The sequence below is a fragment of the Acidovorax sp. YS12 genome, assembly GCA_021496925.1.
Taxonomy (GTDB): domain Bacteria; phylum Pseudomonadota; class Gammaproteobacteria; order Burkholderiales; family Burkholderiaceae_C; genus Paenacidovorax.
In genome coordinates this window covers 1-48,770 of record CP053916.1, presented here as the reverse complement: position 1 = coordinate 48,770, position 48,770 = coordinate 1, and the positions used below count along the sequence as shown (strand labels likewise).

62 protein-coding genes and 1 pseudogene are annotated in these 48,770 nt (G+C 65.4%); 42 read left to right on the top strand and 21 right to left on the bottom strand.

Translation table 11 applies throughout. From position 1 onward, the window contains the following. Positions 1–17: 17 nt before the first annotated feature. From YS110_22650 to tadA, 8 genes are read right to left on the bottom strand one after another with little or no spacing between them, the layout of a single operon-like run. Positions 18–731: a conjugal transfer protein TrbF gene (locus YS110_22650; GenBank protein ID UJB67628.1), complete on the bottom strand. Its 714-nt coding sequence runs from the start codon at positions 729–731 to the stop codon at positions 18–20. A 24-nt stretch (positions 732–755) separates the two neighbouring features. Continuing rightward, entirely contained in the window at positions 756–2,699 is a 1,944-nt protein-coding gene (trbL, locus tag YS110_22645; GenBank protein ID UJB67627.1) for a P-type conjugative transfer protein TrbL, read from the bottom strand. After that, positions 2,696–3,034, bottom strand: coding sequence for a hypothetical protein (locus YS110_22640; protein UJB67626.1), 339 nt, complete (start codon positions 3,032–3,034; stop codon positions 2,696–2,698). The genes trbL and YS110_22640 overlap by 4 nt, the downstream gene beginning before the upstream one ends. Next, positions 3,034–3,786, bottom strand: a complete 753-nt coding sequence (gene trbJ / locus YS110_22635) for a P-type conjugative transfer protein TrbJ (protein ID UJB67625.1) — start codon at positions 3,784–3,786, stop codon at positions 3,034–3,036. Before trbJ ends, YS110_22640 begins: the two co-directional genes overlap by 1 nt. Before the next feature lie 39 nt (positions 3,787–3,825). Continuing rightward, entirely contained in the window at positions 3,826–6,285 is a 2,460-nt protein-coding gene (locus YS110_22630; GenBank protein ID UJB67624.1) for a conjugal transfer protein TrbE, read from the bottom strand. Between the two features lies 1 nt (position 6,286). Beyond that, entirely contained in the window at positions 6,287–6,598 is a 312-nt protein-coding gene (locus YS110_22625; protein UJB67623.1) for a VirB3 family type IV secretion system protein, read from the bottom strand. A 3-nt stretch (positions 6,599–6,601) separates the two neighbouring features. Further along, the gene (locus tag YS110_22620; protein ID UJB67622.1) at positions 6,602–6,940 is read right to left on the bottom strand and encodes a TrbC/VirB2 family protein; all 339 of its coding nucleotides are present in this window, start codon (positions 6,938–6,940) and stop codon (positions 6,602–6,604) included. Continuing rightward, complete coding sequence (gene tadA, locus YS110_22615; protein ID UJB67621.1) at positions 6,927–7,976, bottom strand: Flp pilus assembly complex ATPase component TadA; 1,050 nt, start codon at positions 7,974–7,976, stop codon at positions 6,927–6,929. The genes YS110_22620 and tadA overlap by 14 nt, the downstream gene beginning before the upstream one ends. 78 nt (positions 7,977–8,054) lie before the next feature. On the opposite strand from tadA, the gene YS110_22610 reads away from it, so the two are divergent. Continuing rightward, a complete protein-coding gene (locus YS110_22610) occupies positions 8,055–8,942 on the top strand; it encodes a hypothetical protein (protein UJB67620.1) in 888 nt (295 codons plus the stop codon). Positions 8,943–9,061: 119 nt separating this feature from the next. Here the strand turns inward: YS110_22610 and YS110_22605 are convergent, their stop codons facing one another. After that, positions 9,062–9,415, bottom strand: coding sequence for a hypothetical protein (locus YS110_22605; protein ID UJB67619.1), 354 nt, complete (start codon positions 9,413–9,415; stop codon positions 9,062–9,064). 86 nt (positions 9,416–9,501) lie between these two features. On the opposite strand from YS110_22605, the gene YS110_22600 reads away from it, so the two are divergent. From YS110_22600 to YS110_22530, 15 genes are all read left to right on the top strand, one after another. After that, positions 9,502–9,930 carry a CopG family transcriptional regulator gene (locus tag YS110_22600; GenBank protein UJB67618.1) on the top strand — a complete coding sequence of 143 codons (429 nt, stop codon included), beginning with the start codon at positions 9,502–9,504 and terminating at the stop codon, positions 9,928–9,930. A 38-nt stretch (positions 9,931–9,968) separates the two neighbouring features. Continuing rightward, a complete protein-coding gene (locus YS110_22595; GenBank protein UJB67617.1) occupies positions 9,969–11,870 on the top strand; it encodes a DUF3363 domain-containing protein in 1,902 nt (633 codons plus the stop codon). Between the two features lie 22 nt (positions 11,871–11,892). Further along, a complete protein-coding gene (locus tag YS110_22590; protein UJB67616.1) occupies positions 11,893–12,483 on the top strand; it encodes a hypothetical protein in 591 nt (196 codons plus the stop codon). A gap of 165 nt (positions 12,484–12,648) precedes the next feature. Continuing rightward, positions 12,649–14,244, top strand: coding sequence for a hypothetical protein (locus tag YS110_22585; GenBank protein UJB67615.1), 1,596 nt, complete (start codon positions 12,649–12,651; stop codon positions 14,242–14,244). A gap of 122 nt (positions 14,245–14,366) precedes the next feature. Continuing rightward, a complete protein-coding gene (gene traG / locus YS110_22580) occupies positions 14,367–16,883 on the top strand; it encodes an IncP-type conjugal transfer protein TraG (GenBank protein UJB67631.1) in 2,517 nt (838 codons plus the stop codon). 12 nt (positions 16,884–16,895) lie between these two features. After that, the gene (locus tag YS110_22575) at positions 16,896–17,339 is read left to right on the top strand and encodes a single-stranded DNA-binding protein (GenBank protein UJB67614.1); all 444 of its coding nucleotides are present in this window, start codon (positions 16,896–16,898) and stop codon (positions 17,337–17,339) included. A 66-nt stretch (positions 17,340–17,405) separates the two neighbouring features. Beyond that, positions 17,406–17,942: a conjugative transfer signal peptidase TraF gene (traF, locus tag YS110_22570; protein ID UJB67613.1), complete on the top strand. Its 537-nt coding sequence runs from the start codon at positions 17,406–17,408 to the stop codon at positions 17,940–17,942. Positions 17,943–17,953: 11 nt separating this feature from the next. After that, positions 17,954–18,268 carry a hypothetical protein gene (locus YS110_22565; GenBank protein ID UJB67612.1) on the top strand — a complete coding sequence of 105 codons (315 nt, stop codon included), beginning with the start codon at positions 17,954–17,956 and terminating at the stop codon, positions 18,266–18,268. Next, positions 18,265–20,511: a DNA topoisomerase 3 gene (locus YS110_22560; protein UJB67611.1), complete on the top strand. Its 2,247-nt coding sequence runs from the start codon at positions 18,265–18,267 to the stop codon at positions 20,509–20,511. The genes YS110_22565 and YS110_22560 overlap by 4 nt, the downstream gene beginning before the upstream one ends. Next, positions 20,512–21,729, top strand: a complete 1,218-nt coding sequence (locus tag YS110_22555; GenBank protein UJB67610.1) for a conjugal transfer protein TraB — start codon at positions 20,512–20,514, stop codon at positions 21,727–21,729. Between the two features lie 16 nt (positions 21,730–21,745). Then, the gene (locus YS110_22550; protein ID UJB67609.1) at positions 21,746–22,432 is read left to right on the top strand and encodes a lytic transglycosylase domain-containing protein; all 687 of its coding nucleotides are present in this window, start codon (positions 21,746–21,748) and stop codon (positions 22,430–22,432) included. A 37-nt stretch (positions 22,433–22,469) separates the two neighbouring features. Continuing rightward, positions 22,470–23,396 (top strand): OmpA family protein, encoded by a 927-nt coding sequence (locus tag YS110_22545; protein UJB67608.1) that lies wholly within the window; start codon positions 22,470–22,472, stop codon positions 23,394–23,396. Continuing rightward, complete coding sequence (locus YS110_22540) at positions 23,396–23,914, top strand: hypothetical protein (protein ID UJB67607.1); 519 nt, start codon at positions 23,396–23,398, stop codon at positions 23,912–23,914. The genes YS110_22545 and YS110_22540 overlap by 1 nt, the downstream gene beginning before the upstream one ends. Continuing rightward, positions 23,889–24,497, top strand: coding sequence for a hypothetical protein (locus tag YS110_22535; protein UJB67606.1), 609 nt, complete (start codon positions 23,889–23,891; stop codon positions 24,495–24,497). Before YS110_22540 ends, YS110_22535 begins: the two co-directional genes overlap by 26 nt. 1 nt (position 24,498) lies before the next feature. After that, on the top strand, positions 24,499–24,798 hold the full coding sequence (locus YS110_22530) for a type IV secretion system DNA-binding domain-containing protein (protein ID UJB67605.1): 300 nt from the start codon (positions 24,499–24,501) through the stop codon (positions 24,796–24,798). A 281-nt stretch (positions 24,799–25,079) separates the two neighbouring features. Here YS110_22530 and YS110_22525 read toward each other — a convergent pair whose 3' ends face one another. Further along, the gene (locus tag YS110_22525) at positions 25,080–25,508 is read right to left on the bottom strand and encodes a hypothetical protein (GenBank protein ID UJB67604.1); all 429 of its coding nucleotides are present in this window, start codon (positions 25,506–25,508) and stop codon (positions 25,080–25,082) included. A 578-nt stretch (positions 25,509–26,086) separates the two neighbouring features. Between YS110_22525 and YS110_22520 the strand changes: the two genes are divergently transcribed. The 15 genes from YS110_22520 to YS110_22450 all read left to right on the top strand — a co-directional run bounded on the left by YS110_22520 (position 26,087) and on the right by YS110_22450 (position 34,366). Next, positions 26,087–26,890, top strand: coding sequence for a DUF4942 domain-containing protein (locus YS110_22520; protein UJB67603.1), 804 nt, complete (start codon positions 26,087–26,089; stop codon positions 26,888–26,890). Between the two features lie 11 nt (positions 26,891–26,901). After that, positions 26,902–27,222, top strand: coding sequence for a theronine dehydrogenase (locus YS110_22515; protein UJB67630.1), 321 nt, complete (start codon positions 26,902–26,904; stop codon positions 27,220–27,222). Positions 27,223–27,233: 11 nt separating this feature from the next. Further along, on the top strand, positions 27,234–27,698 hold the full coding sequence (locus tag YS110_22510) for a hypothetical protein (protein UJB67602.1): 465 nt from the start codon (positions 27,234–27,236) through the stop codon (positions 27,696–27,698). A gap of 358 nt (positions 27,699–28,056) precedes the next feature. Then, on the top strand, positions 28,057–28,284 hold the full coding sequence (locus YS110_22505; GenBank protein ID UJB67601.1) for a hypothetical protein: 228 nt from the start codon (positions 28,057–28,059) through the stop codon (positions 28,282–28,284). 10 nt (positions 28,285–28,294) lie between these two features. Next, the gene (locus YS110_22500; protein ID UJB67600.1) at positions 28,295–28,579 is read left to right on the top strand and encodes a hypothetical protein; all 285 of its coding nucleotides are present in this window, start codon (positions 28,295–28,297) and stop codon (positions 28,577–28,579) included. 8 nt (positions 28,580–28,587) lie between these two features. Further along, positions 28,588–28,899 (top strand): hypothetical protein, encoded by a 312-nt coding sequence (locus YS110_22495; GenBank protein UJB67599.1) that lies wholly within the window; start codon positions 28,588–28,590, stop codon positions 28,897–28,899. Positions 28,900–28,919: 20 nt separating this feature from the next. Continuing rightward, on the top strand, positions 28,920–29,441 hold the full coding sequence (locus YS110_22490) for a hypothetical protein (protein UJB67598.1): 522 nt from the start codon (positions 28,920–28,922) through the stop codon (positions 29,439–29,441). Positions 29,442–29,455: 14 nt separating this feature from the next. Then, positions 29,456–29,593: a hypothetical protein gene (locus tag YS110_22485; GenBank protein UJB67597.1), complete on the top strand. Its 138-nt coding sequence runs from the start codon at positions 29,456–29,458 to the stop codon at positions 29,591–29,593. Between the two features lie 15 nt (positions 29,594–29,608). After that, entirely contained in the window at positions 29,609–29,896 is a 288-nt protein-coding gene (locus tag YS110_22480; GenBank protein ID UJB67596.1) for a hypothetical protein, read from the top strand. Then, entirely contained in the window at positions 29,893–30,399 is a 507-nt protein-coding gene (locus YS110_22475) for a thermonuclease family protein (GenBank protein UJB67595.1), read from the top strand. The genes YS110_22480 and YS110_22475 overlap by 4 nt, the downstream gene beginning before the upstream one ends. 72 nt (positions 30,400–30,471) lie before the next feature. Continuing rightward, the gene (locus tag YS110_22470; GenBank protein UJB67594.1) at positions 30,472–30,927 is read left to right on the top strand and encodes a hypothetical protein; all 456 of its coding nucleotides are present in this window, start codon (positions 30,472–30,474) and stop codon (positions 30,925–30,927) included. Between the two features lie 25 nt (positions 30,928–30,952). Continuing rightward, on the top strand, positions 30,953–32,005 hold the full coding sequence (locus YS110_22465; protein ID UJB67593.1) for a hypothetical protein: 1,053 nt from the start codon (positions 30,953–30,955) through the stop codon (positions 32,003–32,005). Further along, positions 32,002–32,442, top strand: a complete 441-nt coding sequence (locus YS110_22460; GenBank protein ID UJB67592.1) for a hypothetical protein — start codon at positions 32,002–32,004, stop codon at positions 32,440–32,442. Before YS110_22465 ends, YS110_22460 begins: the two co-directional genes overlap by 4 nt. A 19-nt stretch (positions 32,443–32,461) precedes the next feature. Continuing rightward, positions 32,462–33,829 (top strand): type IV secretory system conjugative DNA transfer family protein, encoded by a 1,368-nt coding sequence (locus YS110_22455; GenBank protein ID UJB67591.1) that lies wholly within the window; start codon positions 32,462–32,464, stop codon positions 33,827–33,829. A 3-nt stretch (positions 33,830–33,832) separates the two neighbouring features. Next, positions 33,833–34,366: a hypothetical protein gene (locus YS110_22450; GenBank protein UJB67590.1), complete on the top strand. Its 534-nt coding sequence runs from the start codon at positions 33,833–33,835 to the stop codon at positions 34,364–34,366. A 135-nt stretch (positions 34,367–34,501) separates the two neighbouring features. On the opposite strand, the gene YS110_22445 is transcribed toward YS110_22450, so the two are convergent. The 6 genes from YS110_22445 to YS110_22420 form a co-directional block, all read right to left on the bottom strand. Then, positions 34,502–34,780 (bottom strand): hypothetical protein, encoded by a 279-nt coding sequence (locus YS110_22445; protein UJB67589.1) that lies wholly within the window; start codon positions 34,778–34,780, stop codon positions 34,502–34,504. A 33-nt stretch (positions 34,781–34,813) separates the two neighbouring features. After that, positions 34,814–35,392, bottom strand: a complete 579-nt coding sequence (locus YS110_22440) for a hypothetical protein (GenBank protein UJB67588.1) — start codon at positions 35,390–35,392, stop codon at positions 34,814–34,816. A gap of 12 nt (positions 35,393–35,404) precedes the next feature. After that, a complete protein-coding gene (locus YS110_22435; protein UJB67629.1) occupies positions 35,405–35,602 on the bottom strand; it encodes a hypothetical protein in 198 nt (65 codons plus the stop codon). Between the two features lie 88 nt (positions 35,603–35,690). Continuing rightward, complete coding sequence (locus tag YS110_22430) at positions 35,691–36,629, bottom strand: zeta toxin family protein (protein UJB67587.1); 939 nt, start codon at positions 36,627–36,629, stop codon at positions 35,691–35,693. After that, on the bottom strand, positions 36,626–36,838 hold the full coding sequence (locus tag YS110_22425) for a hypothetical protein (GenBank protein UJB67586.1): 213 nt from the start codon (positions 36,836–36,838) through the stop codon (positions 36,626–36,628). Before YS110_22425 ends, YS110_22430 begins: the two co-directional genes overlap by 4 nt. 62 nt (positions 36,839–36,900) lie before the next feature. After that, the gene (locus YS110_22420) at positions 36,901–37,329 is read right to left on the bottom strand and encodes a hypothetical protein (protein ID UJB67585.1); all 429 of its coding nucleotides are present in this window, start codon (positions 37,327–37,329) and stop codon (positions 36,901–36,903) included. Positions 37,330–37,738: 409 nt separating this feature from the next. Between YS110_22420 and YS110_22415 the strand changes: the two genes are divergently transcribed. From YS110_22415 to YS110_22365, 11 genes are all read left to right on the top strand, one after another. After that, positions 37,739–38,344, top strand: coding sequence for a hypothetical protein (locus tag YS110_22415; protein ID UJB67584.1), 606 nt, complete (start codon positions 37,739–37,741; stop codon positions 38,342–38,344). 153 nt (positions 38,345–38,497) lie between these two features. After that, positions 38,498–38,917, top strand: coding sequence for a hypothetical protein (locus tag YS110_22410; GenBank protein UJB67583.1), 420 nt, complete (start codon positions 38,498–38,500; stop codon positions 38,915–38,917). 57 nt (positions 38,918–38,974) lie between these two features. Then, the gene (locus tag YS110_22405) at positions 38,975–39,397 is read left to right on the top strand and encodes a hypothetical protein (GenBank protein ID UJB67582.1); all 423 of its coding nucleotides are present in this window, start codon (positions 38,975–38,977) and stop codon (positions 39,395–39,397) included. Between the two features lie 2 nt (positions 39,398–39,399). Further along, on the top strand, positions 39,400–39,564 hold the full coding sequence (locus YS110_22400; GenBank protein ID UJB67581.1) for a hypothetical protein: 165 nt from the start codon (positions 39,400–39,402) through the stop codon (positions 39,562–39,564). After that, entirely contained in the window at positions 39,561–39,842 is a 282-nt protein-coding gene (locus YS110_22395) for a hypothetical protein (GenBank protein UJB67580.1), read from the top strand. Before YS110_22400 ends, YS110_22395 begins: the two co-directional genes overlap by 4 nt. A 118-nt stretch (positions 39,843–39,960) precedes the next feature. Then, entirely contained in the window at positions 39,961–40,632 is a 672-nt protein-coding gene (locus tag YS110_22390) for a recombinase family protein (protein ID UJB67579.1), read from the top strand. Next, positions 40,625–41,002, top strand: coding sequence for a hypothetical protein (locus YS110_22385; GenBank protein UJB67578.1), 378 nt, complete (start codon positions 40,625–40,627; stop codon positions 41,000–41,002). Before YS110_22390 ends, YS110_22385 begins: the two co-directional genes overlap by 8 nt. A gap of 163 nt (positions 41,003–41,165) precedes the next feature. After that, a complete protein-coding gene (locus YS110_22380) occupies positions 41,166–41,417 on the top strand; it encodes a hypothetical protein (protein UJB67577.1) in 252 nt (83 codons plus the stop codon). A gap of 3 nt (positions 41,418–41,420) precedes the next feature. Continuing rightward, positions 41,421–41,873, top strand: coding sequence for a hypothetical protein (locus YS110_22375; GenBank protein UJB67576.1), 453 nt, complete (start codon positions 41,421–41,423; stop codon positions 41,871–41,873). A gap of 79 nt (positions 41,874–41,952) precedes the next feature. Next, positions 41,953–42,984, top strand: a complete 1,032-nt coding sequence (locus YS110_22370; protein UJB67575.1) for a replication initiator protein A — start codon at positions 41,953–41,955, stop codon at positions 42,982–42,984. Positions 42,985–43,258: 274 nt separating this feature from the next. After that, entirely contained in the window at positions 43,259–43,513 is a 255-nt protein-coding gene (locus tag YS110_22365) for a hypothetical protein (protein ID UJB67574.1), read from the top strand. Positions 43,514–44,030: 517 nt separating this feature from the next. Here the strand turns inward: YS110_22365 and YS110_22360 are convergent. The 5 genes and pseudogenes from YS110_22360 to trbG all read right to left on the bottom strand — a co-directional run bounded on the left by YS110_22360 (position 44,031) and on the right by trbG (position 48,770). After that, complete coding sequence (locus tag YS110_22360) at positions 44,031–45,206, bottom strand: ParB/RepB/Spo0J family partition protein (GenBank protein UJB67573.1); 1,176 nt, start codon at positions 45,204–45,206, stop codon at positions 44,031–44,033. A gap of 10 nt (positions 45,207–45,216) precedes the next feature. Further along, the gene (locus YS110_22355) at positions 45,217–45,945 is read right to left on the bottom strand and encodes a ParA family protein (protein ID UJB67572.1); all 729 of its coding nucleotides are present in this window, start codon (positions 45,943–45,945) and stop codon (positions 45,217–45,219) included. After that, positions 45,917–46,243 (bottom strand): hypothetical protein, encoded by a 327-nt coding sequence (locus tag YS110_22350; GenBank protein UJB67571.1) that lies wholly within the window; start codon positions 46,241–46,243, stop codon positions 45,917–45,919. Before YS110_22350 ends, YS110_22355 begins: the two co-directional genes overlap by 29 nt. A gap of 107 nt (positions 46,244–46,350) precedes the next feature. After that, on the bottom strand, positions 46,351–47,685 hold the full coding sequence (locus tag YS110_22345) for a hypothetical protein (protein ID UJB67570.1): 1,335 nt from the start codon (positions 47,683–47,685) through the stop codon (positions 46,351–46,353). A gap of 5 nt (positions 47,686–47,690) precedes the next feature. Continuing rightward, positions 47,691–48,770, bottom strand: a pseudogene (trbG, locus tag YS110_22340) (P-type conjugative transfer protein TrbG).

Below are 48,770 nucleotides of genomic sequence, written 5' to 3'. Positions count from 1 at the left end.
GTCTCAAATCCTCGAAATTAAAGTTGCTGCGACCAGTTCAAATCCATCACGAAGAGGCCGAGCGGATTCACCAGCATCAGCCCTTCGTTCTGCGGAGGATTCAAGGCGACCGTCAGCGAAGCCTTGTAGCGAATCCGGCTCTGAATCTGGCCGGACAGGTTGCGCTTCGTCTCCGTCCATTCCATTTGCCAGGTTTGGCCGGAGATAGGCAGCACCGAGTTGATTTCCAGCGCGACCGTTTGGCTTTGCGCCACCATGAACGGCGAGTTGTCCTTGTAGAAGGTGTTGATCTTCTCCAAGGCCGGCGAGCCGGTCGGCACCATCGAGTACAGGCGGTCGAGCGCGGCCTTCTGCGCAACCGCGTCAGGCGTCACGCTGCGGAAGTCCGACAGGAAGCGCACCAGGAACGCCTTGAAGATGCGTTGATCGACCGGCGACGCCTGGGAGGCGTAGCCCACATTGGCCGCCTGGCCCAGCTTGTCCACTTCGACGATGTAGGGGATGTACTTGTCCTGCGCGCCGACGTAGGCGAGGCCGCCTACCGACACCAGGGCGACCAAGCTGGTGATGATGGCGACCGAGCGCCAATTCTTGGCGCTGGCGATGTAATCGCCATAGCGGTCGTTCCACTCTTCACGAGCCAGAACATAGGGGTCTTTGGGTTTCTGCGGCACGTCGGCTGATACGTTTGTATCATCCTTGGGCCGAGCTTTGGCTTTGCCGAATTTCAAGGCAATTCTCCTTATACGAGGCGGTTAATCTTCGGAATGCGAGAGGCGGATATTCACGCCGGCCTGCGGCGCGGCGTCACTCGGAATCTGCGGCGGCCTGACATGCTGCAAATCCTGGAATGGCGTCTTGTCGCGGCCCGAGGCCGGGCCGCTTTGTCCCGCCCCTGGGGCGGGGGCGGATGACCCACCACCAGACGGCGCTGACGGGTTCGTAGCCGACGTGTTACCCGCGCTGGTGTTCATCGCCGACGTGTTCGCGGCCGACGTGCCGGCCCCGCCCGCGTTGCTCTCGGCGATCTTCGCCGAGGGCGGCGACACGACATTGCCGTAGTCATCGACGACCTGGCGCTGGGCTTCCGGCGTGGCGGCGGCCATCGTTTGCGCCGGAGCACTTCCCGAGCTGCCGGCAGGAGCTGCACCCGAGCCAGTGGCCGAGGTGTTGCCCGCGCTGGTGTTCGCGGCGGCCGCGTTCGTGGCCGAAGTACCGGCCCCGCCCGCGTTGCTCTCCGCGATCTTGGCCGCAGGCGGCGCGACCACGTTGCCGTAGTCATCGACAACCTGCGGATTGCCGCCTAGGGGCGCGGAGGCCCCGCCAAGCCCACCTACGGCCCCACCAGCAGCGCCGGAGGGCGTCGCAGGCGGGGGAACCACTGGCGCGGCCGACGTGCTCTTGTTGCCCGCGCTGTTGTTCTTGGCGCTGTCGCCTTCGGCCGACGTGCCCGTGCCGCCTGGGTTGCTTTCGCCGCTTTTGCTCATGCCGCCCGCGTCGGCCATCGCCGCGCGCTCTTCTTGGAGCTGGGCGGTCATGCCCTCGCGGCGCTCGGCCGCGCGGCCGCCCACGGTAGAACGCTCGGACGCCGTAGGCTTGGCAAGGCCCACGGCTTCGCCGGCACTGCGGCCGGCTTCGCGGCCCATATCCACGGTGGACGTGCCGACCGCCTTGAGGGCGCTCGATAGCACGCCACCACCACCGGCACGGTGATGGTCATACCCCGCCTTCAGCGCCTGCATGCCGCCCCTGGCGGACTGCATCGCCGGAGAAATGGCGGTAGCGCCTGCTGCGACCGTGCCGGCCGCGAGCGTGCCCGCCGTGGCCGCTGCTGCGCCCGCCGTCAAAGAAGGCGCACCGGACAGCATGGCCGCTGCCATGTTCGGAATCTGGAAGCCCAGGAAGGCAAGCAGGATGGAGCCGCCCATCACCGTGAAAATGTTGTTCCAGTCCGTCGTCGCCAGCAGTGCCGCCCAGGTCTTGGCCTGGGCCGTGCCAACGCCGATGATGAGGTAGAGCATGAACAGCTTGATGCCCGTGGCGAAGGCGTAGCTGATGTACTTCTGCGTGAACTCGACCGTCCAGCGCGAGCCGCCGAAGCCCAGGAACAGCACGCCGCCGCTGATGGCGATGTAGCTCTCGATCAGCGCGATCAACATTTGCCCTGCGATGACCAGGAACGAAATCACGATGGCGAGCGCAGCCAGGCCGGCGATGACGATGGTGGCAAAGTCATCCCACAGGCTCAGTTTCTGGATGCCGTCCAACATCGTCACGGCTGTGTCGATGCCCAGGTCGAACACCTCGGACGGCGTGAGCGCCGGCAGGCCGGTCGCTTCGTTGCCCGACTTGGCCAGGCTGTTCACGATGGCGGGAATCCAGTAGTCGGCGTTCTGCAACAGGGCATAGAAGAACCCGATGCCGATGAGCTTCTGCACGACCGCAGCCGTGAACGACTGCATTTCCTGGTTTTTCAGCACCCACAGAATCGAGGCCCAGGCAAATTCAATCGCCGCGAGCTTCCAGAAAAGCGACTTGGCGATGACCAGGAGCTTCGGAAACCATTTGGCCGACTCGGTTTGATAACCCTTGCCGATGTCGGTCAACACGTCGGCATAAGCCGCGTCCGCAGCGAAAAGAACAAATGCAATAGCGAGCAGCCAGAGCGCCGCGCGTCTATGGGTACTGAACGACGTCATTTAAGCGTGCCCCCCTTGAAGCCTTCGTACTGCTTCGCCTCGCTGCCCGGTTTCTTGGGGGCCATCTTGGCGTGCGATGCAGCCTTGCAATTCCGGTCTTGCGCGGCCGTGCGCTTGTCGGGGCCGTTGCCACGGCACCAGTCAATGGTCGGCTGCACCTGGTCGAAATTGGCGCGGTAGTAGTCGAGGCCCAGCTCTTTGTCTGGAACCGTGAAGCCCGATGAATCGGGCTTGCTCTCCGGGGCCGGCTTGCCCTCGTCGGGTTTCTGGCCGCAAGCAGCCAGAAGCCCGACCAACAAGGCCGCCACCGTGTAACGGATGGCGTTGCGGCGCATTACAGGGAGCCTCCCTTAAAGCCTTCGTAGGTCTTGCCGTCACCGGCCTTCTTCGACGGCATGATGGCTTCCGCCCCGGCCTTGCGGGTGGAATCCTTCTGTTCCTGGGCGGCCATGTAGGCGTTCTGCGCCTGCATTTGGGCCATCATCAGGCTGCGCAGCTTCTGCATCTGCGTCGCCGTCTCGACGGCGATCTGGTTGCCCGTCTGGATGGCTTGCAGGCGGCCCTGGTTGCTCGCCGACATCGAGCGGAGCTGTGCCAGGGTGCCCTCTTCGGTGGCGAACTGGCTGGATTGCAAGTTCGCAGCCTGGAGGCTGCCCTTGATCGAATCCATCACCGTCGCCGACCACTTGCGATAGTCGGCCTTGAAGTCGTCGGTTTTCTTGAAGCCGGGGTACTTTTGCTTGAACAGGTCGCCGATGTTCTCGGCCGAGTACGCCAGGGCCTGGCCCTGCTTCACCACCGACGCCAGCGAACTCAGGTCGTTCTGCACGTTCGACCAAATCTGGTTCGGGATGTTGAGCGTGTTCGTGACCATGTTCTTGTACTGCTCGACGATCTCCAGATACGACTTGATGTCGTAGGAGAGCTGCTGCGCCTGCTGGGCCACCGACGTGACCAGCTCGACGTTATTGGCGATCTGCGTGATTTCGGTCGCCCCGGCCACCGCGCCGGAGGCGTGGGCCGGTGCCACGGCCAGCGGGCCGGTGAGCATCGAGACGACAACAACAGCACTGACAAACTTGCGCATGGTTCCTTACTCCTTTAAGAGTGATATAAATGTATCACGTTATTGAACGTTCATCCAGTAGTCCGACCACTCGCCGAGGCCGCGATGCCGCAGCCATTCGGCCGGCCACGTCTCCCCGTGCGAGTTCATCAACTGGCGAGCCAGCTTGATGTCGTCCTGGCCGCTCGCGCCGATGAACGAAAGCGCGACCTGGCCGAACCCGTAGCTGTAGAGCCGACGCCCCAGCGGCGAGGTGTAGTAGTACTGCCGCTTCTCCGTGGCGTTCGCCAGGATGTCGATTTCCCGCTCGTTCAGCCCGATGTCGCGGTAGATCGACAGGAACGTGGACGTGTTGGCATCGGGATTCGGCAGCAGAATCTTCGTCGGGCAGTTCGCCAGCAGCACGTCGCGCAGCGGGCTATTGAGGGCATCCGAAATGTTCTGCGTCGCCAAGATGATGGCCGCGTTCTTCTTCCGCCAAGTACGCAGCCAGTCGGCCACCTTGTCGCGGAACATTTCGACCATCAAGGCCATCCAGGCTTCGTCAATCGGCACCAGGGTCGGCGCACCCGTCAGACGCTTTTCTATCTGCCGGAACAGGTAGAGCAACACGGGCGCGTAGTTCTTCTCGCCCATGTCCAAGAGGTGTTCCAGCTCGAAGGTCTGAAAGCGCCCGTAGCGCAGCCCGTCCGTCTCGGCGTCGAGCAAGTGGCCCATCGTGCCTGCGATGGTGTACGGCTCCAGGGCCGTGCGCAGCTCGGTGCTTTGCACGCGGGCCACGAAGTTCGTCAGCGAAGGAATTGCGCCCTCGTGAATCTCCGCGTTCGCGTGTTGTTGCACGGCCTGGGTGATGGTCTTGGTGACAGTCGAGCCGACATCCAGGCCCTGGAAGCGCAAAAGGTCTTCGACCCAGCCCACGCCCCATGTCACGTCGCTTTCATGCTTCATCCCGCCCAGCGGACAAAACGCGAGCTGGGAATGCTCGCCGCCGATGTCGTAGTGATCGCCACCGGCCGCCTTCGTCAGCACGAAGGCCGAATAGCCCTTGTCGAAGGCAAACACCTGGGCGCGCGGATACCGGAAGTGCTGGGCCATCTTGAAGGTCAGCGCCGTGGATTTACCGCCGCCCGTCTTGCCGAGCAAGAGCGTGTGGCCCACGTCGCCGACGTGCAGGTTCACCCGAAAGGGTGTCGAACCCGTCGTGGCCGCATAGCACAGTGCCGGCGAGTTCTTCGGGTAGAAGTCGCAGGGGTTGTGCTCCAGGCCGGCCCAAATCGACGTAATGGGCAGCATGTCGGACAGGTTCAATGTGTGCAGTAGCGGCCGCCGCACGTTCTGGCGATGATGGCCGGGGATGGAGCCAAGGTAGGCTTCCACCGCGTTCGGCCCTTCCACACGAGCGCCGTAGCCGGCGTTCATGATGGCCTTGACGACCTTGCGCGCGTCCTCTTGCACCACGTCATAGTCATCGTTCATGAGCACGACGACCGACGTGTAATTGCCGAACTTGACCAGGTTGCTTTCGGCTTCGCTCATGGCGGCCTCAACGTCCGCCGTCATGGCGAGGGCGTCGAGGTCAACCGGGCCTTTCGAGGTGTTCAGCACCTGGTCTTTCAGCCCGCGCTGCTTTTGCGACCACTTTTTGCGGATGCTGTCAAGCATCTTCTTGGCCCGGTACGGTTCATAGAAGATGAACCGGGTAGACCAACGGTATTCCACCGCCAGGTCATCCAGGGTGTTGAGAATGCCGGGGTAGCTCTCCTGGGCGAAGCCGTCCAGGGCAACGACCTTAATCCACTTGTCGCCCACCTTCGGCTCATTGCCGCCGACGAACTCATGGCCGCCGATAACGGCGTCCAAGTACATGGGAATGGATGGCAAGCGCACCGGCCGCTGCTGGCCGCTGACGCAATACTCCAGGTACTGGAGCTGTTCATCCATCACGTATTCCCGGCCGAAGTCATCGACGCCCTTGATGCCCCGCATCCGGCGAGCCGGGAAAAGGCCGCTGAATACGCTCTCGAAGTCGTCGATGGTCTTGCGGAATTGCGCAAGGATGCGGTCGGCCAGGCCCTCGCCCGTGTGGTTGCCGCCTTCGTACATGAAGTCGGCCACCCGCTGCCGAACTTTCTTTGGCGGGTGATAGGTCAGTGTCAGACCGTAGAAGGTTTCGTAATGCGCGCCTTCCAGCTTGAACTGCTGTCGCCGCTCTTCGTCGATTATCAACGTCGTGCGGTCGGGGAAGGAACCCCGCTCGGGGTAGTTGTTCGCTGGGCGTCGGATGGCGTCCGCATGGAGCATCCAGCCTTCGCCCAGCAGGCACAGAATCGCGTTGAGCCTGGTTGAGATAGAGGCCAGCTCGGCGTGCGTCGAGCTGCCCGTATCACGACCTCGGAAGTACCAGCATGCGAGCAAGCCACCGCTCTTTGTCTGGATGATTCCGTCCTCCGGCTCTAACGCGAAATTCAGCACGTCGGGCAGGCCGCGCACCGTGTTTCGGTATTCACGAAGGTTCAGCATGTCAGTCTTTCCATTCAGGAGCTTGGAGCGGCTTGCTGTCCAGCCCGGTGCGCGCGGAGTAGAAGGGCCGGTACTTCACATGGCGCACGTACACGTCGCGCATGTTCGGGTCGGACTTCGCCATTTGCACCAGGCCGGCATGCACGGCCAGCCACAACACCACGCCGATACCCAATTGCAGCAGCGACGAGGCAGTAAAGCCGACCATCGCGGCGCAAAGCATGGTCATCAAGACCAGCTCGCGGTCGCCGCCAAGCAACAGGTTCGGGCGGTTCAGACTCCGGTGGATAGGGATACGGCGTGGTTCGTCCATATCTCAGGCCACCAGAGGAATCAGCGCACCCGAGATGCCGAAGAAGATGTTGAGCAGCGACGCGCCCGACACCATCAGGGCCACGGCCAGAATCATCAGGATGATGCGGCGCGTGAACTCGGACATTTCTCCGCCGAACACGAGTGCGGCGGCGGCGGCGAACATGGCAAGCACGCCGATGGCCAGGGCGGTCTTGCCGGTCAGGTTCTTCACCAGCTTGTCGAGGCCGGAATCCCAGGGCATGTCAGGCCCGGTGCCGGCCATAGCCGACTTGCAAGCCAGCAGGGCCAGGCCAGCCATCAAGGCGACGTTGACGACCTTGCGGGTGTTAAGCGATTTCATGTAGTAACTCCTTAATGTGAGTGACGGGTTCAAGTTGGTAGTGGCCGTCATGGAAGCCGTTGACCTTGACGATTTCCGTGACCATGCGGCCGGGTTCGGCATTGACACGCTCAATGAACACAATCAGGCCGACCGCTTCCGCGATCATCTTGGGATTGGCCGTGATGCCTGCGTTCTCTTCAATGAGCTGTTCGAGACGAATCAGCCCGCCGTAGGCCGAATCCGCGTGCAGAGTTGCCACCCCTCCAGGGTGGCCGGTGTTCCAGGCTTTCAATAACGCAAGGGCTTCTCCTCCTCTAACTTCGCCAACAATGATTCGGTCAGGCCGCAGGCGCATCGTGGCCCGCAGCAGACGCTGCATGCTCACCGTCTCCGACGTGCGCAAAGAGACGATGTTTTCAACCGCGACTTGAAGTTCGCGGGTGTCCTCAATCGTCACCACCCGGTCGCCGGGGCAGATGACGGGAAACTCGGCAAGCAGCCCATTGGAGAGCGTCGTCTTGCCCGACCCCGTGCCGCCGACCACCAGGACGTTCTTGCGCGACCTGATGGCTGCGCGCAGCGCGTCCACGGGGTGATCGAAAAGGATGGTGTCCTCGACATGGCGGGCGCTGATGCTTGCCAGCAGCTCGCGGTTCAGCGGGCGGATGATGCCGCGCGCCTTGTACTCGTCCAGGGTGAAAATCTTGGTGGCCTTCTTGCGGATGGCGAAGGCCGGGCCGGTAACGATAGGGGGATACAGCCCTTCGAGGCGGGAGCCGTCAAGCGGAAACTCACCCTCAAGAATCGGGTTGTCGGCCGTGATGGCCGTCTCCAGCATGCTTGCGCAAGTGCCTAGCATGCTTTCGGCGACTGACCGGGGCATTTCGTATCCGGTGAAAATCATGCCCTCGCCGGCCTTGTCAAGCCATAGCTTGCCGTCCGGGTTGAGCATGATTTCAATGACTGCGGGGTCACGCAGGGCTTGCATGAAAACACTGCCGCACTCGCGCGTCAGTTTTTCCTCAAGCCGCTTTCTGGTTTCATGTTTTGACATACGTTTTGACCGTCCTAAGCTCGGCGTGATACATTTATATCACACTCCATCATACACGAGCAAGCAATGGGAGCTGCAATGCAACGAAGAGACATCACCACCGAAGCCGTCACGCGGCAGGTCGAGGCAATGGGCTGTGACGTGTTCGAGGTCGGCGTTTTCGACGCCAAGGCCGAGCGCATGCTTATCAAGACCTGGGACAAGGAAACCGTCCTGCGGTCGGTTCCCTACCTCAAACACCAGAACATGCAGGGCAACCACATCTACATCCGCCCGCACGGCGAGCATGGCCTTACCCTGGTGGATGACTTGACCGCGCAGGCGGTCAAGCAGATGGAGCGCGACGGCTTCACGCCCGCCGTGCTCACCGAAACCAGCCCGCGCAACTTCCAGGCGTGGGTCAAGCACTCGGGCACCGAGAAGCTGCCCACAGCCATTTCCACCGAGGCCGCGCGTGAGCTGGCGACGCGCTACGGTGGCGACCCCGGCTCTGCCGACTGGCGGCACTTCGGCCGCCTGGCTGGCTTCACCAACTGCAAGGACAAGCACCGTCAGCCGAACGGGCTGTTCCCATTCGTGCGCCTGCACGGTGCCAGCGGCCAGGTCTACGGCCACGCCGCCGAGTTCATCGACGGCGTGCGCCAACAGCACGACCAGCGCCTGGCGGATGAGCAGGCCCGGCGCAAGCAGTACGAGCAGGCCGCGCCCGTCCAGCCCCAGGCCGGCCGCTCGCTCAAGACCATCGACGACTTCCGCCGCAATCCGGCCTACGGCAGCGATGACCACCGCGCCGACCTGGCCTACGCGACTTACGCGCTGTCCAAGGGCGTCGGGGCAGGGGCCATCGAGCAGGCGCTTCGCACCCGCGACCTGACGCACAAAGGCAGCGAGGCCCGGCAGCGCGATTACATCGACCGCACCATCGCCAAGGCCGCCGAGCGTGCCAAAGGCCGGGGCCTGACTTAATTTTCCCGCCCCGTCGGGGCGGCGCGGATAAGCCCCCTGCCCTCTGAAATTTCCGCGCGCGGAAATTCTCATCGTTCTAGTTCTTCCCTTCCCCTGAACTGACCGGGCATCGTAGCCGGTCAGGCATCCCTTCCAGGGGCCGCGCCTGTGGCCCTGAACAGACCCATGACCACCGGCAAAGGCTCGGGCAAAGCCCGGCCTTTGCCGCCCCTGTCGATGCGCAGCACGACAGGATCACTGCCCACCGCACCGTGCCCGGTGCGGCTCTTCACGCCAGCCGCTCGCGTCTGTCTGTTCATCGCAACTCCCTGAAAACCGGAAACCCCGAAGTCGCTGGATTTCCGCGCGCGGAAATCCAGCCCCAAGCAACTCGGTTGGCGCTTGTCGGAAACCACCAAGCCACAATCGCCAACCCTCAGTAGTGGAACATAAAGAACGGTAGCGATGATGTCATATTTTACCCGCAAGTGCAAGCCTGTGCTTGCTTTTTTGCGGTATCGTAGGTAGTATTTTGGGTATCTGGCGATACCGCCTAACCCACTTTGAAGGCAAACCACACATGGGCAAGCAGTACGGCGTCCGCTGTGACGATGACTTTCAGGCGCAGATCGAAGAGGCCGCCAAGGCGCGCGGCTGGTCTGTGCCCGACCTGTTCCGCGAGGCGACGCGGCAGTACATCAAGGGCGATGAGTTCCACCGCCTGCTGGTCGATTTCGAGAAGCGCCAGGCCGGTAGCTTCAAATCCATGCACCGGGAGGTGCGCCGCATGCGGAACGAAATGCAGGTGCTCATGACCGTGCAAGAGCTGTTCATCAAGTCGTACTACATGCACACCCCGCCCGTCCCGGAGGACGCGCGGCCGGTGTCCAAGGCGCAGGCGATGGAACGCTGGGAGAAGCTGGTTCGCGCCATCGCCGACGCCATGCAGGTCGGTGGCTCGCTGTCCAGCATCACGGTTGCGCTGGATTCGGCTGGCTTGGATGGATGACGGAAATTTCCGCGCGCGGAAATTTGGGGCCGCGATGAATGGCTGAATCCGACAACGACCGCTACAAGATCACCCTCAAGGTGCGAGGCGGAAAGAAGGCCAACGACGTGCGCGCCACGTCGAACCTCATCAAGCGCGTCAGCGCCTTGATGCGGACAGGCAACCGCCCTGCCGCTCACGCCAGGGGAAAAGCGCGCGGCGGGAAGCCGGGGCGCGGTGCTGGGCGCACGGGTGCGACCCACCTGATGCAGCGGTGCAATGTCCGCATGACCTATGCGGCGAACAAAGGCGACGGGCAATGGGCGGCGCATGGCCGGTACATCGCCCGCGAATCTGCAACCCTGGGCGACGAGCTGGAGAAGTCGCCCGATGACATCGAACGAGAGGCCGAGGGCCTTACCAACGAGAAGGAGCGCGACGATGACCGATATGACCGAGCAGTTCCCCGAGCTGGCTGGGCTAGAACCCTACGCCAGTCCTACCTTGCAGAGATTGGAGGCAAGCCGGAGGCCAAAACCCTCAACGGTTTGCGAAGCCTGTCCGGGGTCGGTGTGGTTCACTTCCCCGGCCGGGGTGAAGTGCTATTGCCGGGTGATGCACCTGGTGACGTGGAGCACGGAGGAGCCGAACGAGCTGACGCACTGCGACGGGGAAGTTATGGCAAACCTGGAGCGGGCGCAGCAACTGGCCGAGGGGCAGGGCGGCTAAGTTCGGAGACGCTGGGTTTCGGCGCTACGGGCGACATCCCGCTGGTCGAAACGCTCGACGCCTGGCAGAAGTCCGCAGACCCTCGCGTGTTCAAGCTCATCCTGTCCCCCGAGTTCGGGGACAAGATGGACATGCGCCAGCTCACCAGGGACTACATGGACAAGCTGGAGCGCGATTTAGGCGTGCCGCTGGAGTGGTGCGCGGCCGCCCACTACAACACTGACCACCCGCACGTCCACATCGCCCTGCGCGGCCGTGACCGCAACGGGCACGAGCTGCGCATCGACCCCAGCTATGTCAAGACCACCCTGCGGCAGCGCGCCCAGGAAGCGGCAACACAGCAAATCGGGGTTCGCACCGACCAGCAGATGGAAGAGGCGCTAGACCGCCAGGTGCAGCAGCAGCGGTACACCGACCTTGACCGCATGATTCTCAAGAAGGCAGCACGCCAGCCGGACGGGGCCGCCACGATCAGCTACGGCGACCCTATTCCGAAGAACGGCCAGATGCGCGAACTGCGCGTGCGCCAGATTCGCCGCCTGGCCTATCTCGAAAAAATGGGCATGGCCGAGCGCACCGGCCCGATGGCCTGGCGACTGCCCGGCCACTTCGAGCACGCCTTGCGCAACGTCCAGGTGAGCAATGACCGGCTCAAGACGATGTACCAAAACCGCAAGCTGCTGTCCGACCCGCGCTTGCAGCTCCAGGCGACTGATATGCGCCAGGCCCGCCGCGTGGCGGGCCGCCTGATCGCCACCGGCATCGACGAAGCGCGCGATGCGCCGTACATGCTGGTTGAGGGGATTGATGGTAAAGTGCATTATTTGTATCAGTCTCGCCAGGCACAGCAGGCGCGCGGGGAGGGGTTGAAGGTCGGCCATTTCGTGGTCATCACGGCCGACAACTTCACCGACCCAAAGGACGGGAAGGAGAAGCTGGCTATCCGCTTCAAACACCTGGGCGCAGCCGACGCTCTCCTGAAAGACCCGCGCCACTTGGCCGGCGAGGCGATGCGCACCGTCAGCAGCACGGGCCGGCTACCGGAGGAATCCGGCTTTGGCGGCTGGCTGGGCCAGTACCAGCGAGCCGTCAGAGCAGCCGGGCAGGAGCTGCTGGAACGCGGCAAGGTGCGCCCTGCGCCGGAGCGCGAAGGCTTGGAAGTCGCACCGCGACAAACGGCCGAGCGCACGCCGACACGGGGTAAAGACAGGCCGCGCGGCCCATCTCGTTGACACACTGAAAGAAGGAGTGCTTATGCGTTTGCGTTATATGTTGACCGCGTTGCTCGCCCTGGCTGGATTGACCAGCCAGGCGCATGCGGGAGCTTCCGCCAAGAAGGAGTACGTCTGCCCTGGCGGCTACGTCTCCCCTTATGGCGAGTGCGGCGGCGACCAGGCCCCCATCGGGGAGCGCGTCACCGTCTATATCCAGGCCAACGGCGCGGACGCCGGCCGGCCGGGTTCCTACTTCATCGGCGCGCGTCGCAACGGCCAGGACATCGTGATGTACACGGCCAGCGGCCAGTGGCTGGGCTGGCAGGGCGGCCTGTATGAGCCTGCCGGCGTCGATGCCGCCATCACCACCAACACCCGCAGTTTCGTCGTGCTCGATAAGCAGTTCGTGTGCTCGCTGGCCGGTGCCGGCCAGGTCGAGCTGTGGGCCGGCTACGGCGTGCTCGACAAGCAAAGCGAGTTCCTGGTAGCCAACTACCACGCCGAGGCGAACCCGCGCATTCCTGCCGACCACATCCGCAAGGTCTACACGCAGAACGACATGACCAAGAACGGCAAGTTCTGGAACGTGCTGAACGTGTCGTGCGGCGACATGGGAGGCGGTGGAGGCTAAGACCGAAGGCCGGCCCATGCCGGCCTTTTTTCCGGCGCTGCGCGTCGCCGGAATCGTGGCCGGGTCAGTTCCGGCCACACGCGCAAGCGGAGCCTGGGATGACGCCCAGGCATTGGCCGGGATGTCCGGGTACGGACTAGCGGCGTTTTTTTAAGGAGGCATGACATGCCCGAAGCAAACCAAACCGTAGGAGTTCAAGCAGAGACGGGTAAGACCCGCATTGACGACCAGGAAGCGAATTCCATCCGCTTCACCCGTCACACGCCCGAGGCCGGCGACCCGACCTACACCGCCGCGTTCTACAGCGGCAGCAAGGTCGTCGCCAAGTTCGACAAGCTGGACGCGGACAGCCTGGCCGACACCGTGGGCGACAAGAACGCCAAGGCCATCATCCAGGCCGAGGGCGAGAAGGGCATCCTCAAGGGCGAGGCGCTGCACAACGAATACGGCATCAGCCCGGAAGAGAGCCAGCGCCGCAGCGCCGAGAAGGAGCAGCGCAAAACGCGCGACTTCATCGGCGGCATCCCGATGGAATCCATGCCGGGCCACCGCATGGTCTACAACGACCAGCCGGGCATGGCCGGCGTCGAGGTCGTGACCCCGAACCTTGACCGCATCAGCTTCGGCGGCCGTCCGGCCGTCGAATCCTTCATCCAGGAGAACAACATCCCGGCGCATGAGGCCCAGGTGTTGCGCGTGCTGGATGCGGGCGCGGACAGGGTGCGGTCGGAGCCTGCCTACCCGGAAATCAAGACCTATGCCGCGCGCGAGGACGGCCGCTACTCGGGCCGCATCGTTCACATCGACGGCACCCATGCCGTGCAGGACTTGAACGGCAAGAGCGTCATCGTCCACGACCTGGCGAAGCTCCAGGGCACGCAGCATCAATCCGCGCTCCACCCGCTGGGTGAATCGCTGGAAACCGGCAAGCGGCTCACCATCGAGTACGGCAAGGAAAACGTCCTGATCGGCCCGGAGCAGCCGCGCGAGCCGCGCCGCGAGGGGCAGGGCAGGGCGGCCGATGGCCGCGAACCCAGCAGCGAAGGCCAGGCACAAAGCCGCGACCAGCAGGGCCGCGAGAAAGGCCCGGAGAAGGCCGGCGCAGGCGAACCCGTGGCGAACGAGCTGACCGCGCTCAAGAACGCGCACATGGGCAAGGACGCGAAGATGTACATGGCGCGAGAGAACAATGGGTTCTCCAGCTACACCGGCACCGTGATCGCGGAAACCGGCTCGCACATCCTGCAACGCCTGAACGACAAGACGGTGATCGTCCACGAGAAGGTCAACGTCAACAAGGATGTTGAGGTCGGGCAGAACGTCAACCTGACCTACTCCAAGGGCCGCGTCTACGTCAACGACCCGAGCCAAGACCGGCAACAGCAGCGCGGCCAGGCCCAGGATAAGAGCGGCGAGCGTGCGCCCGACCAGGGCCGTGCCGACACCGACCCGAGGCAATCCTTCTTTCAGGCGCGCAGCATCATCCTCAAGGAGTTCGGGCAAGGCTCAAAGGTCTACGACCCGAATCTGGACAAGGGTGACTACAAGGGCCAGGTCGTCGTCATCACCGACAAGCATGTGGGCCAGCGCCTGGGCGCGAACACATTTGTCATTCACGACAAGGGCAACCTGTCCGGCGAGTACCACAAGGGCCAGTCGGTGCAGGTCAAGTACGCCAACCAGCGGGCGACCGCCGTGGAGCTGACGCGGACACAAGGCCGCGACCAGGGCCAGGGGCCTAGCCTGGGCGTCAACCGCTAACCAGCCGCACCGCCGCCGCCCCGCGCGGCGGCGGGAAAAGGAAACCGAGCATGGCAAAAAACCAGAACCTCCAGAACCCGCTTTACAAGCTGCCAACGAAGCCGCCGAACCTCTCCGGCGTGATGTGGGGGGCCGTGCTGCTCGGGCTGGTTCTCATCGTCATCGTCAGCAGCATCGCCACGCAATACCTCGCGTGGCGTCTTGCTTTCCAGCCCGCCCTGGGCGCACCCGTGGCCCACCTGGGCAGCTTCCCCATCTACCAGCCCTTCGGCTGGGTCGAATGGGGATGGAAGTACGGCACTGTCGAGGACGCTTACCTGAAAAGCGTCCTGTCGCACGTCTACTATTTCGTCACCGGCTCGGTGCTTATCGGCGTGCTGGTGGCCGGCTACCTCAACTACCGGCGCACCAAGAACCTGGGCGGCGGCAATGAACACTTGCACGGTTCCGCGCATTGGGCCAGCCAGGACGAACTGAAAGCGACCGGCCTGCTGGGCACTGGCAAAGGCGTGTACGTCGGAGCGTGGAAGGCCCCGAACGGCGACATCAACTACCTGCGGCACGACGGCCCGGAACACGTCATGGCCTTCGCCCCGACCCGTTCCGGTAAGGGTGTCGGCCTTGTGCTGCCGACCCTCTTGAGCTGGCCGGCGAGCGTCCTGGTGTACGACATCAAGGGCGAGAACTGGGCGCTGACGGCGGGCTTCCGCAAGTCCATCGGGCAAACGTGCTTGAAGCTGGAGCCGACCGCCACGGATGGTTCCAGCGTCAAGTTCAACCCGCTCCAGGAAATCCGCCTGGGAACGGATAAGGAGGTATCCGACGTTCAGAACATCGTCACGATGATCGTTGACCCGGACGGCAAGGGCTTGAACGACCATTGGGCCAAGACCGGCCACGCGCTGCTGGTCGGCGCGGTGCTGCATGTCCTGTACGCCGAGCCGGACAAGACCCTGGCCGGCGTCGCTAACTTCCTCTCCGACCCGTCGCGCTCCATCGACGAGACGCTGAACTACATGCTCAACACCGAGCATGACCCGGCGCTGGCACGCGGATGGCGCGACCCCACCGGCAAGGCCACGGGCGCGCACCCCGTCGTCACCGCGTCGGCCCGCGACATGCTCAACAAGTCCGAGAACGAAATGTCGGGCGTGCTCTCGACCGCGATGAGCTTCCTCACGCTGTACCGCGACCCCGTGGTGGCCCGCAACACGGCCTACAGCGAATTCCGTGTGCGCGACCTGATGAACGCCGATAACCCGGTGTCGCTGTACCTGGTCGTGCCGCCCAGCGACAAAGACCGCCTCAAGCCGCTGGTGCGCCTGGTCATCAACCAGATCGTGCGCTCGCTCACCGAATCAATGGAGTTCAAGGACGGCCGCAGCGTCGCCGGCTACAAGCACCGCCTGCTGCTGCTGATCGACGAGTTCCCCAGCCTGGGCAAGCTCGACATCTTTGAAGAGGCCCTTGCCTTCATCGCCGGCTACGGCATGAAGGCATACCTGATCGTGCAGGACTACGAGCAGCTTTGCTCCGACAAAGCCTACGGCCGCAACGAGACGATTTTCTCGAACTGCCACGTCCGCATCGCCTACGCGCCGAACAAGATTCAGACCGCCGAGCTGCTGTCCAAGATGACGGGCACCACGACCATCATCAAGGCGCAGAACAGCTACAGCGGCGACCGCCTGACGCCCATGCTGTCGAACGTCTCGACATCCGTGCAGGAAGTCCAGCGCGCCCTGCTGACGCCCGACGAAGTGATGCGCCTGCCGGCCGCCAAGAAGGACGCGGGCGGCAACGTGCTGGAGGCCGGCGACATGCTCATCTTCGTGGCCGGCCACGCGCCGATCTACGGCAAGCAGATCCTCTACTTCCAAGACCCGACTTTCAGCCAGCGCGCGAAGCTCACCGCGCCGGCCGCAAGCGACCAGCTCCACGTCGCGCCGGCCGTAGTGACGCAGACCCAGCCCGCAACCCCCGCCGCGCCGGCCAGCGCGCCGGCAGCGCAGCCGCAGGCCGCGCCGAAGCTCGACGCGCCTGGCGTGGTGCCCGAGACGCCGAGCGCGCCCGTGGTGCCGGCCGTGGCCGCCAGCTATGCAGCGGCCGAGGCGGTGCCGGCCGCACTGGAGCCGGCACCGGCCGAGCTGTCCGACCCTGGCGTGGATGTCATCGAGTACGCGCCGGCCGAGCTGTCAGAGCCTGCACCGGCCGCTGCCGACCAGGACGACGATGCGCCGCCGCTGGAAGCGTTCGACAGCATGCCCCCGGCAGACGACCAGGCCGAAGCCGAGCCGGCCGACGTGGCGACAAACGTGGCCACCGCGGCCGCCGGGCCTGTCACCAATGCCGAGGAAGCCAGCAGCGCCGGTACGGCCAGCGGCGACGACCTGCTGGCCGACCTCAAGGCCCTGTCGGCCAACATCGAGGACGACGATGACGTGTTCAGCATGTTCGACGACGTGCTCAACGTCGCGCCTGCTGGTGACGACCAGGCCGACGCCGCAGAGAAGCCTGTCGCCAAGGCTTCCGGCAGCGGCGGCCGCACCAAGAAGGCAGACCCCGCCGACGACCTGTACGCCGGCATGGCCGACGTGCTCGACGAAGTAGCCCAATCCCATCCCTCAATCGACCGCTAAGGAGGTTTCACCATGAAGTACATCAACCGTCAAACCATCGCCGGCTTCATCGGCAACAGCCCGGAGCTGCGCTACATGCCCAACGGCCAGGCCGTGATCGAGCTGCGCGTCGCCACGGCCCATTCCTGGAAGGACAGGGCCAGCAACCAGTGGCACAAGGAAACCGAGTGGCACAACTGCGTGGCCTACCGCGACGATGCCGAGAAGATCGCCAAGATTTACACCAAGGGCGACGCCATCTACATCGAGGGCCGCACGCGCACCCGCGAGTGGGAGGCCAAGGACAAGTCCAAGCGCAGCCGCAAGGAACTCATGATCGAGCTGCACAACAAGATCGACGCCGAGGGCATGAAGCTGTCGGCCGACGACGTGCCGCCCGGCGACGACGACGTGCCGCCGCAGACTGGCGACGACGGCCCGGCCGGTGGTGACAGCAATGACGGCTTCATCGCCTGACACATTGCCGGCGTGGTCATGGCGTGATACATTTATATCACTCTTGACCATTGGGAGACGACGACGATGAAACTGACCCGACGCGCGCTGCTGCTGACCGCGCTGCCTGGTGTCCTGCTGACCGTGGCCGGCCTCGTTGCCGGCCTGGGCTTCGGCCTGCGCATCAACACCACCAAATCGCTGCCCCTGGGCCTCTACCAAGTCACCGACCAGGTGCATAAGGGCGGCTACGTGTCCGCCTGCGTGCCACTCGACGCGCCGACCATGCGGACGGCCATCGAGCGGCACTATTTCCCGGACGGAACGTGTCCGGGCGGGGTGGCCCCCTTGCTCAAGCACGTCGCCGCCGTGCCGGGCGACACCGTGACGCTGACGGCCGAGGCCGTCATCATCAACGGCCAGGCGCTGGCGAACACCAAGACCGTCTACCAAGACCGCTACGGCGCGCGCCTGGAGCCGGTCGCCCGTGGCACCTTCACCGTCCCGCCTGACACCTACTGGCTGATCGCCAACGAAAACCGTGGCAGCTACGACAGCCGCTACTTCGGCCCGGTGCCGAAGGCGGCCATCGAGCACGCCATGCGGCCGGTGCTCCTGTTCTAAGGCGCGCGGCGATGTCGAAGCATCCCCGGCAGCACGCCAAGAAGCCTACGCACGTCCCTTCGGACGTGCTTTCGCATGCCTACTGCTACCGCCTGCGCCGCGATGCCTTGTTCATCGCGGCTCAGACAAAGCCGGTGGCGGATAACCGATTCCTGCACTGGATACAGGCCCGCCTGCTCGACGCCCTGTACCACGACCCGGCCGTGCCGGCCGAGGTCAAGCCGGCCCTGGCCGACTTCCATGCCAAGACCACCCTGAACGTGTTGCAAGACCGGCGCGGCGAACGCCGCCGCAACCGGCTCGCACAGGAGGAAACACACCCATGAGACGCCTATTCATCGCCGAGAAGCCGAATGTCGGCGCGGCCATCGCCGAGGTCATGCCCGGCGCTGTCAAGCAGCGCACCCACTACGTGGCGGGCAACGACATCATCACCTGGTGCTTCGGCCACATCCTTGAGCAAGCCATGCCCGAGGACTACAACCCGGCATTCAAGAACTGGAGCGCCGAACACCTGCCCATCGTGCCGCCGAGCTGGAAGCTGCTGCCGAAGGAAGAGAGCGCGGCCCAGCTCAAGGCCATCAAGGAGCTGCTGGGCCAGGCCGACGTGATCGTGAATGCCGGCGACGCCGACCGCGAGGGCCAGCTACTTGTCGAGGAAGTCTTGCACTACCTGGGCAACAAGAAGCCCGTCAAGCGCGTGCTCATCACCGACAACAACCCCGGCCCGGTCAAGCAGGCCCTGGCGGCCATCAAGGACAACTCCGACCAGATGTTTCAGGGCTGGTATCTGTCGGCCCTGGCGCGCTCGCGCTTCGATTGGCTGTTCGGCTTGAACCTCACCCGTGCCTACACGCTCGCCGCGCGCCGCATCGGCTTCGACGGCGTGCTGTCCGTGGGTCGCGTGCAGACGCCCACGCTGGCCCTTGTGGTCAAGCGCGACCTGGAAATCGAGAGCTTCCAGTCCAAGCCCTTCTACACCCTCACCGCCCAGGTCAAACACGCCAACGGCGCGTTTGCGATGGCCTGGAAGGCCAAGGACGAGCAGGCCGGCCTGGATGATGCCGGCCGCCTGATCGACGCCGGCATTGCCCAGGCGCTGGCCCAGCGCCTGACCGGCAAGCCCGCCGTCATCACCAAGTACGAGAAGGCCACGAAGAACGACGGCCCGCCGCTGTTGTTCGCGCTGTCCACGCTCATCAAGGCGGCCAACAACAAGTACGGCTACGGCGCGCAAGACGTGCTCGACACCTGCCAGTCCCTGTACGAGAAGCACAAGCTGACCACCTACCCGCGCGTCGATTGCGAGTACGCATCCGACGACCACCATGCGGACGCGCCGGAGCGGCTGGAGGCCATCCGCGCCAACCGTCCCGACCTGGCCGCGCTGGTCGGCAAGGCCGACCCCAAGCGCAAGTCCAACGCCTTCAACTCCAAGAAGGTGACGGCGCACCACGCCATCATCCCCACGTCGCGCAAGGCCGACCTCGCGGCCTTGTCGCCGATGGAGAAGAACGTCTACGACAAGGTTTGCCGGTCGTTCCTGGCGCAGTTCTTCCCGGCCTATCAGTACCTGGCAACCGCCATCGAGGCCGACATCGACGGCGAGCATTTTTCCGCGCGCGGAAACACGCCCGTCGCCCAGGGATGGCGCGAGGTGTACACCCAGCCTGCCGACGACAGCGACGCCGAGCCGAAGGCCGCCGAGGACGACGACAAGCAGACCCTGCCGGCCATGCAGAAGGGCGACCGTGCCGCCGCCGAGAAGGTGACGGTCAACAACCGCAAGACCACGCCGCCGCCGCGCTACACCGAGGGCACCTTGCAGGACGCCATGAAGGACATCCACAAGTTCGTGGACGACCCCGAGGTGAAGAAGCGCCTGCGCGAAGGGCAGGGCATCGGCACCGAGGCGACGCGGCCCGGCATCATCGAAGAGCTGAAAAAGCGCACCTTCATCGGCCCCGAGAAGGCCGGTAGCAAGAAGATCGTCAGCAGCAAGACCGGGCGCGGCCTCATCCTGGCCTTGCCACGGCACGCCAAAGACCCGGCGCTGACGGCCCTGTGCGAACAGGCCCTAGACGCCGTGGCGGCCGGCAAGATGACCGTTGACGACTTCCTGGCCCGCAACATCGGCTTGATTACCAAGCTGTGCAAGGAGGCCGAGACGGCCACCTTGAAGGTGCCGGTGACGCCGCAAGTGTCTTGCCCGACCTGCAAGGCCGGCTTCCTCAAGCGCCGCGAGGGCAAGACCGGCCACTTCTGGAGCTGCACCAATTGGAGCGCCGAACCGAAGTGCGAGGCGAAGTTCCAGGACGTGAACGGCAAGCCGCTCACCGAGGCGCTGCCCGACATCACATGCCCCAAATGCAAGACGGGCACGCTGCGCCGCGTGCCAGGCAAGAACGGCTATTTCTGGTCGTGCAGCAACTACAAGAACGAGGCGGCGAAATGCGACGCCTCGTATCCCGACCTGTCCGGCCGGCCCAACTTCAACCCGGCTCCACGGAAGCCAGTCGGCAAGGGCAGCAAGACCGGCATCAAGTCGATTCTCGGCGGGAGGCGATGAATGCGCTGGGGCATCTACTACCTGCGGATGAACCCGTCCGACATCTATGGCCTGAACATCATCCTCTTCGCGGCCGCAATCGGCTTCCTCGCCTGGAACGATCAAATCCTGCTGCTGCCGTTCGCCGCGCTGCTGCCCTTTCTTTGGGCGGAAGCGCCCACGCGGATACAGGCAGGGCTTGCCGCCCTGGTGTACTACCTGGCCGCCGCACGCGGCCTACCGCACGGCACCCAGGTCTTTTTCGGAGCCGACGCACCGCCCTACTTCGGCTATGCCTTGTGGGCCGGCGCGAGCCTGTTGCTGGCCCTGCCGTGGTTTGCCCTGTGGTCGCGCGAGCTGACGCCGCGCGCCGTCGCCTGGCGCATGCCGCTGGCCCTGGCGCTGACGGCGCTACCGCCCATCGGCATCTTCGGCTGGGCGCATCCGCTGACTGCGGCCGGCGCGCTCTTCCCCGGCTGGAGCTGGGGCGGCCTGGCGGCCCTGTGCGCCCTCATGTACTGGAGCTGCATCATGCGCGGCATCGGCCGGCCGCTGCTGGCAGCCGCCTTCGTCGCGGCCTACGCGCTGGCCTTCATGCACGCCGAGAAACCGGCCGCCTGGCGCGGCATCGACACCGAGTACGGCGGCACGGTGCTGTCCGGCCAGCAGGCGCTGGCGAACTACATCATGCGCGCCTACGACACGAACACGGGCCTCATCGAGCGCACCGCGAAGCTGCCTGCGCGCAGCATCGCCCTGTACCCCGAATCGCTGGCCGGCCCCTGGACACCCACCACGGCCGACCTGTGGCGGCCCGCCGCAGACCGCCTCATCGCCAAAGGCTCGACGGTCATGCTCGGGGCGGAGGTGTTCCACCCCAGCGGCAAGTACGACAACGTAATCATCAGCGTGGGCAGCGACGCCGGCATCAAGTACCGGCAGCGCATGCCCGTACCGATTTCCATGTGGCGGCCCTACAGCAATCAGGGCGCGGTCGCGCACTGGTTCGATGCGGGCGTGTTCGAGCTGCACGGCCAGCGCGTTGCCGCGCTGATCTGCTACGAGCAGCTTCTTGTGTGGCCGGCGCTCGTATCGCTGGCCCACAACCCCCAGGTGATCGTCGCGCCGTCGAACGCCTGGTGGAGCCGCGACACATCCATTCCCGACATCCAGCGGACGGCGCTGCGCGCCTGGGCACGCCTGTTCGACGTGCCGCTGGTGACAGCTTTCAACATCTGACCAGGAGAACAAGAACATGCCGCCTGATATGCCGCCCGTGCCGCCGCTCGACATGCCGGCCATCATCCAGCAGTGCGCGCCGAACGTGGGGTTCGACACCATGAAGGCCATCGTCCACGTTGAATCGAAGGGCCGGCCGCACGTCATCGGCTACAAGGTCGCCCACGCCAACGGCGTCTACACCCTCACCCAGCAGCCCAAGGACAAGGCAGAGGCCGTTTCCTGGGCGCGCTGGATGCTCGACAACGGCTACCGCTTCGACGCCGGGCCGGCGCAGGTCAACTCTACCAAGTTCCGCGCCTACGGCCTCACGGCCGAAAGCGTGTTCGAGCCTTGCACGAACATCAAGGCCGGGGCGGCTATCTTGAGCGATGCCTACCAGGCCGCGAGCCGCCAGTACGGCCCCGGCCAGCAGGCGCTGCTGGCCGCGATTTCGGCCTACAACTCCGGCAACTTCGTCACCGGCTTTCGCAATGGCTACGTGCAGAAGGTAGCCGCTGCTGCTGGCGTGCCGGCGGCCCAGGCGCTGCCGGCATCGGCACCGCCCTTGAAGCCCACCGGAGCCGCGCCAAAGCCAGCCGCCAAGCGCCAGGCCGCGCCGGCCGAGAACCCCTACTACGACCGCACCAACCCGCTGACCGCGCCCAGCGAGGTCGATGCGTTCAAGAACCCGACCAGCAACTTCGGCGAGGCCGCCAAGTAAGCGGCCGACCGTCCACCACCATCAAGGAGCCTTACCCATGAAACGCACGCTCATCGCCACCGCCGTCGCCGCAACCCTGCTGCTGGGCGGATGTTCCACCCTGTCGAATGGCCCGGCGCAGCCGACCTCGCTGCGCTTCGACTACCAGGCCACCAACCGCGAGGCCACCGGCCTGATTCGCGCCTTCGACGACCGCGAGCACACCATCCTGCAATTCATCGACCTGGCGGCCGCGAACCCGGCGATCTACGACGCCGAGGGCCGCAAGCTCGACTACTCCCGTGTCGGCCAGTACGCCGTACTGCCCGGCCTGTATCCCAAGGTGACGGTGCGCGTGGGCGGCCAGGCCGCCGAGGTCAACACCACGCGCCCCGACGAAACCGAAGCGGTGCCGGCCGCGAACCCGCTGCCGGATGCCGCGTTGCGGCGCGAGCTGGAGGAAGCGCGCACCGAACTGGCCCGCACGCAGGAAGAGCTGGAGCGCGTCAAGGCCGAGCTGGCCGCCGTGCGCGGCAAGCCCGATGCCGCGCGTGACGCGCGCATCAGCGCGGAACTCGACAAGATCGAGGCCCGCATTGCCGGCGTCGCCGCCACCATCTACCGCGTGCGCTTCGGCTTCGCGCAAGCCGACTTCACGCTGTCCGAAGAGGCCAAGGCGACCCTGCTGCCGGCCGCCCGCGCTGCGCGCCTCATCAACGTGCGCGGGCGCACGGATAGCGCCGTCGCCGACGAGGCGAACGAGCGCATTGCCCGCGCCCGCGCCGAAGCCGCGCGCGCGTTTCTGATCGCCAACGGCGTCGAGGCCAGCCGCATCCGCACCTATGCGCAAGCGGCCGGTGGCTTCGTCGCGCCGAACAACACCGAGGAAGGCCGCGCCAAGAACCGTCGCGTCGAAATCGAGCTGATCGGCGTCCGGCCCAGCACGGTCGCCGCGCCGGCCACGAAGGCCGGCCGGGAGGGTTGATGCGCCCCGCCTGGCTGACAAGGGCGCGCGGCGGCGTCCAGGCGCTGACCGACTACCAGGCCGCCTACGCGGCCGAGGCGCAGCGCGCACGCGCTGCCCTGGCCCGCGCGCCCCAGGTGCGCAGCGCCGAGCTGGTGGCGGCCGCCGCGCACGTCATCCGCGTGTGCGCGAACGCCCTGTTCGTCTATCCCGTCGCCTTCGGCGCGCTGGCCGGCCTGGCCGTCTCGGGCTGGTCGCTCGACGCGGCCATGCAGGGCTTGCACCAGGTCTATTTCGCACAGCCCGCCGAGCAGCAGCAGGCGCTGCTGGAGGGCATCGTCAGGGCATGGGCCATCCTGGCCGTCATGTTCGTCGCGTTCGACATGGCGGTGCTCGACGTGCTCGCACCGCCACGGCTATCGCCGCTCGACCGCGCGGTAGACCTGCACATGCGCCAATGGGAGGGCCGCTACATCGCGGCCCTTCTTCAATCCACATCCAGGGAGGAAACCCATGAACGACCCGGTGAAGATCGTTGATCGCACCTTCATGAGCGGCGTCGCCACCGCGATCTACGCGGTACAGACGGCCGAGGCCGGCACCGCCTACATGAGCGTTACACGCTCCAACCACGGCAACGAGAAGCGCGTCGTCATCATCGTTGACGCCGGGCGCTTCCGGGCCGCGTGGCGGGCAGCTACCGGCCCCGCCTGGCGCGGCGCGCTGCATCGCTGGTTCGGCACCTGGCGGCGCAGCTTCAATGTACGCAGGCAGTGGCTCGCACACTTGCCGGTCGAAGCCTGGCGCACCGACTACAAGATGCGCGAGAGCGCGCGGCACTTCGCCCAGGGCCAGGCGAACCCCGTTCCGATGACGCGCGTGGGCCTGGCCGGCGAGAAGCCCGAGGACGGCATTGCCTTCGGCGATGGCACGACGCGGCTGCTGTGGCTGCTGGTGAATGGCGCGCAGGCGTTCCCGGTCGAATGCCGCGCGAGTGAGGCCGAGGCTTTGCAGAAGCTCGCGGGCTACCAGGACACCTACGGGCTGACCGTGCAGGAGCTGCTGGGCGATATGTCGTGGTCGGCCTGGCTGGAGCAGCAGCGTTCGACGCAACAGGCGTAACATGGACAAGCTCAATCACATCATCGCTTCGGGCAACGTCCGCGAGGACATGGCGCGTCTCTGCGGCGGCCAGAGCTGGCTATGGGCCACAACGTCGAGCGTGGTTATGGCTGGCTTCATGGAAAAGGTGAAGGCCAAGGGCATCAGCGACAGGGCCGACATCGAGGCCATCCTTTTCAGGGCACCGAACGAGGATTTCCGGGCCTTCGTCGAGGGCACCAGCGCGGGTTACATGGTCAGCACCGCAAGCGACAGCGAGCTTTCCAACATCCGGGCCAACATCGAGAACAGCCTTCAATAGCACCGGGCAATTTCCGGCCGCGAGGGCCGGAAACCGGCTATGTCGTGCTACGCATCGAGCCAACCAAAAACGCCGGCATTGCCGGCGTTTTCGTTCGTCTCTCCCCTCTCCCTGCGGTCGGGGCATCCAGCGCCTTTGCTCTTGCCCTCCGGGCGCTCAGTCCGTGCTACCAGCACCGCATCGGCGCTCGGGCATGGTGACGCCCGGGCGCGATCGAGCGCGGGCCGCTGACACCAAAGCCGGGATGGTGCCGGATCTGGCCGTGGCCACGTCCATATCTGTCACCACCCTTCCCCATCGCGCCGACGTGGCCGGCGCGACAACCGAATGAGCGTGTAGCAGACGCCGCCCACGGCGGCCATCACCAGCGAGAACAGCGGAAGCCTGCCGGCGCTGGCTATTGCCAACGCCACGGCACACAGACCGCCCACCGTCACCACGAGGAAGGCCCGGCCGCCTCGCCGGCCGTCGTGGTCGCGGTGGACGTAGACCAGGCACGCGGCCGCCACGGCCAACAGCACCGCCACGGCGTCGCCGCCGTCCACCAGCTCGAAGCCTGCGGCCGCCATCAGAAGGACGCAGAAGGCGGCCAGGCCGAGGCCGGCCAGCGTCTGCCCGGCCGAGGGCCGAAAGGGCGCGACGCCGACCACACGGCATTCGCCGTCGATGACTTCGCCCGGCCCGTTCGGCCGTCCCGTTCTCATCCGCATCGTTGCCCCCTTTCTTTGGTGACAGCAACACGCCGGCGCCGGCGTAGTCTTGTCACCACCTTGGACGACCCTATGCCGGCCAGTCCTAGCAGTGTAGACCGCAAGCCCTGGCCGGCCCACCCGGCCGCCGCGCTGCTGTGGTGTCAGACCGAGCTGACCAGGCGCGCGGGCCTGTCACCATCGGCGCGGGGCCTATGGTGCCGCCGCCGTGCCGGCGCGCTGGCCGTGTCAACAGGGGCGGTTTCCGCTGGAAAACCATAGCCGGATAAAATGACATCCCTCTAAACGGCTGTCAATCTATCCGACTAGCGCGACAAATAACTATCCGGCTAGACGGATATAATTATGTCGCACTACGCAGATAGAAAAGAATCGCACTAAACGGAGCGTATTCTATCCGCCTACGCGGAAGCGGACGAGAACCCGCCGCCGCCCCTTGGGCGGGGAAAAGGAACTGCCGGGCATGGTGTCAGGCCCGCGTGCCTGGCGCAAACATTTGTCACCATCCACCCTTGCAAAAGGGCACAAATGCCCTTATAATGGAGCCATCAGCAAACGAACATCGAACGAGGTAGCGCATGGAACTGGTCAAGAGCGTCAGCATTGAAAACATGGTGAACCAGCGGGCGGCCGTGGTGGCCCGGTTGAATCAGGCCCTGGACTTGATCGCCGAGGCCGAGGCGCTGGCAGCAGCCGCGAACGTCGGATTCCCGCGTCTGGTCATCGACAACCACTACGCGCTGCGCGGGCGCACGTTGACCCTCTGCGGCCAGTACGCGAGCCGCGACGACGATGTGCGCGCCGCGATGCTGCGCACGGTGGACGGGCCGGCCTGGCAGTACCTGATGAAAGAATCGGGCTTGCGCACCTTCATGGATGCCGAGGCACGCAGCAAGTGGGACAACCAAATCCACGAGGGCGACGTTCCCGAGCTGACCGCCGAAAACGTGCGGGCCACTTTTGGCGCGCTCTATGGGTCGCGGGGCGAGATGTTCGAGCGTGGCGTTCTGGAGTGCTTCCGCCGCCTGTCCTGGAACTACAAGACGAACGAGCCGTTCAAGTTCGGCAAGCGCATCATCCTGAACTACCTGTTCAGCTATGGGTCGCCCAACCACCGCACCACCGACCAGCTCGACGACCTCTTGCGCGTGTTCTACGTGCTCGACGGCAAGCCCGAGCCTGACCACCGCAACGGCTTCTACCTGATGGTGTCCGACGCGCGGCAGCGCGGCGAGACGCAGGCCGAAAACGCCTACCTGCATGTCAAGTGGTTCAAGAAGGGAAGCGGCCATGTGCTGTTCAAGCGGCCCGACCTGGTGGAGAAGATGAACGGCATACTGGCGAAGCATTACCCGCACGCCCTCGCTTCGGAGGTGCGCTGATGGCCGCCGCGCTGCTGTGGCGCTACTCGCTGCGCTGGGGCCTGCCGCACCGGCCCTGCCCCGGCCCGCACGAGCTGGCCGCCGCCGAGGTGCCGGCCGGGCAGCAGTGCCCGCCCGAGGTGGCGAACCTGTGGAGGCCGGGCACCGGCTACGTCGTGTGCATCGACTTCCCCCAGGCTGGCCCGGTCAAACAGTGGAGCCAGGAGGCGCGCGCCAGGGTGCGGCAGCGCAACCTGGCGAAGCGCCTGGCCCGAGACGTGCCGCTGTTCGCCGATGAGCTGTACGCGGCCGAGCTGGAGAAGCGGCGGGGTTACTACGACGGACAGAGATAGGAGGCCATGCCATGACGACGAACGCCACCACCAAAGCCCGCGCCCTGCTGGGCGCACGCCTGGCGCTGTGCGCTGCAATCGCGGCCGGCGTGGTGTTCATCGCCGACCGGCTGCTGACCGGCCGCTGGTGGCCGGTTTTCCCCGCCCTGCGGCGCTTCGCGGCCGAGCTGGGCGGTGCGGTCGCTGGCCTGGTCGATGTCGCAGCGGTCGGCCAGTTCCTGGCGACGCACTCATGGCGGCCGTTCCTGATCGTCACGGGCTGCGCGGCCCTGTTCGGCATGCTCGCGCTGCGGCATGTGCCGCCCGGCCGGTCGCGCGTGCTGATCGACTACGCATCGGCCGCGTGTGGCTTCCTCTTCGCCGTCGCCGGCACGCTGTACGGGCTGTTCACGTTGACCGGGAGCTGGCAGACCGCGCAACTGTGCGCGGCCGTGCTGGTGCTCTTCGTTATCGGCTCGCTGCTGAAAAGGCGCTGACACCCTGCCGGCGTCTATCGCGCCACGGCAGGCCGTCTATCGGCCCACCGGCTGGCGTCGAACGCGCCACCGGGCTTTCGTCCATCGTGCCACCGCATCGCGCTGGAAGCCGCGCCAGGACTGGCTCTCGCGTTGCGTAACACGCGCGCGCGGTTCTTTAACTTTTCTCTTTAACCCTCTAACAACATCCTTGAACCGCCGCCGCCCCTTGGGCGGGAAAAAGGGAGACACCCAGGCCGTTCTATTGGTGACAGTAAGGCGCACTAGGAAAGAAAAAATGTCACCATGAACGCTTGCACAAGGGCACAAATGCCCTTACAATAGAGCCATCATCAACGAACATTGAAGGAGAGCCGCAATGTCCCGAACCATCGACATCACTCCCACCTGGGGCGAGTGGGCCAACATCTACCGCCGCTTTGCCGAATGTGGCGAGGCCAATGCAGTGCGTGAGCTGCGCGCCGACTTTGCGAAGGCAATGGCCGCAGCTCAGGCGCTGCAAGACATCCGGGGCACCCTGACCGAAGCCCAAGCCGCCATCGTCTCCAAGACCTTGACGGCCGAGCTGACCAAGCAGGGTTTCTAAGGGGCGGCCCGTGATTCGCGCAGAGGAAGCCACCCCGTACCAGCAGTGCATTCGCCCCTGGGTGTACGACCGCATCGAGGTTCGCGCCAGCGTGTTCACAGGCCCGGCCAAGGGTACGCACCACCGGGCCGACTTCGAGCGTCCGACCGAGGAACTGCGGTTCAGCCTGGTCGGCACCTGGCACTGCGAGTTCCCGAGCGGCCCTCACCTTGGCGACTTCGCGGCCTACTGCCGTGGCGTCACCGGGCGCGATGGCTTCTACGGCCTCGCCGGCCTGCGGCGGGTGAACCCGTGACGTGCGCCATGCAGCAGGGCTACCGCGTCACCTGTCCGCGCTGCGGCGGTTCCGGCCGCCTGGCGCAGCATTCGACCGTGCTGGGCGGTGTGTGCTTCGCCTGCAAGGGCAGCGGCTTCCGCGTGCAGAAGTCCCAGCCTGCCGCGCCGGCTGTCCGCTTCGCCGTGTCGGCGTGCTCGCTGCGCACGGGCGAACGGGTCAGCCCGGTTTTCTGGTTGCTGGCCAAGTCCGAGCGCCAGGCGTTGACGAAGGCCCGCGCGCAGATCGCCAAGGGCAACGGATACGACCCGGCGACTGTTTCCGTTTCCATGAATCCATGATGACCAAGGAGGTTCACACCATGACCAACACCACCACGAGCACGGTTCTTTCCCCCGGCCTGCCGGTCGCGGGACAAGTCCGCGTGCAGTACGAGGCCGGTTCCTTCCTCGCCTTCTTCGACGAGCTGGGCCAGTGCCTGGGCCGCAAGCCCTGGGCAGAAACCGGCATCCCCGACGATGCTGATTACGTTGCCTTCCTGCTGGCCCGCTATGGCACCCTGGCGACCGCCAAGCGCGTGCTCATCGACGGCGACCAGGACGCCGACCCCGAGGTGATCGAGCGGCGGGAATACCAGGCCGTCCAAGAGGCGGCGAGCGCCTGGAAAGCACGATGGCCGGGCCACTGCACCCATTGCGAGGGTGCAGGCGGCACCCACTCCCCGGCTACGCGCTGGGAACCGGAGGACTACACGCAATGCGCGGCATGCGTCGAGGAAGCCAAGTGTGCGCGGTGCGGTGAAGAGTTCGCGCTGACCGAGGACGGCGATGGCCCGTGCCGCGTGTGCGGCTGGAACTTCGACGACGCCTGCCCCCGTCACTAAGCGAGGCCGACGCCATGAAGGAATGGAACGTGTACGTGAACGGCCGCTACGTCGGCACCGTCAACGAAACCACCGAGGACGCGGCCCGCCTGGCCGCCTTCTCGAAGTTCGACATCGACGACGGCGCGGACGTGTCCGTGTCTCGTCGCTGACAGGAGGCCGCCGCGATGATGCAGGGCCGCCTGTTGTTCGGAGACGAGGCCGACGCCGTGGCCTACTGGCGCGGCCAAGAATGGAAGAAATGGGCCGTGGACGTGATCGCCGGCCCGGCCAAACGCCCGACGTATCGCATGACCCACTACGCGCGCGCCAGAACGGCAGAGGCCGCCATCGCGTGCGTGAAGCGCAACCTGCTCAAGCGCCCGCCACGAGGCGCGCGGTTCTCCGCACGCCTAGCCGGCCCGCGTGAGCTGGGATGCGTCCCGACCCCCTCCACCGAAAGGAACCCATCATGACAATGCTGCGCGCGGCGCTGGCCGCGCTTCTCATCCTGCCGGCGCTGGCCTGGGCCGACCCGGCCGAAGTCGTCGGCGTGCTCGACGGCGACACCGTGGCCGTCCTTTCGCCCGACCGCAAGATGACCCGCTGCCGCCTGTTCGGTATCGACGCGCCGGAGAAGGGCCAGGCGTTCGGCCAGGCGTCCAAGAAAGTCTTGTCCGACCTTACCTATCGCAAGACGCTAGACGTGCGCGTGGTGGACACCGACCGCTACGGCCGCGCCGTTTGCCGGCTGACGCTGGCCGGCGTGGACATCAACCGCGAGCAGGTTGCGCGCGGCATGGCCTGGGTCTACCGGCGCTACAACCAGGAGCCGGCCTACTACGAGGCCGAGGCGGCCGCCAGGGCTGCACGCCTGGGCCTGTGGGCCGACGCCAACCCGGTGCCGCCGTGGGACTACCGGCACGACCAGGCCGGCGCGCGCGAGCACGCCAGAGTGGCCCCGCGCATGACCAACTGATACATTTGCATCACTCATCCGCGCGCCGGGAGGCGCACGGGCTGACCCTCGTTCATCCACCAGGAGAAAACCATGAGCACTACCCCGACCACCATGCAGTTCGCGGTGTTCCCGCCCGAGGCGATCATCGAAATCACCGACACCATGCGCGGTTTCCGCAAGCTGGGCGTCGTCGCACCGTCCGGCCTGGCCTATTACGACCTGCTGGGCGACCCCAGCGGCGATACCGCGTTCCCGATCTACGAGGCCATGCAACCGCAGGACGTGGGCGACCCCACGAGCTGGGCGTTCGAGCTGGTGGACACCGACCCGCATGCCGCCCAGCAGTTCCAGGAGCTGAACGGCCGCCTGCTGGACGCCGGCATCGACACCCTAACCTACTACCGCGCCTTGAAGTGGGCGCGCGACAACGGCCGCTATGACGACCTCGACGCCGCCCTGGCGGCCGGCCGCGAGGCGACCGAGCTGGTGCGCGATTCGCGCCAGTACCTGGACGGCCTGGTGGCTTCGGCCGCCGTGGTGGCGTGATAGACGAGTTCGGGAGGAAATCCACATGGTAGGAACCATCGAAACCAACCGCGCGGCCGTCGAGGAACGCATCTTTGCGACTTTCGGCCAAGCCTTCGAGCGCAACATGGGCGCGCTCGCCAGTGTCAGCATGCCCGAGGCCCGCAAAGAGCTGGGCGCGTCGCGCCTGGCGCTGGAGCATGCCGTCATGAAGGCGGCCGTGCTGAACAACGCGCCGACCACCGCCATCGCCGGCAAGCTGGGCCAGCCCGGCAATCAGGAGCTGACCCGGCGCATGATCGACGCCGGCCGCAACACCATCCAAAAGACGTTCGGCCGCAGCGCCGACAGCCTGGGCGCGGTGCTGGCTGGCAAGACGCTGGACATCGACCTTCCGCGCGGCCTGGCGCAGACCGAGGACGTGCGGCAGCTCGTCAACGAGGGCAAGAAGCTGGTCGGCGACATGGTGATGGATGGCTACATGAACCGGGGCCGGCTCCAAATCGACAGCCAGCGCAGCAACTACGCCAGCATGGCCCCCAACGACCGCCAGGGCGAGCTGAAAGAGCGCCTGGTGAATCACCTGGCGTTCATCGGCAGCGCTATCGAGCACGGCGTGAAAACCGGCCGCCTGCCGGCCGAGGACGGCAAGTTCCTCCAGCAGCGCATCGAGCACCAGATTTTCACGTCGGCCGACAGCGGCAAGCTGTCGCAAGGGTTCAAGGACTTCCAGGACGCCACCGTGCCGCGCCTGCGCGCGGAGCTGACGCAGGAAGCGCAGACCCGCACCAAGCACCCCGCCATCGAGGCCGCCACGGCGAAGCTGTACCAGCAGCCCGAGCCGGCACCCTCGCCGCTGTTCGGCCAGGCCAAGCCCGCCGACCGGCAAAAGGAGCACAGCGGCCGCGTGGTGGACATCGACGGCAAGCACGTCTACCAGGAGCTGGGCCGGAACAACATCGTGCGCCACGACCGCGCCGCGTTCGGCCAGCAGCTCCCGGAGCGCGGCCAAACCGTCAAAGTCGCGTACCAGCAGGGCCGCGCCCAAGTGGTCGCGCGCGCGCCGGCACGCGAGCAGCAGAAGGGGGTGGAACGATGACCGCGCTGATTGTCGCCCTGGCCTTGGCGCTCATCGTCATGGCCTACGGCCTGCGCAAGCTGGTCAGCGAGCGCAACGCCATCGCCGCGCACCGCGCCCAGCTTGCCGAAGAGCTGCATGCCACTAGGGCCGCGTACCGGGCCATCTACGACGTGCTCGACCCGTTCAACGGGTTCGGCGGCGTCTACAAGCGCATCGACGAGATCCGTGAAATCACGGAAGCTGTCCGCGACCACCGGCCGGAGCTGTTCCAGCAGGTTTTCGGCCTGGTTCACTGGCTCGACGCCAGCGACGAATTCCTGTGCCGCTTGCGCGATACGGCGATGCCGGAGGGCAGCAGCCCGCAGCATGACGAGCAGCGCGTGTTTTGGCAGGGAACCGGCCGCACCAACCGCATCTACGACGACGTGCGTGCGCAGCTTCAACTGCCACGCTGAACCTACCAGGAGTTACGCAATGGGAGCATTCAACACCTTCATTTCCAAGCTGTTCGGCACAACGCAGAACCCAGCGTGGGCCGACACTCAGCCGCTCAAGACGGTCGCGCGCGACACGTCCGGCGTCATCATCGGGGCCAGCGACGGCCAGCCGCTGATCGACGCCGGCATGAACCCGGTGGCCGTGCTCGGCCCGTGCCGCAGCGGCAAGGGCACGACCATCGTGGTGCCCACGCTGCTGACCTGGCGCGAAAGCGCCATCGTCACCGACGTGCATGGCGAGTTGCACGGCATCACCGAGCACTGGCGGCGCACGGGCGCGCACAACGAGGTGCGCAGGCTCGCCTTCGGCGACCCAAGCAGCCCGGACACCTTCAACTTCCTGGATGCCATCCCGCGCGGCACGGCGGGCGAACTGGCGGACATCCAGGCATTGGCGGCCGCCTTGCTGGGTGACGACCAGGACGGCGGCGACTACTGGCACCACCACGCGCAATCGCTGCTGACCCTGTTCATCATCGCCACGCGCCAGAGCCTCGTCGCCAGCCTGCATGATGTACAGCGCGCGGTGAATGACAACGGCGTTTTCGGTTCCACCCTCGCCACCTTCCGCGACATCATCCCTGACGACGAGCTAGGCCACGCGGCCAAGGCCGCCGCGATGGCCTATGCCGAGCTGGCCGACAATGCGCGCGCGGCGGTGCGGGTAATGGTCGCCAACAGCCTGGCCATCTTTGCATCCCCGGACGTGGCCCGGAACACCATGCGCAGTTCGTTCGACCTGGCCGAGCTGCGCGACGGCGAGGCTGCGATGACGCTCTACCTGTCCTTCGCGCCCCACGACCTCGGCCGGCTCCAGCCGCTGATTCGCGCCTTCCTGGCGCAAGTTGTCCGCCACGGCACCCAGGAACGCCAGCAGCCGGCCGCGCGTCGCCTGCTGCTGGTGCTCGACGACTTCGCCGCCCTGGGCCGGCTCCCCTTCCTTGAAAGCTCGCTGGCGTACTTGCCCAGCTTCGGCATCAAGCCGCTGCTGACCATCCAGAGCTTGACCCAGCTCAACCGCGCCTACGGCGAGGAAAACAGCCTGTGGCAACAGTGCGCCATCCGTACCGTGCTGCCGCTCAACGATTTCAAGACGGCAGCCGTCGTCGCTGACGACATCGCCGGCATCGTCGCGCGGGCCGGCCAGGCCGGCACCGAGCAACGCCAACAGCCCATCACGCCCGACGAACTGATGCGCCTGGGGAAGCGTGAGGCGATCATCCTGGGCGCGGCCGCGAAGCCCATCCGCGCGGCCACCCTGCCCTACTACGAGGACGCCGGTTTCCTGGCGCTTGTGGAAGCCGGCAACGCCGACCCGTTGATGTCAGCCACCGAGGGAGCCTAAGCCATGTTCCAGGTCATCGACGGCGGCATCAAAGCCGCCACGCTCGCCCCGGAGGCCGTGCGCCAGAAGTACAAGCAACTGCGCCGGATGGAAATGCACATGACACAGGCCAGGAACGCGCACAGCAGCCCGCGCAGCGGCCGCGCGGCCCTCGCGGGCGGTGTTGTCGCTGTCGGCCTGTTCGGCCTCACCTATCTGGCCGAGCAGGCCGGGCTGTTGCCCGTGCCTGGTGCCCCGGCCATGCTGCGCCAGGTCATCGGCCTGTTCCCGGTCGCTGCCGGCATCGCCGCATGGCTCTACATGCTGCGCAAGTCGGCTTATCCCGCGAGCTGGGCCGAGCTGATCGACCAGGAGCTGGCCGACTACGACCCGGTGGACAAGGATGCCTACCGGCGCTTGCAGGAGCGCACCAAGGCGGCCGGCTACATCAACTTCGACGAGGTGTATGAGTACCTGGCCGTGGAGCGATACGCTGTGCGCGTCGCCAGCGGCCAGTACACCCCGCCGAAGCAGTCGTTCACCAGCAAGAAGGTCTAGGCAGATGGTGACAGATCGACCGCGCCGGCGAGCTGGCCACGGCACCAATCCGGCACGCTGCCGATGGTGACAGGCCCGCGCGATCGAGCTGCGCCAGGTGTCACCAGCCCAAGAAAAAGGCCCCTGCCGTCATGGTCAGGGGCCTTCGCTTTCCTGGGCTTCGCGCTGTGCCGCTAAGGCCGCCTCGCACTCCTGCGAACAGCAGCCGCCATACCGCAGGCTGTAATGGATGGTGTCGTAGAACGCCACCGGCTGACCGCAGCCATTCGCACAGCTCTTGTGCCGTTCCAGCCACGCCTGCAACGACACGGCGCGGGCCTGGCGCTCCTGCTGCTGTCGCTTGGCCCGCTTTGCGTAATAGCCCGCCTGTTGCGGCTTCGGCGTGAAGCTCCCATAGCGACCATAGACCTTCATGGCTGTCCTTTTCTCGCCCAGGGGGCGCGGCGGCTATTCGTCGTCCCGCTCGATGATGAACGGCATGCCAGGCTTGTCGCCGGCCGTCTCGGCCTGGGCCTTCTCGAAAGCGGCCATAGTGGCCGCCACCGTGTAGACCTGCGGATACCACTCGCCGCAGCGCGCATACATCCGGCCGTCGATGTCCCGCAGGAACATCGGCCCGCCGCCGCGCGTCTCGCAAGCCAGCTTGAACATGCGGTGCTTGTTCGCGCTGTAGCGGTCGCCGTAATCCTTCGCCACCAGCATCGACGGGATGCTGGTGGCATTGAACCAGATGACCCGCTCGCCCAGCGCGGCCGCGCCGGCCAAGAGAAAGGCCACGGCCGAGGCCGCGACCACCACATGCACGGACGTGAAGGCGTCCCAGGACTGCCGACCAGCACGGACGGCCAGCAGCGTCGAGGCGCTGGCCTGGACGATGTTGACCACCAGGAGGAAGCCCGCGAAGAACACCAGCGGCGACCAGGAGCGCATGACGGCGGCGAAGCCCAGGGCCATAACCAGGCACGTCACCGTGACCCAGGAACCCAGCACGTCCACCGGCTTCACCTTCACGCTGGCATCGCTCATGGTGGCTCCCCCTTACGCGGCCGCATGGCTGCGGATGCGCTCCAGCAGTTCGGGCCGTTCCACGGCCGCGCGCAGCGCCTCTACGGCCCATTCCGGGCACGGCCTGGCCGTCGCTACTTCGTCGGGGTCGGCCATCCAAGATTTCACCGTGCGGTAGCTGCACGGCCGGCCAGTGTGCATGCCGATCAGCTCGGCGCTGTCTTTCAGCATGAGGTCGTGCGTGGTCAGCAGCGCACGGAAAACGCGGCGGTTCGCGCCCGCCTTGCGGGCGTCAGTCGTGGGTTTTGCTGGCATGGCCTTATCGTCCTATCTCGTTCTTCTGGCCCGCATTGCGGGCCGGTTCGATGTGCTTGCCGCCCTTCTCGTATTGGTAAGCGACCGTCGCGGTTTTTCCCTTTTCCAAGCTCACGGGTGGACACAGCGCCCGGTCGTGAACCACGTACACGTTCGCCCCTGCCTTCTGCAAGGCGTGGTGCTTCGTCACTTCGACCACCGGCCCGGCGTAGGTCTTGCCGTGGCCGATTTCCGCATCCTTGAGCACGGGCGGCAGGCCGGCCGCGCTGCCGGCCGTGGCCTGCTGAAATGCGGCGGCGATCTGCGCACGGGAATCCATCCGCTCGCGGTACGGCTCGGCCAGGCGCTCGGCGACCCAGGCCGGCGCCTTGTCCGCGTTGACCAGCTCCAGGGCCTTGTCGCGCTTCATCGCCACATGCACAGGCTCGGTGCCGCTGTTGTCGAAGGCGTCGGCCGTGTCGGCCAGCTCGACCGCGCTGGGCAGGAGCTGCATTGCGCGTTCGTACCGCTCGCGCACCTTGTCCGGTTCGACCTGGTGGCCGCCGAGGGCCACCCGGTTCGATACGCGGGCGATGTTGATGTCAGCGTCGCGCGTGGTGACGAACACCAGTTCGACCTGGAAGCCCTTGCCCTTGGCTTCTTGAAGTAGGGCGAGCTTGCCAGGCGTGGACATGACAGTTTCAAAGGCGAAGGGCTGGCCCTTGTCCAGCGCATCCTTGCGGCGCTGCTCGGCCAGCTTCGCGGCATCCAGGTTGCGCTGGGTCACATCGGGGATGTGGCCCAGCTCGGTGCGCGCAATGTCGTCGGCGTTGATGTAGACGCCTGGGAACTCTTCATCGAGCTTGAGGCCATCCGTGACAGTGCTCTTCCCCGAGCCATTCGGCCCAGCGAAAACGATCATCCGTGGCCCCGCTTCTACTTCCTGCGGGGGGATTTCGGTCATGCGGCCAAGGTCTTTTTTTTAGCGATTGCCGGCGCGGGCTTCACGGGTTCCACATGGCCGTCAGGAAAGATTTTGGAGAGCACGCCGCCCACGTCCGCCGTGACCGGCAGGCCGTGCGCGTGCGCGTCGGCGATGGCCTGGTGCGTAGCCTCACGCATCAGCTTGTTCGAGCGTTCCAGGCCGATCTTGTCGAGCAGTGATTTAGCCATTCTGTGCCCCTTCATGGTCGGGTCTAAACATGCCTCTATTGTAGGGCATTTGTGCCCTGCAATCAAGATTCCAGCGGCAGACCAACCTGGCCGGGCATAGGCTTGGGCGGCCCCTTCGGCTTTGCCGGTCGCGGGTGGCCCGCCTTCTTCAAAGCCTTCTGCAAAACAGCCAGGCCGGCCCAAATCTCGCCGGCCTTCTCCGGCTTGAGTTCGCCGCCGTCGCCCAGGTACTGCACCACCTGGGCCAGTGTGGCCGGAAGGCCATCGACGGCGTACTTGACGCGCCAGGCGGCTTGATCGGCCGCCTTCTTCTCGAAGTACGCCTTGACCTGCTCCAGCTCTTCGGGCTGGAGCTTGGCGGCCTCGTCAGCCGGCAGCGCGCTCGCGTACTTCGAGCACGTCGCCACGAGCTGGCTGGTCGATCTTTTCAGCTCGGGCTGGTAGGTCGAGCGGATGAACTGGAGTTTCTTGCCTTGTTCCCGGATTTGCATGACGGTTCTCCTGGTGCAAACGTAGCAGGATAAAACGCCATCCCGCTAACGTGATGCAATTCTAGCCGATGATCGGATGAAATGCAATCGCTCTAGCGCGATTAAATTTCATCCGTCTAGACGGATAGAAAATGCACGTCGTACAACGACATAAAACTATCCGACTACGCGGATAGAAAACAAGCCAGCTAGACGGATAAAATAACGTCGCACTACGCGGAGCATCATCTATCCGGCTACGCAAAATCAGCCGAGAACCGCCGCCGCCCCTTGGGCGGGAAAAATGGAATCCTTTCCCGTTGGTGACAGTTGCCGCCGTCTGGTCTTGCAATTTGTCACCATCTACCCTTGCAAAAGGGCACAAATGCCCTTATAATAGAGCCATCAACAAATGAAGAGGAACGAAGCCATGAGCACCAAGTACCTGACCTGCGCCGAGACTGCAAAGCTGGTGCGCCAAGCCCTCAAGGAAGCCTTCCCTGGCGTCAAGTTCAGCGTGCGCGGCAAGACGTACACCGGCGGGGCTTCGATGCGTGTTGAATGGCTGGATGGCCCGAATACAGCCCAGGTCGAGGCCGTGGCCGGCCACTTCAAGGCGTCCTACTTTGACGGGAGCATCGACTATCAAGGCTCCATCTACCACATGCTGGACGGCCAACAAATCCGCTTCGGTGCCGACTACATCAACTGCGAGCGCAGCTACTCGGATGCGGCCGTGCAAGCGGCAATTGATCGCGTTTTCCGCCGCTACGCGGGCAACTTTTCGGAGGCCGGCGTCGGCAAGCCGACCGTGGAGCAATGGCGCAAGGGCAAGCTGTGGGATGTCCGTTTGCCTGGCCTGCATCACTTCGGAAATCAGAGCGTTATGGCCGACGTGAACGAGGCCCTTTACAAGAACAGCGACCGCATGAAGGTCGAGCACAGCAAGACCGCTGCAAAGGTGTTCGTGACTCACGACGACGGCTACAGCAGGGCCTGCGGCGCTGGCTACTCTGCCGTGCCTGCCGAGGCGTGACCGCGCCGCCCCTTGGGCGGGAAAAGGTGCCGGGCTGAATGGTGACAGGCCCGCGCACCAGGCAAGAAAAAATGTCACCATGAACGCTTGCATAAGGGCACAAATGCCCTTATAATAGAACCATCGTCAACCAGCGACTTTAAGGAGAGCCTGATGTTCGCAAACCTCTTTGCAGACCTCTTCGGGGATGATGCCCCGGTCATCCATGCTTACACCCGCGCCCAGGCCATCGCCGACGGCGTGCTGGTGGACATCAGCGAGACGGCCAAGGAGGCCGGTTTCCGCTACCCCGTGGCCTGCACATCTGCCGTGTGGTCGGACTGCATCGAGTGGACGGGCAAGGACAACAAGCGGCAAGGCACCTGCCAAGACCAGGCCGGCCGGCTGTGGGATGTCGTGTGGATGGCGAGCCGCGCGACCCGCATGGGCGGCACCCTGCTGTACTTCGATATGTACCGCGTTCCGCGTGGTGGCCGCGCCCGCATGCCGCAGCGCGTGAAGCTCAAGATGGCGGTCGGCCCCGGCGACAACGCCGAGCCGGTCATCACGATCATGTTCCCGGACGAGGACTAATTTTTTTGCCACAGAAAGGGCATTAATACCCTTTCTCAACCGCAAGGAATCGACGCCATGCAAACCACTGCCCCGCAACTCCGAGAGATGGCCCAGCGCGCCCTGCTGCGCATGGGCGTACTCATCGACCACGCCGACGCCCTGGAAGCGAATGCGCCTATTTCCGGGCGCTTCAAGGTGGCCGACGTGCCCTTTATCCGCGCTCGCGCGGCGCGGTTGCAGAAGGGCTTTCGCCGCTTGATCGAGGCCGCGGCCGTTCGTGACGGCCAGGGCAGCGTCGTCGCTCGCCTGGTGATCGACCCCGCCGACACCATGCGGCCGGTGCGCCTGGAGACACGCGGCGGCCACTTGCTGGGCACGTTCGCCAATCAGGCGCTGTGCATCAGCTATGTCGAGGCCGTGAAGCCGCAGGGGCGCGTGATCGTGCCGGACTACGCCATCGCCAAGGTCGCCGACCGATGCAACAGGGCGAGCCGCTGACCATGACCCGCGCCGAGTGGCGCAAGGCCGATCCCGACACAAAAGCGTTCGAGGGCGGCCAGCACTGGCTGCTGGTGCGACGCGACGGGGAAACCTACCTGTGCCCCGTCGTGATCGTCCGGCGGGCCGAACAGCCCAGGCACACCACCAGGAGAACCAAGACATGACCATCAAGACCCGCAGCAAGCCCGCGCACTTCGTGCTGGCCGTCGTCCTCTTTGCCGTGGCGATCTTCGCCCCGCCTGCCCTGGCCGCGAACGTCGTGGCCGGTGCGCTGGGCCTGTTCGTGCTGAACGGCCACCACCAGCCGCCCCAGGCGTTGCCGGCGACGCTGCCGGCGCGCGTCGTCGTCATCGAGCGCCCGAAGGTCATCAAGGTCAAGGCCGGCGTCGTGATCTTCGAGCAGCGCGGCCAGCAGATGGTCAGCCGGTTTTATCCGGCGTGACCAGGCTCAAAAAAACCATGATTTCGCCGGTATGAAAACGGCTAATTAATGACCCGTTTATTTTGTTCCATCAGCGTATTATTTAAGGCCCTTTATACCTTTATGCGAAACACAGCCCATGAAGCCCAGGAAAACGCCAACGGTCGCGGCCGCCGCGCACAGGTATTTCGCATACCTGCGGGTTTCGACCGACGACCAGAATGCAGCGAACCAAAAGCTCGGCCTGCTGGAGTACGCCAACGCGCACGGGTTCGCGCCGCTCAAGATCGTCGAGGAAACCGGCAGCCGTGCCAAGTCGTGGCGCAAGCGTGCCCTGGCGGACGTGCTGGCCGAGGCCCAGCGCGGCGACGTGATCTTGTCGCCGGAAATCTCGCGCCTGGGCGAATCGGCCTTACAGGTTCTCGACTTCATGGCCGAGGCCGTCGCCAAGGGCGTCGCCGTCCACATCACGAAACAGAAGATCGTGCTGGATGGCTCGCTCCAGGCCGAAATCATGGCGACCGTGCTGGGCCTGGCCGCGCGCATCGAACGCGAGTTCATCCGAGCACGCACCACCGAGGCGCTGCGCGTCGCCAAGGCGAGCGGCAAGCGCCTTGGCAGGCCACCGGGCCAGGCGGCCGCGCTCAAGCTCGACGAGCGCGCGGACGAGGTGGCGGCATACCTGGCCCTTGGGTTGTCCCTGACGAAAGCGGCCGCGCGGCTTGAAGTCTCGAAAGCCACGCTGTCCCGGTTCATCAAACGCCGGAAGATCAAACCGGCGAAGCATGTGGAGGTAAGAGGAAATGGCTAACGCCACTGTGAAACAGCTCAACACCTTGGCGGCCGCCCTGCCCGGTGTCATCGCCAAGCTCGACGCCGAGCTGGCGACCGCGCAGAAGCGCATGGCCCAGCTCAAGCGGGCCGGCCTGGTCTACGCGACCGAGCACTGGCGCGAGGGGCGCTATCTGTACTTGGTGCATCCGCAGCACGACGGGGAGCGCAAGCGCGAGTACGTCGGCACCGACCCGAAGAAGATCAAGGCGGCGCAGGACGCGATTGCCCGCGCCCGCGACTACGACGCGCTGGCCGAGCGCGCGCGCCAGATCGAGGCGACCTTGTACGAAGGCGGCCAACGCCTAGCGTCGGCCGTCGATTACCTGTCGGGCAAGCGCAAATGGTGACGCCTGGCCGAGATCCACGGCGCGGGCCTGTCACCAGCGCGGCCGCTGGCCGGCTTGGTGACGCCAGCAGCTCGCCGGCGTCGTTGAATTGTCACCATGCAATGGCGACAGCCGTGCGCGATCGAGCCGCGCCAGGTGTCACCACAACCCAAGGAGCGACCCCATGAACATGACCGAATACAACCACCTCTTGCGCAAGGCCCGCGACGCCGCCAAGGGCGGCCGCGACGCCTGGGCCGTGCAATCCACGGGCGAGCGCGTCGCGGTCGCCCTGGTGCTCAACCGCGCCGACTGGCTGGCCGGCATGGGCTACACCCTGGCCGACGCCATCAAGCGCACCGGGGCCGCGTGGCTGGAGCTGGTGCCGCGCGTGGCGCAGCAGCTCCAGGACGAACAGCACGACAGCGAGGGCTGACGCATGGCCCGTGCCGAGTTCGTGCGAACCATGACGCAGAAAGGCTACTCGCCGGCCGGCGTGCCGACCGTGTGGACGCTGACCGTCGCCATTCGCCCGCGCTCGCGCGATCATGGCGTAGTCACGCTGGGCGCGGGAAAAACCACTGTCACGGCCTACCTGCACCGCGATTGCATCCACCAGGCGGCCGACGTGGCCGCCAACGCGCTCGACATCGTGGAGCGCCACGCGCCGCAGCCGGAGCGCGTGTTTTCAATGGACTATCGCAGCCCGGCCGGCTCGCGCGAGAGCATCGCCGCCTGGGTGCCGCCCAGCTCGCAGGGCATCGCCCAGCTCGTATGCAGCTACCGGAACGCCCGCGCGCGCATCACGCTCGGGCCGGAGGGCTGGCGGTGGCTGCTGACCGCGTTGATGGAGCTACAGCAGGAGCTGGCCAGCCGGAAAGTGTCCCCATGAAAACCGCGACAAGGGCACAAATGCCTGATAAAATGTGCGGCATTTGTATCACTCAAGAGAGCTTGAGAGGATTCCTCGAATGACAAAAAAAGACGACAGCCCTGGCTTGATTCAGCCCGACCTGTTCACCTTGCTTGATGCCGTCGCAGACTGGCCTGTCAAGGACGACATCCATTCGATGGAATACCCGATATTCAGCCTGTCGAAGAATAAGGACTTGCGCATCCGCACTTACCAGCGCGGCGACAAGTACGTGAAGATCATCCCCAGCGTGATCGGGGCGGCCACGGTGTTCGACAAGGACATCCTCATCTACGCCGTCTCCAAGATCGTGCGAGCCGTCGAGGCCGGCAAGACGCCCACCAGGCGCGTGCGCTTCGACATTCACCCCTTCCTGGTCGGCACCCGTCGCAGCACGGGCGGCGCGGCCTACGAACGCGCCCTAGACACCTGCCGACGACTGCGCGGCACAACCATCGAAACCAACGTCAAGACGACCGAGGAAGAGCGCACCGATGGCTTCGGGCTGGTCGAGGACTACAAGGTGACGCAATCCACCAAGAACGGCAAGGGCGCGCTCCAGGTCGAGCTGCTGCTGTCCGAGTGGCTTTACCGCGCAGTGCAGGAGTACGACATCCTGACCATCAACCCGGAATACTTCTCGCTCGCCCAGCCGATGGAGCGCCGGCTGTACGAGCTGGGCCGCAAGCACTGCGGCGACAAGGCGTTTTGGAAGATCAACCTGCCCTTGCTCAAGGAAAAGACCGGGAGCCAGCAGGAAACCAAATACTTCCGGCGCGAGCTGGTCAAGATCATCAAGGACGACGCGCTGCCGGACTACCGCATCGCCATCGACGAGGCGGCCAAGCCGCCCCAAGTCGTCTACCTCACCCGCGACACCCGCAAGCTCAGTGCCGAGCTTGCAAAGAGCAACCTGGCCGGCTGGTATGGCCGGCTGGTGGAACAAGGCACCTTCCCCCCTAGCTCGGCCGCGAAGTCGCCGGCACCACCGCCAGCGCCCGCCCTGCGGCCGCGCACTGCCGGCGCGCAGCCCTTGAGCGAGCTGCTGCCCGGCTTCGACATCCAGGCGCAGCAACGCGGTCGCCGCTAGGCTGGTGACAGGCCCTGCGCCTGGCCAGCTCCGCAGTGTCACCACGCACGCCGGCATCTACGATGCCGAGCCTGCCCTTTCCATCCCATCCGTGCGCTTTCTCGCCCGCGTCGGCGTAGCCAGGCCGTGGCCTGGCCGGCGAGCCGCCACCCCTCAGCGTCGTCTATCACGCCACCAAGGGCGGTCACGATGCGCGGCGTCATCGTCTATCGCACCACCGAAAAGTCGTCTATCGCACCACCGCTAAGTTATCCACAGCCAGGCGGAAAGCCCGATGGCACAAGGCTTTTATGCCATCCGCGTGAAAAATCCGGCGACCTGGCCGGCCGATGAAACCGGCCTGGCGCAACGTCTATCGCACCACCGGACGGCAAATTCTGTGGATAACTTGGCGGCCGTCGTCCATCGCACCACTCAGGCCCGTCTATCGCACCACCGAAAAGTCGTCTATCGCACCACCGCCAGTTCGTCTATCCCGCCACCAAAACCGCCGAAAACCCAATACTGGCGCGGACTTGCGACACCGTAACACGCGCGCGTTTCTTAACGGTTTCCTTTTAAACGCTTTAACGCCAGATCGCTTACGCCCCAAGCCGGCCAATGGGCCGGCGCCGCCTGCGGCTCGTACCCACCCACCCGCTATAAGTGGCTCGCGCAAGCGCGAGCAGCGTCCTCACAATGGCGGCCTGACGGCCGGGGAACCCCCTGCGAGGGGGTTCCCCCGCTACGCGGCCCCCCTTCCCCCCGATAAGCGGTTCGCTACGCTCACAGAGCTATCGAAGGGCGCGCACTTGCGCGCCCGGTGGCGCACAACCGCCCTGCCCCTTGGCAACCTGGCCAGCTCACCACCGCCGCAAGGATTTCAACCCAAGCAGCACAGGCAGTAGCCACCCTCACGCCTTGCGAAACTGTCCGCCGCCGCCCCTTGGGCGGGAAAAAGAGGCAAACACCCTGCTGCGGCCGCCGTAGCGGGCCTACACGGGCCGCAAATGACAAAGGGCATGCCTCGGCATGCCCTTGTCGGTTTGAACGCTGTGTGGCGCGTTCTAGGCCATCAAGTCCTTGATCTTCGCGCCGTACTCTCCAACCTCGTCAGGCACCGCACCGCCCAGGTTCTCGATGAGGGCCACGGCCAGGTCAGGGCTGATGCGGAATTCCACCTTGTCGGCCGACTTGTCCACGAAGTGCGGAATCAGGCGCTCGAAGTCCTCGACCGTCATCTTGAACGAGACGTTCTTGCTGGCCGTGCCGCCGCCTTTTTCGCCGCCCGAGGCGGTCGCGGTCGATGGCTCGCTACTGCTGTCACCGCCGTCTATCGCACCACTGCCGCCCAGGCCGCCGTCGCCGGCATCGTCGGCGCTGCCGCCTGCGCCTGGCTCGCCGTCGAAGCCGCCGAGTGAATCCAGTCCGCCGAGGCCGTCGCCGCCGCCTTCGCTAGAGCTGCCGGCGTCCGGTTCGCTGGCCGTGGCCGTGCCGGTGTCGCCCGTGGTGACAGTCTCGCCGACCTGGTGCGCGGGATCTGGCACCACGGTCGGCGCGGCGGCCGCCTTCTTGGCGTCCACCAGCGCGTCGATGTCCTCACGGCCGAGCGGTGCGCCCTTGGCGCGCGCTGCATCGAGCAGCGCGGCGCGGTCGTCGTCGCCTAGCGCCTTGAAGCGTTCCAGCACGCCGGCCGACGTGATGACGCCCTCGTCCACCAGCGGTTTCCACTCGGCATCGAGCATCGCCAGGAGACGACTGATGTAGCTGGGCTTGCGGTCGAGCTTCGCGGCCAGGTCTTTCTTCTTGATCTTCGTGTTGTCCAGCAGGCGCTGAATGCGCCTTGCCAGCTCCACGTCGGTCAAGTCGGCGCGCTGGGTGTTCTCGACCACCTGGGCCAGCTCTACCTGTTCGCGCGTCAGGTCGTTGCGGATGAAACCGGGCACTTCGGCCAGGCCGGCCGCTTTCGCGGCCCGCCACCGCCGTTCCCCGGCGATGATTTCGTAGGGCGGGTTCTCTCCGGTCTCGCGCAGCAGCAGCGGCTGGAGCACGCCCATTTCATTGATGGACGCCACCAGGTTGTCGTGCCGTTCCTGGTCGAACTCGGTTCGGGGCTGTTCGGGGTCGGGCCGGATGGCCGTCACAGCGAACATCGAGGGCGGCGCGTCGCTGGCCGCCTCGTCGCCGAGGCCGCCCAGGAAGTCCATGACTGCGCCGGATGATTTCTTAGTTGTTGTCGCCATATTCACCACCTCATGCCAGGCCGAGAGCGGACGGCAGCGCGCGCCAGGCTTCGCCTACTTCCTTCGGCGTGCCTTTGTATTCCCAGATCGGCACGCCACGCGCGAGGCAGTCGGTCAGGCCGACGCGCTCGCCGAAGGTGAATTGCACGAAGTTCGCGCCGAACTGCTGGCGCATGCGCTCGACGAGCGCGGTTTGTTCCTTGCTGGTCGATTTGTAGCGGTTGACGACCAGCTTCCACTTCAATTCGCCGTTTTGGCCGGAATCAATCAACCGCTTGATGACGCGGATGGTGGCCGCCAGGCCGGCCGCTGCCAGCGGCGTCGGCTCGACGGGAACAACCAGGTGATCGGCCCACAGCATCGGCGCGACCTGGCGCACGCCCAGGGCGGGCGGCGTGTCGAAGATGATGTAGTCGTAGGGGAGCGAACGCACGTAGTCGCGGAGCTGGGCCGTGTCACCTACGGCCACTTCCTTGTCCAGTGCTTCGAGGAAGGCATGACCATGAAGGAGGTCAATGCCGGAAGGGGTTTCGACCCCCTTCAAGTCGGCCACGTTCTGAAAGAGCTGTTCAGCGCCACCGGGCCGGGTGTTGATTCGCGGGTCACGCGAAAGAATGGCGCTTGCGTTGCCCTGGGTGTCCATGTCGGCCAGCAGGACTTTCTTGCCCATGTCCCGCAGCCCGAAGGCCAGATGCACGCCAGAAGTCGTTTTACCGACGCCTCCTTTTTGGTTTGTCACCGTTACTACTGTCGCTCTCGACATAATTTACCTCTGCCGCTCTCGGCTGTGAAAAGAACTGTACTAAGACAGCATCAATAAGCGCGGAGGCCGAAACCCCTTTGGCCTTAGCCACCCGCGCCGCTTCTTCATAAACCCCCGGCAAGAACTTCACCGAGGTATTCATGAACGTTTCGCGCCCCGAACCGGGCGCTTTTCCTCGTGGAACGACCGCGACGTGCTCCAAGTCGGTGCCCTGCACCGCCTCGTTGACGCGCCGCGACACGTCGCCTTTTCTTACAAGATGTTCGCGCAGCAAGTCATCTGCTTTAACGCTAAGTCGTAGACAGACGACCTTCCCGTCGTCTGGTGTCGTTGGCATGTAGGCAACCTCTCAATTTGTCACCAAATCGTGTAAGGATACCTTCACTTATAGGGTTTCGGGAACACAACGTCCTTGTTCACCTTCACCACGAACTGGTATCCCGGCCGAATCTCCAGCGTAGGCTGGATGTTCAGGTTCCGAGAAGTGACTTGCATGCCAAGCTGCGAGAGCTGCTGCCCGACCGCTGCGGCCGTCGTCTGCTGCGCAGACAGCGTGCCGTTCGTGCTGGACTGCTGCGGCTGCGACAACTGGAACGCGGCCGAGAACAACGCGGTGCCGATGCCGAAGCCGATCAAGCGCCCGTAGTGGTTGTTCACCTGGTCATGGAAGCCGGCATAGCCGCCCGCGTCACCGCCCGTCATGCCTTCCAGGTTCAACGTCGAACCGTTCGGGAACTGGAGGCGCGACCAGGCAACAAGCACCCGCTCCTGGCCGAAGGCCACGCGGCTGTCGTAGTTGCCATAGATCGTCGTGCCCTTCGGGATGAGCAGGAAACGGCCGGTGGCTGTGTCGTAGATGTCATCCGTCACCTGGGCGCTGATGTCGCCGGGCAAGTCCGAGTTGATGCCGCTGATGAGCACGGCCGGAATCACGGCGGTCGTTTTCAGCTCGAACTTGCTGATTTGCTCCTTCACCGTCGCCTTGAGGTAGTCGGTGTCGGGCTGCAACGACGCTTTCGTGAGGAAGGCTTCCTTGCGGGCCTGCTTGTTCTGGTCATCACCATCACCGCCGCCCTGGGCCTGCGCGAGCTGGGCCAGTCCGGGCGTGCCTTGCAGGCCGCGTGCGGCCGCCTGGAGCTGGGCGAGCGCGGGATTCGCACCGCCAGGCTGGCCCGTGACGACCGTATTGCCGGCGCTGCCGCTCCAGTTCGGCACGGCCGCCTCGGCGATCATGGCCTTCTGGCGCTCGGCTTCGCGCTGTTCCTTGAGGCGCTGGGCGGCTTGCTGTTCCGGCGTCAGCGGCGGCTGGCCGCCCTGCCCTGCTGGAGCTGCTGCGGCAGGCTGTGCGCCCAGGTTCGGCACGGCCGCTGCCTGCGTCGGCTGCGGCGCTTCCGGCGTGCTCGCCGTGGCCGGCGTGATGGCCGGCTCGGGCTTCGGAACCGCCATGCCATCGGGCACGCCTGCGTAGATTCTGCCGGCCGCATCCGCGCCGGCCGCCGTCAGCTTGCCCGGTGCCAAAGGCTGGCCGTCCGCGCCTTCCTGCACGGTGCCTGCCGGCTCGCGCGTGGCGATACCGTAGAGCACCAGGCCCAGCACGGTGAACACCACCGTGGCGATGACGAAGCCAGCCTTCTTGCCGAAGCGCACGCCGGTCGTGGGCTTGCCGCGCAGTTCCAGCTTGTCGGGCGACTTCACTTCTTGATCGTTATTCGACATAGCCGTTACTCCACGCAGCTACCGAAGAAGCCGCGCTTCTTGCACTCGTCGCGCGTGATCGTCACGCGGCGCTGATCGTCGCCCACGCCCAGGATGAGCGCGGCTTTGCTGAACAGCTTATCGACGATGTAGTAGTCGTTCTTCAAGCGGTAGTTGACAAGCTGTTCCTTGCCATCCTTGCCCACCAGGACGAGCGCCGGGGCTTCGCGGTGCTGGAACTCCATCGGCATCTGGATGTAGACCTTCGCGCCGTCGTCGAACACGCGCACCGGCTTGAAGTGGTCTTTGCCGTCCAGCGCGTAGCCAAAGTTCAGCTTGTCGGCAGTCAGCGGCGGCAGATCGGACACGACGGTTTTCTCTTCCTTCACCATCGCGGCGCGCTGCGCTTCCCATGCCTTGCGCTCGTTCTCCGGGTAGTAGAACGCGACGCGCGTGGTGTAGGCGTTGATGCCCTCGCGCGGCGACACCAGGCGCAGGTAATACGTGCGGCGGTCGGTCGCAATGATGGCGTTCGTGTCCAGGTCGTAGTCCTTCGGCTTGATGATGACGTGAACAGTCCTGTCCGCGCCCGCGCCAGAAATCGACGGCTTGAGGCTCCAGCGCACCGCGTCGCCCACGTCGGCATTGTTCACCGTCTCGCCGGCCTCCAGCTCGACATCGCATACGCGCAGCGGCGCGCACACGATGGTCGGCCGCGATTCGCCGAACACATAGACCACCTTGCCCTCTTCGCCCATCACGGGCTGCGCGCGCGGGTCATCGGCCCAAGACGCCGACTTGGCGACGGCCATGCGTGCCGGCGCTGGTGCGAACTCCTTTTCGACGGCGGGACGCGGCGCGCGTCGTTGCACGACGGGCCTGGGCTTCGGGGCTTCCACGGCCTTCGCTTCGACGCAGGCCGGGGCCGCAGCGGCCGCGCTGCACTGTTGCGCGCTGGCCGGTGCGGCAACGGGAGCCGGCGCAGCAGCCGGCGTGATCGTCTCGCCAGGCTTCGCCAGGTTCGGCACCGGAGCGGGTTGCGGGTCGGCAGCGAACACGCTGCCAGAGAGGGCGACCAGGACGGCCAGGCTGAATGCTTTTTTCAT

Coding starts and splice junctions, on each gene's coding strand:
- YS110_22380 (UJB67577.1), top strand. CDS start 41,166: ATGAACATGACCGAATACAACCACCTCTTGCGCAAGGCCCGCGACGCC.
- YS110_22420 (UJB67585.1), bottom strand. CDS start 37,329: ATGCAAATCCGGGAACAAGGCAAGAAACTCCAGTTCATCCGCTCGACC.
- YS110_22460 (UJB67592.1), top strand. CDS start 32,002: ATGACCGCGCTGATTGTCGCCCTGGCCTTGGCGCTCATCGTCATGGCC.
- YS110_22365 (UJB67574.1), top strand. CDS start 43,259: ATGGCACAAGGCTTTTATGCCATCCGCGTGAAAAATCCGGCGACCTGG.
- YS110_22395 (UJB67580.1), top strand. CDS start 39,561: ATGACCATCAAGACCCGCAGCAAGCCCGCGCACTTCGTGCTGGCCGTC.
- YS110_22600 (UJB67618.1), top strand. CDS start 9,502: ATGGGCAAGCAGTACGGCGTCCGCTGTGACGATGACTTTCAGGCGCAG.
- YS110_22405 (UJB67582.1), top strand. CDS start 38,975: ATGCAAACCACTGCCCCGCAACTCCGAGAGATGGCCCAGCGCGCCCTG.
- YS110_22540 (UJB67607.1), top strand. CDS start 23,396: ATGCGCCCCGCCTGGCTGACAAGGGCGCGCGGCGGCGTCCAGGCGCTG.
- YS110_22495 (UJB67599.1), top strand. CDS start 28,588: ATGCAGCAGGGCTACCGCGTCACCTGTCCGCGCTGCGGCGGTTCCGGC.
- YS110_22450 (UJB67590.1), top strand. CDS start 33,833: ATGTTCCAGGTCATCGACGGCGGCATCAAAGCCGCCACGCTCGCCCCG.
- YS110_22555 (UJB67610.1), top strand. CDS start 20,512: ATGCGCTGGGGCATCTACTACCTGCGGATGAACCCGTCCGACATCTAT.
- YS110_22575 (UJB67614.1), top strand. CDS start 16,896: ATGAAGTACATCAACCGTCAAACCATCGCCGGCTTCATCGGCAACAGC.
- YS110_22470 (UJB67594.1), top strand. CDS start 30,472: ATGAGCACTACCCCGACCACCATGCAGTTCGCGGTGTTCCCGCCCGAG.
- YS110_22640 (UJB67626.1), bottom strand. CDS start 3,034: ATGCGCCGCAACGCCATCCGTTACACGGTGGCGGCCTTGTTGGTCGGG.
- YS110_22595 (UJB67617.1), top strand. CDS start 9,969: ATGGCTGAATCCGACAACGACCGCTACAAGATCACCCTCAAGGTGCGA.
- tadA (UJB67621.1), bottom strand. CDS start 7,976: ATGTCAAAACATGAAACCAGAAAGCGGCTTGAGGAAAAACTGACGCGC.
- YS110_22525 (UJB67604.1), bottom strand. CDS start 25,508: ATGCGGATGAGAACGGGACGGCCGAACGGGCCGGGCGAAGTCATCGAC.
- trbJ (UJB67625.1), bottom strand. CDS start 3,786: ATGCGCAAGTTTGTCAGTGCTGTTGTTGTCGTCTCGATGCTCACCGGC.
- YS110_22425 (UJB67586.1), bottom strand. CDS start 36,838: ATGGCTAAATCACTGCTCGACAAGATCGGCCTGGAACGCTCGAACAAG.
- YS110_22430 (UJB67587.1), bottom strand. CDS start 36,629: ATGACCGAAATCCCCCCGCAGGAAGTAGAAGCGGGGCCACGGATGATC.
- YS110_22385 (UJB67578.1), top strand. CDS start 40,625: ATGGCTAACGCCACTGTGAAACAGCTCAACACCTTGGCGGCCGCCCTG.
- YS110_22535 (UJB67606.1), top strand. CDS start 23,889: ATGAACGACCCGGTGAAGATCGTTGATCGCACCTTCATGAGCGGCGTC.
- YS110_22390 (UJB67579.1), top strand. CDS start 39,961: ATGAAGCCCAGGAAAACGCCAACGGTCGCGGCCGCCGCGCACAGGTAT.
- trbL (UJB67627.1), bottom strand. CDS start 2,699: ATGACGTCGTTCAGTACCCATAGACGCGCGGCGCTCTGGCTGCTCGCT.
- YS110_22415 (UJB67584.1), top strand. CDS start 37,739: ATGAGCACCAAGTACCTGACCTGCGCCGAGACTGCAAAGCTGGTGCGC.
- YS110_22510 (UJB67602.1), top strand. CDS start 27,234: ATGACGACGAACGCCACCACCAAAGCCCGCGCCCTGCTGGGCGCACGC.
- YS110_22370 (UJB67575.1), top strand. CDS start 41,953: ATGACAAAAAAAGACGACAGCCCTGGCTTGATTCAGCCCGACCTGTTC.
- YS110_22625 (UJB67623.1), bottom strand. CDS start 6,598: ATGGACGAACCACGCCGTATCCCTATCCACCGGAGTCTGAACCGCCCG.
- YS110_22505 (UJB67601.1), top strand. CDS start 28,057: ATGTCCCGAACCATCGACATCACTCCCACCTGGGGCGAGTGGGCCAAC.
- YS110_22565 (UJB67612.1), top strand. CDS start 17,954: ATGTCGAAGCATCCCCGGCAGCACGCCAAGAAGCCTACGCACGTCCCT.
- YS110_22630 (UJB67624.1), bottom strand. CDS start 6,285: ATGCTGAACCTTCGTGAATACCGAAACACGGTGCGCGGCCTGCCCGAC.
- YS110_22475 (UJB67595.1), top strand. CDS start 29,893: ATGACAATGCTGCGCGCGGCGCTGGCCGCGCTTCTCATCCTGCCGGCG.
- YS110_22530 (UJB67605.1), top strand. CDS start 24,499: ATGGACAAGCTCAATCACATCATCGCTTCGGGCAACGTCCGCGAGGAC.
- YS110_22520 (UJB67603.1), top strand. CDS start 26,087: ATGGAACTGGTCAAGAGCGTCAGCATTGAAAACATGGTGAACCAGCGG.
- YS110_22400 (UJB67581.1), top strand. CDS start 39,400: ATGACCCGCGCCGAGTGGCGCAAGGCCGATCCCGACACAAAAGCGTTC.
- YS110_22435 (UJB67629.1), bottom strand. CDS start 35,602: ATGCTGAAAGACAGCGCCGAGCTGATCGGCATGCACACTGGCCGGCCG.
- YS110_22465 (UJB67593.1), top strand. CDS start 30,953: ATGGTAGGAACCATCGAAACCAACCGCGCGGCCGTCGAGGAACGCATC.
- YS110_22560 (UJB67611.1), top strand. CDS start 18,265: ATGAGACGCCTATTCATCGCCGAGAAGCCGAATGTCGGCGCGGCCATC.
- YS110_22360 (UJB67573.1), bottom strand. CDS start 45,206: ATGGCGACAACAACTAAGAAATCATCCGGCGCAGTCATGGACTTCCTG.
- YS110_22550 (UJB67609.1), top strand. CDS start 21,746: ATGCCGCCTGATATGCCGCCCGTGCCGCCGCTCGACATGCCGGCCATC.
- YS110_22490 (UJB67598.1), top strand. CDS start 28,920: ATGACCAACACCACCACGAGCACGGTTCTTTCCCCCGGCCTGCCGGTC.
- YS110_22585 (UJB67615.1), top strand. CDS start 12,649: ATGCCCGAAGCAAACCAAACCGTAGGAGTTCAAGCAGAGACGGGTAAG.
- YS110_22480 (UJB67596.1), top strand. CDS start 29,609: ATGATGCAGGGCCGCCTGTTGTTCGGAGACGAGGCCGACGCCGTGGCC.
- YS110_22455 (UJB67591.1), top strand. CDS start 32,462: ATGGGAGCATTCAACACCTTCATTTCCAAGCTGTTCGGCACAACGCAG.
- YS110_22610 (UJB67620.1), top strand. CDS start 8,055: ATGCAACGAAGAGACATCACCACCGAAGCCGTCACGCGGCAGGTCGAG.
- YS110_22590 (UJB67616.1), top strand. CDS start 11,893: ATGCGTTTGCGTTATATGTTGACCGCGTTGCTCGCCCTGGCTGGATTG.
- YS110_22620 (UJB67622.1), bottom strand. CDS start 6,940: ATGAAATCGCTTAACACCCGCAAGGTCGTCAACGTCGCCTTGATGGCT.
- YS110_22345 (UJB67570.1), bottom strand. CDS start 47,685: ATGTCGAATAACGATCAAGAAGTGAAGTCGCCCGACAAGCTGGAACTG.
- YS110_22445 (UJB67589.1), bottom strand. CDS start 34,780: ATGAAGGTCTATGGTCGCTATGGGAGCTTCACGCCGAAGCCGCAACAG.
- traG (UJB67631.1), top strand. CDS start 14,367: ATGTGGGGGGCCGTGCTGCTCGGGCTGGTTCTCATCGTCATCGTCAGC.
- YS110_22410 (UJB67583.1), top strand. CDS start 38,498: ATGTTCGCAAACCTCTTTGCAGACCTCTTCGGGGATGATGCCCCGGTC.
- YS110_22440 (UJB67588.1), bottom strand. CDS start 35,392: ATGAGCGATGCCAGCGTGAAGGTGAAGCCGGTGGACGTGCTGGGTTCC.
- YS110_22545 (UJB67608.1), top strand. CDS start 22,470: ATGAAACGCACGCTCATCGCCACCGCCGTCGCCGCAACCCTGCTGCTG.
- YS110_22485 (UJB67597.1), top strand. CDS start 29,456: ATGAAGGAATGGAACGTGTACGTGAACGGCCGCTACGTCGGCACCGTC.
- YS110_22375 (UJB67576.1), top strand. CDS start 41,421: ATGGCCCGTGCCGAGTTCGTGCGAACCATGACGCAGAAAGGCTACTCG.
- traF (UJB67613.1), top strand. CDS start 17,406: ATGAAACTGACCCGACGCGCGCTGCTGCTGACCGCGCTGCCTGGTGTC.